The organism is Ruegeria sp. CDSC025 (genome assembly GCF_059610805.1).
In genome coordinates this window covers 456,182-511,500 of the sequence record NZ_JBXWOJ010000001.1, presented here as the reverse complement: position 1 = coordinate 511,500, position 55,319 = coordinate 456,182, and the positions used below count along the sequence as shown (strand labels likewise).

Here is a 55,319-nt window from a genome sequence, read left to right as displayed (position 1 = left end):
GTTGTGACGCTGATCGGGGCCTCATTTGCCTATATCCGCACTCATAAAGAATTTCGCGCCCGAAATGTTGTCGAACAAGGCATTCTGGCGCTGCTGCTGCTGGCCGCTTCGATCGCAGTTCTGACCACAGTCGGCATTGTCCTGTCCATGTTTTTTGAAACGATGAATTTCTTCGAACTTCATTCGTGGAAAGACTTTTTCTTTGGAAGCACCTGGGCCCCGAACTTCCGGGGCGGAAGTGAACTGTCGATCCTCCCACTGCTGTGGGGGACTTTGTATATTTCTCTGATCGCGTTGCTGGTTGCGGTTCCGATTGGGCTGTACGCTGCGATCTATCTTTCCGAATATGCCTCGAGCGTGGCAAGGTCTGTGGCCAAGCCTTTGCTGGAAATCCTCGCCGGTATCCCAACCATCGTTTACGGTCTTTTCGCGCTGCTGACGGTCGGTCCGGCACTGGTATCTGTGTTCGGGCAGGGGGGAGCTTTGGGCGTTGGTTGGATGGCCAGTTCGAACGCTGTACTCACGGCGGGTCTGGTCATGGGCATCATGCTCATCCCGTTCGTATCGTCACTTTCTGACGACATCATCAACGCGGTGCCCCAGTCGATGCGAGACGGATCGCTAGGCCTAGGCGCAACGCATTCCGAAACTGTCAGGCAGGTCGTCCTGCCGGCAGCTTTGCCCGGGATCGTAGGGGCAATCTTGTTGGCCGCCAGCCGCGCAATCGGTGAGACGATGATTGTCGTGATGGCCGCCGGTGCGATTGCCAAATTCTCGGGAAACCCTTTCGAAGCCATGACCACAATCACCACTAGGATCGTCAGCCAGCTGACCGGGGATACTGATTTCGCAAGCCCGGAGACTCTTGTGGCCTTTGCCCTGGGTCTGACCCTGTTCATCATCACGCTGGGGCTGAACATCTTCGCCCTCTATATCGTGCGCAAATACCGGGAGCAGTATGAATGACTGACATGTCCCAAAAACAAGACGCAGCACCTGCCTCTAAACACAAGGGGGCTTCGCTGTTCAATCAGGACACGCGAACCAAGCGTCGCAATGCGGCCGAATCCCGGTTCAAATTGTACGGCATCGCGGCCATTGGTATCGGTCTTGTGATGTTGATTGTGTTGGTGACTAATATCGTCACCGCTGGTACCGGCGCCTTTCAGCAAAGCTTTCTTGAGCTGACGGTTGAGCTGAAGGAAGACAAGCTCGACAAAAAGGGCAACCGTGACATCGCGGATATCAGCAAGGTTTCGACCTTCGGATACGCGCCTTTGATCGCCTCCGCACTGGAGGTTGAGGTGCAGAAACTGGGCATCCAGTCCGATCTGTCGCCCAAAGAGATGGGGCAAATCCTTTCCAAATCCGCACAGGCGGACCTGCGTAATTACGTCATCTCGAACCCGGATGAGATCGGAAAGTCGGTCAGCTTCCGTTTTTTGGTGAACAGCCGCGTTGATGGCTATCTGAAGGGCCGTGTGACACGCCAGTCCATCGCAAATGACAAAAGCATCTCTGTCGCACAGCTGGACTTCGTGGATCAGTTGCGTGCTGCTGGTGTGCTGTACAAGGCGTTCAACCCTGACTTTGTCTTCGGGGCGGACGCCTCCGATCAGCGGCCCGAGGCTGCCGGGATCGGAGTATCCATGCTGGGTTCTCTGTTCATGATGCTGGTCGTGTTGGCACTGGCCTTACCGATCGGGGTCGCCGCCTCGATCTATCTGGAAGAATTCGCGCCTCAGAACCGGTTTACCGATATCATCGAGGTGAACATCTCGAATCTGGCGGCCGTTCCTTCGATTGTATTTGGTATTCTTGGCTTGGCCGTGTTCATCAATTATATGCATTTACCGACCTCTGCGCCGCTGGTGGGTGGTCTGGTGCTTACGCTGATGACGCTGCCAACAATTATCATTTCGACCCGAGCTTCACTCAAGGCGGTGCCGCCGTCGATCCGAGACGCCGCGTTGGGGGTAGGGGCCTCGAAAATGCAGGCGGTGTTCCACCATGTGCTGCCGCTTGCGGCACCCGGCATCCTGACGGGCACCATCATTGGTCTGGCACAGGCGCTTGGCGAAACCGCTCCGCTGCTGCTGATCGGGATGGTGGGCTTTATCGCCTCGAACCCGCCCGACGGGATTGTCGAGGGCTTTCTGTCACCAAACTCGGCCATGCCCGCACAGATTTACGAGTGGTCCAAGCGCGCGGACCCGGCCTTTTACGAGCGCGCATGGGGGGGCATCATCATCCTGCTGCTTTTCCTTGTCACTATGAATGCAATCGCAGTTATCCTGCGCCGCCGCTTTGAACGCCGCTGGTAAATGGGGGCCATTATGAACGATATGACACGAGTGGAGAGAACCGTGGACGCCAAAGACATCAAGATCGCCGCGAACAAGGTTCAGGTTTATTACGGTGAAAATCACGCCATCAAAGACGTCGACGTCAGGATCGAAGACAAGACCGTCACCGCCTTTATCGGCCCCTCGGGTTGCGGAAAATCCACCTTCTTGCGCTGCCTGAACCGGATGAACGACACGATCGACATCTGCCGTGTCGAGGGCGATATCCTGCTGGATGGCGAAGATATCTATGACAAACGCGTCGACCCGGTTCAGCTGCGTGCCAAGGTCGGCATGGTGTTCCAGAAACCGAACCCGTTTCCCAAGTCGATCTATGACAATGTGGCCTACGGCCCGCGTATCCACGGGTTGGCCAGAAACAAAGCTGAACTGGACGAGATTGTTGAGAAATCACTGCGCCGCGGCGCCATCTGGGATGAGGTCAAAGACCGTCTTGACGCGCCTGGAACCGGCCTGTCCGGCGGTCAACAACAGCGCTTGTGCATCGCCCGTGCGGTGGCTACGGAACCTGAGGTCCTGCTGATGGACGAGCCGTGCTCGGCCCTTGATCCGATTGCGACTGCGCAGGTCGAGGAACTGATCGACGAATTGCGGTCGCGATACTCGGTGGTGATCGTTACCCACTCGATGCAGCAGGCCGCTCGCGTCAGCCAGAAGACCGCGTTTTTCCATTTGGGCAACCTTGTCGAGTTTGGTGAAACCGGACAGATTTTCACCAACCCCGAAGATCCCCGCACCGAAAGCTACATCACCGGCCGTATCGGCTGAACATAGGTATTCAGAGATGACAGAACAACATATCGCATCCGCCTTCGACCGGGATCTGGAAGCCATTCAGGCGCATATCATGAAAATGGGCGGCCTCGTCGAAGCCGCAATCATGAGCGCGGCACGGTCGCTTGAGTCGCGCGATGTCGAACTCGCGCAAGAGGTGCGTCAGGGCGACAAGGCCATTGATGCGTTGGAAGAGCTGATCAATGAAGAAACTGCGCGTTTGATCGCGCTGCGTGCGCCAACAGCAAGCGATCTTCGTCTGGTCCTATCGGTATTGAAGGTTTCCGCCAACCTGGAACGCATCGGCGACTATTCAAAGAACATAGCCAAACGCACGACCGTCCTGGTCAATACCAGTGAGATCAATGGCAGTGCCGCCGCCTTGCGACGTATGGCACGTGAGGTCGAGCGGATGCTCAGGGACGCTTTGGACGCCTATGTCCAGCGCGACGCTGAGCTGGCGGCGGATGTCATCGAACGTGATGAGGAAGTCGACCAGATGTATAATGGTCTGTTCCGAGAATTCCTGACTTTCATGGCAGAAGACCCACGCAACATCTCATCCTGTATGCACCTGCATTTCATCGCCAAGAATATAGAACGTATGGGCGATCATGTGACGGCGATTGCCGAGCAGGTCGTTTATCTGGTGACCGGAGAGCGCCCGACAGAAGCGCGTCCCAAAGCCGATTTTACATCGCAATCCGTCTAGGAGATTTGAGAATGTCCGCTGATCAACCGACCGTTCTGGTTGTCGAGGATGAGCCGGCTCAGCGCGAAGTCCTGGCCTATAATCTCGAGGCAGAAGGTTTTCGCGTATCCAAAGCAGCCAATGGTGAAGAGGCCATGTTGCTGGTCGATGAAGACAGTCCGGACATTATCGTACTGGACTGGATGATGCCCAATCTCAGCGGGATCGAGGTTTGCCGCCGGCTGAAAACCCGCTCCGACACGCGATCGATCCCAATTATCATGCTGTCGGCCCGGTCGGAAGAAATCGACAAAGTGCGAGGTCTGGAAACCGGGGCTGATGACTATGTGGTCAAACCCTATTCGATTGTCGAGCTTATGGCCCGGGTACGCACCCAGTTGCGGCGTGTCCGGCCTGCGACTGTAGGAATTAGGCTGGAATTCGCAGACATCGTTTTGGATTCTGAAACTCATAAGGTCAGCCGCGACAGCAAACCACTAAAGCTTGGCCCAACCGAATTTCGCTTGCTGAGCACATTCATGGAAAAGCCGGGCCGCGTCTGGAGCCGAGAACAGCTATTGGATCGCGTCTGGGGGCGGGATATTTATGTCGATACACGAACGGTCGACGTTCATATCGGCCGCTTACGCAAAGCACTAACGCAGTATGGTGGAGATGATCCGGTTCGCACTGTTCGTGGTGCGGGATACGCGCTGGGTTGAACGCGTGGGGCAGGTGGCTGCAAGCTATGAGTTTTACTCAAGGGTGGATGCGAAACTCTTACTGTTTTTTGGTGAGCCGACGGGTTAGTTTGCCGCGAAGCTGACAAAGCGGAGACGCACCATGAATGCCCCTGACACCAAGCCGACATTACGCGCCAAAGATGTGCCTGACATGGGCCAGTTCGCCTGGGATGATCCGTTCCGCCTGTCAGACCAGCTAGACGAAGACGAACGTATGATTGCGGCCAGTGCGCAAGCCTATGCGCAGGAAAAGCTTCAGCCGCGGGTGACAGAAGCATTTCAGAACGAAGAAACTGACCCCGAGATTTTTCGTGAAATGGGTGAAATGGGTCTGCTGGGCACTACGATCCCGGAAGAATACGGCGGGCTAGGGGGCGGATATGTCTCTTACGGCCTTGTCGCCCGAGAAGTGGAACGCGTGGATTCGGGCTATCGCTCGATGATGTCTGTACAAAGCTCGTTGGTGATGTATCCGATCTATGCCTATGGCAGCGAGGAGCAGCGCCGGAAATACCTTCCGAAACTGGCCAGCGGCGAATGGATCGGATGTTTTGGTCTGACCGAACCTGATGCGGGCTCTGATCCGGCAGGTATGAAAACGCGTGCGGAAAAGATCGACGGTGGATATCGTCTATCTGGCAGCAAGATGTGGATATCGAACGCCCCGATTGCGGATGTGTTTGTTGTTTGGGCCAAATCTGATGCACATGACGGAAAGATCCGTGGTTTTGTCCTTGAAAAAGGCCTCAAAGGTCTGAGCGCGCCGAAAATCCAGAACAAGCTGAGCCTACGCGCCTCGATCACCGGTGAAATTGTGCTGGAGGGTGTCGAAGTCACCGAGGATGCTTTGCTGCCTCATGTTCAGGGCCTGAAAGGCCCGTTTGGATGTCTTAACCGCGCACGCTACGGAATCAGCTGGGGTGTTATGGGCGCTGCCGAAAGCTGTTGGCATGCGGCGCGCCAATATGGGTTGGACCGGAAACAATTTGACAAGCCATTGGCGCAGACGCAGCTTTTCCAGCGCAAATTGGCGGATATGCAGACAGAAATTGCTCTGGGTCTTCAGGCAAGCCTGCGTGTCGGGCGACTGATGGACAAGGCCGAAGCCGCGCCCGAGATGATATCGATCATTAAGCGCAACAATTGCGGCAAAGCCCTGGATATTTCACGTCATGCGCGTGACATGCACGGCGGCAACGGCATTTCGCTAGAGTTTCAGGTCATCCGACATATGGTGAACCTAGAAACGGTCAACACCTACGAGGGGACGCATGATGTTCACGCGTTGATCCTGGGGCGTGCACAGACGGGATTGCAGGCGTTTTACTAAGTTTCCAGAATTCGTGTAATTGGTATTATGTTAAATTAATGCCAATGCGCTTGGGAAACTTTTCAAATCCTCACAATACCTTACGATCTGTTCCTGACACCTACCACATCATGAGGATCGAATGGAATTGAACGGAAAGATCGTTGTTGTGACCGGTGCCGCTGATGGCATCGGAAAAGGTTTGGCACAGCGATTTGCTCGTGAAGGTGCCACGGTTGCCTGCGCTGATATCAACAAAACCGGCGCAGACGCTGTCGCAAAAGAGATTGGCGGCCATTCATTCCATTGTGATGTTTCGCTTGAGGCTAATACAGCCGAGTTGATCGAAGCTGTAGAAAGCTTGATTGGCCCTATCGATCTGTATTGTGCAAATGCCGGGATATTGACGATTGGTGGCTTGGAGGTTCCGGATGAAGACTGGGATCGTATCTGGAAAATCAACGTGATGTCCCATGTTTGGACCGCGCGGCATTTGGTGCCCAGAATGCTGGACCGTGGCGAAGGCTACATCATGACCACGGCGTCTGCTGCGGGATTGCTGAACCAGCCAGGTGCTGCGCCATACGGCGTCACAAAGCACGCAGCAGTTGGATTTGCTGAATGGTTGTCGCTTACATACGGGCATAAAGGTTTGCGGGTCTCGGTACTTTGCCCACAGGCCGTACGGTCCGATATGACGCGCGGGCACGAAACTTCCGTGGCTTCGATTGACGGAATGTTGGAACCTGAAGATGTTGCCGAGGCTTGCGTAAAGGCAATATTTTCTGAGCAATTTCTGGTACTGCCGCATCCACAGGTTCTGGACTACATTCGCCATAAATCCGGAGATTATGACAGGTGGATTTCTGGAATGCAGAAGTTAAATCAAATATTTATTGAAGAGACTTAACTTCTGTTCTGAGGGCGCCTCATCAGGCCTTCCTGGGCAACTGATGCGACCAGAACGCCATCTTCGGAATAGATTGATCCACGGTTGAAGTTACGCCCTCGTCCGCTCCATGGCGAATCCATGGAATACAGATGCCAATTCTCGAACTTGAGCGGCGCGTGAAACCAAATCGCATGGTCCAGGCTGGCGCCGTTCACCTCACCAGTAAACCAGCTTAGGCCGTGCGGGCGCATTCCCGAGCTCATGAGATACATATCTGAAGCATAGGCCAGCAACAGATGCTGCGTGACCGCATCGGCATTGGCCGCGGCCCCCATCCGGAACCAGATCTGGTTGCGGTCATCCGATTTCTCTGGGTTGAAAGGATCCAGATGGCCGACCTCGCGGACTTCGATCGGGCGCTCGCGTGTTAGTTCTCCGCGAAAGCTGGGCGGTACTTTGTCCAGATATTTCTTCTTGAGCTCTGATCGCGATGGGTAGGATTCGGGCGTTTCCATCTCAGGCATGTCGTGCTGATGATCCCAACCTTCGTCCTGAATGTGGAATGAGGCGGACATGTTTAAAATCTGCTTACCATGCTGAATTGCAACCACACGGCGCGTCGTGAACGAACCTCCGTCACGGGCCCTATCAACTTGATATATTACGGGAATGCTTGGGTCGCCCGGGCGGATGAAATAGGCGTGCAGGGAATGACACAGGCGGTTGTCGACGGTGCGATATGCGGCGGCTAGTGCTTGTGCGATGACCTGACCGCCGAAAATTCGCATAGGTGTTTCGCCGCCCGACCCTGTTCCCCGAAACAGGTCCACTTCCAGTCTTTCAACGTCCAGAAGATCCAGAAGAACTTTCTCTGCTTCGGTCATGTGCGGTACTCCGATTAATCTTGGCGAATGGGTATCAGCGCGCCGAATGTCATTCAATGATTGACCCGAGGGTGAGCGCCTTCAATTCTGCGCGGGAGGGATAAGAGCTGGATGGTGACAGTTGGGTAAAAAAGATCGCTGTAAATTCGTTCTGACGATCAACCCAAAAGAAGGTCGATGCCATACCACCCCAGCTGAAATCCCCCATGCTGCCCGGAACACAGGTTCTGCCGGGGTTAATGACGACAGCGCCACCAAGGCCAAAGCCCATGCCCTCCATGGGTTGTTCCGCAAAACTCTGCGGTCCCATCGAGGCAATATCGCCGGGTAAGTGGTTGTGAAGCATGAATTCTACAGTTTTTGGTGCAAGAATCTGTTGATCACCGAACCTTCCGCGAATTCGGAGCATCTCTGAAAATCTAGCAAAGTCATCAATGGTTGAAACCAACCCTCCGCCCCCAGAGCACATTGTTGCCGATTCAAAGGGCGATGCTTCGGCATTGTCGACCAGACGCAATGTCTGCTCACCCGTACGGGCTTCGTTTAGCGCCATCGCATTGCCCGCCAAAGGCGTATAGAGCGAGGCAAACCGATCCCCTGCTCCCGCCGGAACCCTGAACCCGGTCTGGGACATGCCAAGAGGATTGAAAATCTCTTCCGCAAGGAATTGCTCCAGAGATTGGCCAGAAATAACTTCTATCACGCGACCAATAACGTCTATCCCTACCGAATACTCCCATCGCGTTCCCGGCTGAAAGGCGAAAGGCAAAGTGGACAGCAAAGATACTCTTTCGGCCAAAGACCCTTCTTTAGGGCCGAAAACAAGATCAAGTTCGTCCATTGCCGCAGCCAGGATGCCGGGGTTGAAAGGATAGCTCAGGCCACTTGTATGGGTCAGCAGCTGATGAAGCGTTGGTGCTGGTGCAGGTTCGGTCTGATCCAACCTTGTGGCGCCGGGTACCAGCGCCTGTGCTGCGGTGAAATCAGATATATATTCAGACACTTGAGCGCCGAGGTGAACCTCACCTCGTTCGACAAGGATCATCAGGGCCGCAGTGGTTATCGGCTTGGTCATCGAATAGATGCGAACGAGGGTATCCCGCTCGAATGGCAGATTGTTCTCAACGCTTCTAAGCCCGCAGGAATGAAACAGAACCTCCCTGCCCTGATGCATCATCAAGAATGAGCTTCCGGCATATTTGCGATCATCCACATAGGATTGCATCCAATCGCAAATACGATCTAGCCGGGCTTGTTCGAACTTCATCTGTGTGTGCTCAACTTTGAGAAATTAACGTATCTTTCCCGGATATTGCGGGGTTAAGCGGAAAAAGGACAGCTAAATCACCTCAATCCAACGATGTCCCTGTACGCCAAAAGGGTTTTGCCTGCTAATGTGGTCGCAGATAGATTCGTGTCCGGTTCGACTCTCGCCTGATGGAGGAGAAATATGCCGCAACATATAGAATTTGTTTATGATTTTTGCAGTCCGAACGCCTTCCTCGCGCAGAAGATGATATCTGATATCGCCGCAAAGCACGAAGTCGGTGTTACATATGTTCCGGTTCTGCTGGCCACTGTTTTCAAAGCCACCAATAACCAAAGCCCGTTTAAGGCTTTTTCAGAGAACCGGCAGAAGACGGCCTATTTGACCCGCGATCTCCATCGCTTTGCGCGTCACCGTGGGTTGAGCTTTCATATGAGCCCACATTTCCCGATGAACACCAAATTCGCCATGCGCGGGGCTTTGTTAGCATCCGGTAAATCATGGGAAAACAGATATATAGCGTCCATATTTGATGCTATTTGGGTGCACGGCCAAAAAGTGGATGATCTGGGTGTCCTTTGCGACATTCTTCAGGATAACGGCTTGCCTATACGAAAACTGCGCGAGGCCATGACCAATCTGAACGTAAAGCAAAACCTGAAAAACCAAACCAAGGCTATGGTCAAGCGAGGTGTTTTCGGTGTCCCCAGCATGTTTGTAGGTACTGAGATGTTCTTTGGCAAAAACAGCCTGGCCAACCTTGAGCTCGAATTGTCGAAATTTCATACGCCCTAGGTGGTTTCACCCTCAGCCCAATGCAGTCAGCCCTCGTTGTGCAAACTTAGGAACGTAACTACCAAAAATATGAGCTCTTTTCGGATCAGAGGCGTTTCCGTCAAGCGCCCGCTTATAAACACCCTGCAAGATCGCGGCCATTCGGAAGAAATTGAACGCCAGATAGAACCCAAAGTTATCAATTCCGGGCAGGTCGCGGCGCTCGCAGTATTGATCAATGAAAGCCTGATCGGATGGCAGGCCGAGCGAGGACCGGTCTATGCCAGCCAGACCCCGCCCCTCTTTTCCAGGTGGCATCTGCCATTGCATGATAACGGCTGCGAGATCGGCAAAGGGATGCCCGATTGTCGACAATTCCCAATCCAGTACGCCCAGACAGCGTGTGCCCTGCTTTTCGAACATCAGATTGTCGATGCGGTAATCGCCGTGAACCAGTGTTCTCTGACCATCATCCTTGGGGGTTGCGTTGGTCAAAGCCTCGATCAAGGCATCCATATCCGGAATCTGAGTGGTTTCGGACGCCCGAAATTGTTTCGTCCACCGCCCGATCTGACGCTCAAAATAGCTTCCCGGCGGGCCATAGTCGGACAGGCCAACCGAATCGATATCGACCTTATGCAGCGCCGCCAGAACGCGGTTCATCTCGTCGATAATTGCCGTGCGGGTTTCGGTTCTTTCGCCAAGCATTGTGGGTTCAAGGAACGTCCTGCCGTCGAGATGCTCCATCACATAAAACGCCGACCCGATGACGTCATCATCCTCGCAAAGCAGCAACATTTTTGGCACCGGCACATCGCTTTCGGCCAGAGCACTTTGAACCCTGAACTCACGGTCAACGGCATGGGCGGATTTCAGCAACACTCCCGGCGGCTTGCGGCGCAGGACATAGGAATTCTCAGGCGTTTTTAACTCAAAAGTTGGGTTTGATTGGCCAACCTCGAATTTTTTCGCCTCCAACGGACCCCGATACCCTTTGAGATGCGTGCCGAGATAGGCATCGACGCGTTTCAGATCCAGAATTGCGCTGTCCATTTTGTGGCTCCCTTTGGCCGATGCTTCAGAGTGCTTCAGCAAAGATGTTGCCGGCGGTGACAACATTGATCCCGCCCGAAACCGGGATCACCGCGCCTGTGACATAGCTGCCGCCAAGGCCGCACAGGAACAGCATACAGCCTGCGATATCCTCGTCACGTCCAACGCGACCCAAGGGTACGGATTCGCCGACTTTTTTGCGCGTCCCTTCGTCAGATGTGGCAAAGGCCGTCATCCGAGAGACAAAGGGTCCAGGCGCCAGCGCATTGACGGTGATGTGATGCGGAGCTAGTTCTTTGGCCATGATTTTGGTCAGATGCAGCACAGCCGCCTTTGAGGCAGAGTAGCTATACGCACCGTCGCCCATAGGAACTTCGCCCATAACCGATCCAACATTGACGATGCGGGATGGATCTTCGGCAGTCCCGGAAGACATCAGAATCGGCAACAGTTTTTGGGTCAGTTCGAAGATTCCTGTCACATTGATCGACATGACTTTTTCCCAGGCTTCGTAGGGAAACTGACCCATCGGTGCGCCCCAGGAAACACCGGCATTGTTCATGAGGATATCCAGCCGGTCCGTGCGCTTGAGCACTTCGGCCACCAGATTGTCGACACCCTCTTTTGATCCGACATCACCGGCAAACCCTTCGGCGGTTCCTGTGGCGTCCAGTGCGTTCAATTCGGCCGCGACCGCCTCGCACGCGTCGCCTTTACGAGACGCCAACAGTACACGTGCACCCGCCCGGACCAGCGCCTCGGCCGCCATTCGGCCAATTCCGGTGGCCCCACCCGTGACCAGAGCGGTTTTGCCCTGCAATGAGAAAAGAGTTTCGGGGGTCATGACCTGCTCCTCGGTTTTTGATTTTGGCAAACTGTCTCATTTGTCGGTCAAGGGTAACGCCTAACCCGGTTGTGCCGGGTGGTTTCTTGACAACTCAGAACAGTAGGCCAAAAGTTCTTCCTTACCGAATAACAGGGACATTAGCGTAAACATGCAAGCCTTACTCAGCGTCGCTCCGGGCGGGCCGGAGACATTGGAACTGACCACCCTGCCCGATCCGTCGCCGGGCAAGGGCGAATTGCTTGTTCGCGTGCGGGCCGCAGGCGTAAATTTCCCGGATACACTGATGATACGCGACCTGTATCAGATAAAGCCACCAAGACCGTTTGCCCCCGGAGGTGAAATCGCTGGCGAGGTTATCGGGCTAGGCGAAGGTGTTTCGGGCTTTAACGTTGGCGACCGTGTGCTGGCCCTGACCGGACACGGAGGTTTTGCCACACATCTGGCGGTCAAAGCGGCGACAGCTGTTAAATTCCCGAGCTCAATGCCATTTGAGGACGCGGCGAGCTTTATCTTCACCTATGGCACCGCATATCACGCCCTGAAGGACCGCGCTGCGCTGCAACAAGGGGAAACGGTCCTGATTCTGGGTGCAGCAGGCGGAGTTGGTACGGCTGCGATTGAGCTAGCCAATGCCATGGGGGCTCGGGTTATTGCGGCAGTCTCATCGCAAGACAAAGCAGATTTCTGTCGTCAGATCGGGGCGGACGAAACGATCATTTACGCGCGCGACATGGACAAACAGGCGCAAAAGGCCTTTGGATCGGGCATCAAGGCCTTAGCCGGTAGTCAGGGCGTTGATGTCGTCTACGATGCCGTTGGCGGTGCCTATTCAGAGCCAGCGCTGCGCAGCTTGGGGTGGAAGGGGCGGTTCCTGGTCGTCGGTTTCCCAGCCGGAATCTCTCAGATACCATTGAACCTCCCTCTGCTTAAGGGTTGTCAGATTGTCGGTGTTTTCTGGGGCGCCTCGGTGTTTCGCGACCCGAAGGGACATGGCAAAAACATGAAAGATTTGTTCGGGTTATACGCCAAAGGGCAGATCAAACCACAGATCAGTGCGCAATTCCCTCTGGATCAAGCCCAAAAGGCGCTAGACCTTCTGGCCAGCCGAAAGGCCCTTGGGAAAATTGTCGTGACCATGGCATAGCCAGCCAATATCTGAAACTTCAGCCTCGTGTCCAATAGGCCGCGGTTCTGACGCATGATCCAGGTTCGGTGGACATCTCTACCTGTTCACGTTTAAGAACCTTGTTATGGGGACAGTATAACAATGCATAAAGCTCTTATTCTGAATGGTCCGAACCTCAATCTGCTGGGCACGCGACAGCCCGAGGTTTACGGAAGCACAACGCTGCAAATGGTCGAGGATATGTGCCTCGACCACGGTAAGTCTATCGGGATGGAAGTGATCCATTTCCAATCCAACCACGAAGGCGCGTTGATTGATGCCATTCATGCCGCCAAAGGTGTGCAGGATGGCATTGTTTTGAACGCAGGTGCTTATACGCACAGCTCGATTGCCCTGATGGACGCAATCGCATCGGTTGAGCTGCCGGTCATCGAGGTTCATTTGTCCAATATCCACGCGCGTGAGGAGTTTCGACACCGATCCTATATCTCACGTGTGGCAGTAGGCATGATTTGCGGATTGGGTCCGCAGGGATATGTGCTGGCGCTGGATGCGTTGCGGTCCCATTTACAGGGTGAATGATCGCTATGAAGCTTTCTGAGTATCTGAATTTCCTCAGCTATACCAAAACCCTGGAAGAGCTCTGGGATGCCCATTGCCGGCAAATGGCAGAATATGGGTTCGATCGTTTGCTGTACGGATATACGCGATATCGCACCGAAACGTCGCTGGGGGATCCCGAGGATTTTGTAATCCTGACCAATCACAGCAAAGATTACCTGGATGGGTTTCTGGGAGGCGGGTTGTATTTCCATGCTCCGATGCTGAAATGGGCTTTGCATAATGAAGGGGCCGCAAGCTGGAGGATCGCCCAGGATCTGATGACTGATGGCACCCTGACCGCAAAAGAGCGAGACGTCATCGAGTTCAACAAAACCAAAGGTGTCGTCGCCGGCTATACGGTCAGTTTCGACTCGGTTTCGGTTCGGTCGAAAGGGGCAATTTCGCTTTCAGCGCATGGATCGCGTACACAAGACGATGTGGACGCTGTCTGGGAGGAATTTGGCCAGGATATTCTTCTGATGAACAACGTTGCTCATCTGAAAATCCTCACCCTGCCCTATAACGCACCAAATCGCGCCCTGACAAAACGTCAGCGTGAGGCGCTTGAGTGGGTCGGCGACGGCAAAACAACTCAGGACATTGCGATTCTGATGGGGCTGACTTCGGCCACTGTCGAAAAGCATCTGCGTCTGGCGCGCGAGGCCCTCGTAGTCGAGACAACGGCGCAGGCAGTTTTGAAAGCATCTCTTCAAAATCAGATGTTCATCGTTGGGGTTTGACTCAGGGAGTGACGCGAATATGCGTCAATTTACCTAGGGTAAGGAAAACATGACTTTCCGAATCTAACGCTAAAGTTGCAAAGTGGTATTGTTCCGTGAGTGGTGGCTTTAGCCTGGGAACATTTGGTCGGATCTTTGCAATAACAAAGCTCTCCGATCGCTCTGACAATAGGGCGCCTATTTGTCCGCGTCTCTTTGTCGGAATTTTGGGGGGCCTCGTCCATCCCCATCTTTGCGGGGCCCCTCATTCAAACTAGGTTTAACTTGTGGACGCTTTCGGCGTCCTTTTTCGTTTCTTGGCATCATTTCTACACTAAGGGCAAAGAAAAACCGGATACGCATGGCGTACCCGGTTTCTCTGATCGATACAGGCCCTGTTCAGGGCCTGTGATGCTTAGCCCTGAACTGCTTTTGCAACTTCAGCAGCAAAGTCTTCTTTTTCGACAACGATGCCTTCGCCAACTTCCAGACGCACGAATCCGGTGACAGTCGCGCCTGCTTCTTTGGCAGCGGCCTCAACGGTCAGGTCAGGGTTTACAACGAACTGCTGGTTCAACAGGGTCGATTCAGCGACGAACTTCTTCATGCGACCAACGATCATCTTTTCGATGACCTGCTCCGGCTTGCCGGATTCGCGCGCGATGTCCATCTGGACCTGCTTTTCTTTTTCGACGATCGCCGGGTCCATGTCTGCCTCGGACAGAGCTGCCGGGTTCACAGCCGCGATATGCATCGCAATCTGCTTGCCGATGGCTTCGTCACCGCCGGTCAGAGCGACCAGAACGCCGATCTTGCCCATGCCGTTGGTGGCTGCGTTATGGACGTAAGATACAACAGTGTCGCCCGACAGTTTTGACATACGGCGCACCGACATGTTCTCACCGATGGTGGCGATCTTGTCGGTCAGCGTTTCCGCAACGGTTTTGCCACCCAGATCAGCTGCCAGCAGAGCTTCGACATTGTCGACGCCTTCTGCGGCATATGCGATCTTACCAACCATTTCCTGGAATTCGGCGTTTTTCCCGACGAAGTCGGTTTCCGAGTTCACTTCAACTGCAACACCATTGTTGCCGTTTACGTGAACGGCAACCAGACCTTCCGCCGCGGTACGACCCGATTTCTTGGCCGCTTTGGCCAAGCCTTTGGTGCGCAGCCAATCAACGGCTTCGTCCATGTTGCCGCCGGTTTCGGTCAGCGCTTTTTTCGCGTCCATCATGCCTGCGCCAGTGGTGTCGCGCAGTTCTTTTACCATTGCTGCTGTGATTGCCATCTTTTGGCTCTCCTCAATTCAAACGGAATTGGGGCAGGTCATACCCTGCCCCAGATGTCATTTACGTGACGGGCAGCTTACGCTTCGGCAGGTGTTTCTGCTGCTGCGGGTGCTTCTTCCGCAACGACTTCTTCAACCGGTGCTTCTTCGAATGCGCCAAGATCAACGCCTGCTGCACCCATCTGAGCGGTCATGCCGTCCAGAGCGGCACGTGCTGCCAGATCGCAGTACAGCGAGATCGCGCGGGCTGCGTCATCGTTGCCAGGAATGATGTAATCCACACCATCGGGCGAGCAGTTGGTGTCGACAACTGCCACGACTGGGATACCCAGCTTGTTGGCTTCGGCTATGGCCAGTGCTTCTTTTTTGACGTCGATGACGAACAGCAGATCCGGGACGCCGCCCATTTCGCGGATACCGCCCAACGAAGCCTGCAGTTTGCCCTGGTCACGTTCCATGCCCAGACGCTCTTTCTTGGTCAGGCCTTCGGCGCCCGATTCCATGGCTTCGTCAATCTGGTTCAGACGGTTGATCGACTGGGAAACGGTTTTCCAGTTGGTCAGGGTGCCGCCCAGCCAGCGGTGGTTCATGTAGTACTGGGCTGACTTTTCAGCTGCTTCGGCGATTGGGCCTGCGGCCTGACGCTTGGTGCCTACGAACAGAATGCGGCCGCCCTTGGCAACAGTGTCACGAACAGCCTGCAGAGCCTGGTCCAGCATAGGAACGGTCTGGGTCAGGTCCATGATGTGGATGCCATTGCGCGAGCCGTAGATGAACGGGCCCATGCGGGGATTCCAACGCTGTGTCTGGTGACCAAAGTGAACGCCAGCTTCCAACAGCTGACGCATGGAGAACTCGGGAAGAGCCATGCTTTATTTCCTTTTTCCGGTTTACGCCTCGGCGGGGGTGAAAGAAGCGGATGCTCCAACCGGCGGGCCAGATAAGGATGTCTCCCCTATAAAGCCCAAACCCCGCCTGCGGGTTTGAATAGCGCGCGTATACGGCAGGTTTTCAGGCAGTGCAAGGGCCAATCGCCCTATTTTTCAAGCCGCGCAAGGCTGTGCGCCTGACGCACGGTATCTTCGCAATAGGCGGCCAGGGCTTTTCGGTTTTCAAAGTCGCTGACCTTGGCTGGCGAATGATAGATTAGCTCTACGCCACCTTGGCGACGCGCTCCCAAAGTCTTTAACAGATGCGGCGCAAAATCCATGTCACCCCACCAGCCATAAAACCGGTCAGGCTCACCCTTAGGTGCATGGTAAACGACCGACACCGGTTGAACATACATGAAATCGCGTAGATCTTCGGTGAAGAATGCCGCAAAAAGTGTTGTTTTAAATGGTAAAATCCGCAAACCGTCGGTCGACGTGCCCTCTGGAAAAAACAGCAGCTTGTGACCGGCTGTCAGGCGCTCCTGAAACAGAAGTGTCTGTTCGCGTGCCTTCTTGCGGTCGCGCTCGATGAAAACAGTACCTGTCGCTCGCGCCAGCCAGCCTATACCGGGCCATTTGGCTACCTCGGCCTTCGAGACAAAATAGATTCTTTTACGGGCATTCAGCGCAAAAATATCAAGCCACGAGGAATGGTTCGCAACAACCGCACCACGCTGGGTCATAAGCTCGCCGGTTGTACGGTAGCTAATCCCGAGAATCCGGAACGCATTACGGCATACGAACTGCGTGATGAAGGGCGTGACCGGACGGTGAACCCCATAGAGCGGGCGCTCGATCATGCGAAGGATCAGCAGGACAATCAGCCCGCTGAATACAAATACAGCAAGTGGTAAACCCCGAAGGAAGACCAATAGCCATCCGCAGACCCCCAGATTGATTGGGTCAGGTGCGTCTTCACTGTGCCATGAGGCGTCACTCATCACGTTACGCTCCGCCATAGATGCGCCGTTGTCGCTCATTCATCCGCGCCGTGTCGAGGATAAGGCAAACATCGGTGGTATTGAACATATGGTCGATAAAGGCACCCTCGCCCACAAACCCGCCGAGACGCAGGTATGCTTTTATCAGTGCTGGAACCTGCACCATCGCTGCGCGCCGATCCAATTTATCGCTATCCAGCATATCCATGGGCTGGAACACTTCGGGCTGAGCCCGAACCCGAAGGTCCGGAGGCGCAAGGTGATTGTGATGTAACATGGACAAAGGCTGAGCCAGAGCTTGAGGATCGGTGCCGTGGAAACTGGCGACGCCGAACAAGACCTCGATCTCGCGCTCGGCAACATAGGCGGCCAACCCGTTCCACAGGTGATACATTGCTGTGCCGCCGCGATAATCGGGATGTAGACATGAACGTCCCAACTCCAACAGCTTGCGTCCGCCTTGTTTCAAGATGGAAAGATCGTATTCATCTTCGGAATAGAACTGTCCGATTTCAGAAGCACGATCACCTGGTAACAGCCTGTAAACGCCAACAACTTTGCCAGATTGATCGTCAACCGCCAACATATGATCGAAATAGGGATCGAACCTGTCACGCTCCAGCCCGGCATCGTGGTCGACCATTTCCCCACCGCCGCCCAGTTCACGTATGAACACGTCATAGCGTAACCGCTGTGCAGCCCGCAATTCGGTGTCATTTTCGGCGAGTTTGACGGTGAAAGAAGGGCCTGCGTCCGGCATCAGAGGTTCCGTATTGTTTCCGCGCTGATACCGCAGGTTTCAGGGGAATGGCAACATAGAGCGCTTCGATCAAACGTTAACCTTTCTTAAACCAGTTTCACGGATCAAAGACCGGCATCAGGGCGATGCGTGTCCCGTCGATTACCACTTTTCCCTGCTCGCGGAAGTTTACGGTGATCTTACCTGCGATGTTGGATTGTACCTGTCCAATGCCCCAATCGGGGAAATCGGGGTGGCGGACATACATGCCCGGTGCGAGAATGGCATTCAGATCTGTCATCAAGGGGCTCCGGTCCGGCGGCAGATACAGCAGGAGGTACGCATGAGCGACTTGGACGTCAACCTGGCCGAACTGATCGGCTCGCGGATCTGCCACGATCTGATCAGCCCGATCGGGGCGATCACCAACGGCTTGGAGCTGCTTGAAATGGTTGGCGCGGTGCAAGGCCCCGAGATGGAACTGATCGCGGGAAGTGTCGGCAGCGCCGGCGCACGCATCCGCTTTTTCAGGGTCGCTTTTGGGTCGGCCAGCCATCATCCCCTTGGGCGGGCCGAGGTTTTAGAGCTGTTGAATGATGTCGAACGCGCAGGTCGTGTTCGTGTCAACTGGAACCTGACCGAAGCGGTGCCGCGTAATCAGGTGAAACTGGCCTTTCTGGCGTTGATGTGCTGCGAAAGCGCGATGCCATTTGGCGGGGATGTAACGATCGTAAACGATGGGAAGAACTGGTCTGTGACAGGGACCGCGGACAAAATGAAGCTGGAAGCCGAGCTATGGAAGAACCTGCCCAGCGGACAGTTTACCAACAAGGTCACCCCGGCGCAGGTTCAATTTGCGCTGCTGCCTGAATCCGCATCGTCGATGGGACGGCGGGTCGCGACCGATACGGCCTCAACCCGCGTCGAAATCCGGTTCTAAGACCGAACAGTCCCTGAACCGCGCACCAGATACTGAAAACTGGTCAGTTGAGCCGCCCCTACGGGGCCGCGCGCGTGCATCTTTCCGGTGGCGATGCCAATCTCGGCCCCCATGCCAAACTCACCGCCATCGGCGAATTGGGTTGAGGCGTTATGCATCAGGATCGCGCTATCAAGCCGTTCAAAGAACCGGGCAGCTGCAGCGGGATCCTCGGTCATGATGCAATCGGTATGGTTCGACCCAAACCTGCGGATATGAGCAATGGCGGCGTCGATATCAGTCACCGGCTTGGCCGCGATGATACTATCCAGAAACTCTTTGCCCCAATCATCAGAAGTGGCCGCGATAGTGCCATCAACGGCCAAAGTACCTTCGGCGTGCACTTCGACACCTGCGGCCATCAGCGCCGATATGACATCCCGTCCCAGCGTTTCAGCGATATCCTGATGGATCAGCAGACATTCGGCAGCACCGCAGATTCCGGTACGACGGGTTTTGGCGTTCAAAACCACCTCCAGCGTCTTTTGGGGGTCAGCGGCCTTGTCGATATAGATATGCACAATGCCTTCCAGATGGGCAAATACCGGGACCCGGGCCTCGCGCTGGACTAGCCCGACCAGCCCTTTGCCCCCACGGGGAACGATTACGTCGACATAATCGGTCATGGTCAGCAGTTCCTGAACCGCCGCCCGGTCGCGGGTTGGGATAAGCTGAACGGCATCCTCGGGCAGGTTCGCCGATTTCAGACCCTGAACCAAACAGGCATGGATGGCTGACGAGGAATGAAAGCCTTCTGATCCACCGCGCAGGATGACCGCGTTCCCGGATTTCAGGCACAACGCCCCCGCATCCGCCGTGACATTCGGGCGGCTCTCATAGATCACGCCGATCACGCCCAGAGGCGTGCGCACGCGCTGAATGTTCAGGCCCGAGGGCATGTCCCATTCGGTCAGAACCTCACCAACAGGATCGGCCTGCTCTGCAACGGCGCGCAGCCCGTCGACCATGCCCTGAATGCGGGCCTCATCCAGCATCAGGCGATCCATCATCGCCGGGCTCAACCCTTTGTCGCGCCCAAATTCCATATCTTTCTTATTGGCCGCAATGATCTTTTCACGATTGGCCCAAACAGCCTCGGCGGCCCCAATCAGGGCTGCGTGTTTACGCTCGGCGCTTGCAAATGCCAGCTCGGCAGCGGCGGCCTTGGCGCGTTTCCCAAGATCGGTCATCAGGTCGGGGATGCTGTCGAAATCCTTCATCTCAGGTGCCTTTCAGTCAATTTATTAAACAGCCAGATCATCGCGGTGGATCAATACCGCGCGGCCAGGATAGCCTAGAGTGGCTTCGATCTCGGTCGATTTGCGCCCCTTGATAGCGTCTGCTTCTTGCGCGGTATAGCGGCTGAGCCCCTGCGCAAGCCGTCGCGCCTGTGGGTCCATGATCGAAACAGGATCACCGCGCCCGAAATCTCCGGACACTTCGACTATTCCTGCTGGCAACAGGCTTTTGCCATTGCTCAGCGCCCGCGCGGCCCCCGCGTCTACAACGATCTCACCCCGGGGTTTCATCGCTGAAATCCAGCGTTTGCGTGCGGCATGCGGATCAACAGTCGCGATGAACCATGTGCAGTTCGCGCCGTTTTCAAGCGTTTTCAACGGGTTCAGAGGGGAACCTTCGGTGATCGCCATGTCGCAACCAGCAGCCGTGGCCATTTTTCCCGCCAACAGTTTGGTCTTCATCCCGCCCTTTGATAGGCCGGAACCGGCATCACCCGCCATCGCCTCAATCTCGGGCGTGATGTCTTCGATGACGTCATACCGCCTGGCCGAGGCATCCTCATTTGGATTGGCCGAATAGAACCCATCAACATCTGACAGCAGGATCAGCTGATCCGCACCAACTGTGACGGCGATCTGAGCGGCCAGACGATCATTGTCGCCATATCGTATCTCATCCGTTGCCACTGTATCGTTTTCGTTGACAATCGGAACGACTCCAAGCCCCAGCAGCGTTTCCAAGGTGGCGCGTGAATTCAGATAGCGGCGACGATCCGCGCTATCCTCCAGCGTGACGAGCACTTGTGCAGTGGTAATGTTGTGAGGCGTCAGCGCTTCTTCATAGGCGCGGGCCAGCCGGATTTGCCCGACAGCGGCGGCGGCTTGAGACTGTTCCAACGGAAGCGTGGCCAGGGGCAGACCCAAAACGCCACGCCCCAATGCGATTGACCCCGATGAGACCAGAATGACGTCGGTCCCCTGCCCCTTTAGCCATGCGACGTCCTGAGCAAGCGAATGTAACCAATCAGATCGCAGCAACCCTGTGTTCCGATCCACCAGCAAGGCGGATCCGATCTTGACCACGAGGCGTTTGGCTGCGGTCAGGGTTGCCAAGGCAGTTCCTCCTCGGCGGGTTTCTGGCGCACGCGGTCATCGTCTATCCGACCGCGCAAAGCCCGCAGGACGTCGGTTACACCCAGATGTGCCACACCAGACATTGCCATTACGGAGCCTCCGACGGCCTCTTCAAGCTCGGTCTTGGCTAGTTCGCGTTCCTCGTCATCCAGGGCGTCGACCTTGTTCAAGACGGTGATGCGAGGCTTATCGGCCAACTCACCACCATAGGCTTCAAGCTCGTGAATGATCGTGCGATAGTCTTCGGCCACACTTTCCGAGGTGCCATCAACTAAATGCAGCAATACCGCGCAGCGTTCGACATGGCCCAGAAAGCGGTCTCCGATCCCGCGTCCTTCATGTGCGCCCTCGATCAGACCGGGGATGTCGGCCACCACGAATTCCACATTGTCGACACCCACCACGCCCAAATTGGGGTGCAAGGTGGTAAAGGGGTAATCGGCAATTTTGGGGCGTGCGTTCGATGTCGCAGCAAGAAAGGTCGATTTGCCGGCATTAGGCATCCCCAACAGGCCGACATCGGCAATCAGTTTCAGGCGCAGCCAGATCGTGCGGTCGATACCTGCCTGACCCGGATTTGCCCGACGAGGAGCTTGGTTAGTGGCCGATTTGAAGTGCAGGTTGCCAAAACCGCCATTGCCGCCCTTGGCCAGTAGGACCCTTTGGCCCACCTCTGTCAGATCGCAGATGACCGTTTCTTCGTCTTCGTCCAGGATCTCAGTGCCGACCGGGACGCGCAGAATGATGTCATCACCATCTTTTCCGGTGCGCTGCTGCCCTCGGCCAGGCTGACCGTTCTTGGCAAAGAAATGCTGCTGGTAGCGAAAGTCGATCAGGGTATTCAACCCATCCACAACTTCGACCCAGACAGAGCCACCTTTACCGCCGTCGCCGCCATCGGGACCGCCGTATTCAATGTACTTTTCGCGCCGAAAACTGACGCAGCCGCCACCGCCGGTCCCGGACCGGATGTAGACCTTTGCAAGATCGAGAAATTTCATGACTGTCCCCTACTGCAAAGGCCCTACCGGCCACAAGTCAGAGTTTATTACTGTATGTCCAAGTGGGCACGTTCGCATCACGCGCCACTGAATAGATTTCGGCATCACCCAGGTATTCGAAACCACAATGCGTCAGCACCCTGGCTGAGGCTGGATTGTCCTGAAATACGCTGGCGAACATCGACGTGTTTTCAAGCGGATTGGCGACAACCAGTGCTTCGACCGCCAGAGATGCGATCCCGGTGTTCCAATAGACAGGAGCCACCCAATAGCCGACCTCGGATTGGTTGCGATCCAGGCGTTCCAGCGAGATCAGGCCTATCAGCTCCGGACCGCCATCCTTGGTCGCGTCCATCGCCCAGACATCCTCGCTGCGGTCTTCGGCCATGGACCGGGTCACAAAGGCCTCAACCGCGCCGGGCGGCAAAGGGTGCGCAATCCTTGTCGTCATACGCGCAACCCGCTCATCTCCGGCATAATGTTCGATGAGACCCAGATCCGACCGGCGCAGAGGGCGCAGATCGAACCGCTCGGTTTCTATGACCGGCTGGTTTATGATCGTCTCAAGTTTCATAGGTGCGTTCCTCCTCCGAACAACACAAAAAGTACAGACGCAACAGTGAGACCTGCTAACGTCCACATCAGATATTTTTCCATCGGCCGACCTTCAACCGCGTGGGCAATTCTATCCCCGGCAAATGTCCAGATTGGGTGAAGAATCACCTGACAAATCAACAAACAAGCCGCGATTGCGAGCGTTGCCTCAAAAGTTGGTGTTCCGACGGCGACAAACCCCGTGAACCCCGCAACGATCATGGCCCAGGCCTTGGGATTGAGCGGATGAACAATCAATCCGGCCAGAAACCCTGGCGCTGCGCCATCAGCCTCTTGCCGGGACAGCCGCGTGTTGGCGATCTTCCAGGCCAGCCACATGATATAGGCCGCCGAGGCGTATTTCAGAACAGCAAACACCGCCGGCGCCTGATCCGCCAATTGCAGCAATCCAAAGCCCACCGGCCAGATGATTAGCTGCTTGCCCAGAATGACGCCGCCCACAAAAGGCAGCGCTGCCCGAAACCCGTAACGCGCACCGGTTCCCAGCAGGACCATATTGGCCGGTCCCGGCGTGCCGACCTGACTGGCGGCAAAGATCAGGAAACTGGTGGTTGCGACTGTCATCGGACTGTTTGATCGAACCTGCGTTAAAACGAGAAAAGGGACCGGCATTTTCTGCCGGTCCCCCAAGAATTTTCAAACCTTATGGGTTTCGGCTTACTCTGCGGCCTCCGCCACTGGCAGGACCGAAATAAAGGTGCGGTTTTTGAGGCCTTTGTGGAACTTCACAGCGCCATCAACAGTTGCAAAGATGGTGTGATCTTTGCCAATGCCTACGCCTTCGCCCGGCCAGAACTTGGTGCCGCGCTGACGCACGATGATGTTGCCTGAAATGGCGGCCTGGCCACCATACAGTTTCACGCCAAGGCGGCGACCAGCTGAGTCGCGACCGTTACGGGAGGAACCGCCAGCTTTTTTATGTGCCATTCTCTCTCTCCTTAGCCTTTAGCAAGCTCTTTGGCCTGCTCAACCCATTCGGGTTTCACTTTGACCGTTTCGATAGCAGCAATCTGCTCGTCCGACAAGGCGGCCAGAGCGGCAAAGCTCTCGATACCGGCCTCGTTCAGCTTTTTGGCAGCGGCTGGGCCGACACCGTTCAGCGCGGTCAGATCGTCTGCAGCAGCAACAGCGGCAGGCGCCTCTGCTTTTGCTTCAGCTTTTTTGGCGGGCTTTTTTGCCACTGGGGCAGCTTCGCCAGCCGGTGCAGAACCGGTTGCAGCTTTGATGCCCGACTTGTCAGCGCCCGACGACAGGATGTCGGTGATCTTGACCAGGGTCAGCTTCTGACGGTGGCCAACGGTACGCTTCGAGCTGTGCTTACGACGGCGCTTGACGAAGTTGATGACCTTGTCACCCTTGATCTGTTCGATCACGTCGGCCTGAACGGCTGCACCATCGACAAACGGTGCACCAACAACCGGAGCGTCACCGCCCAGCATCAGAACATCGTTGAATTGAACTTTTTCACCTGCGTCGGCAGCCAATTTTTCAACGCGGAGGATATCACCCGCCTGAACCTTGTACTGCTTGCCGCCAGTCTTGAGGACCGCAAACATGCGTCTTTCCTTTGTCTAACCCGCGTTCTGTGGTCCCCTTGCGGGTGTTTTCGGCCTCAGCCACCTCGAACAGCGCGCCCTTTTCGGGCTGTGTGAATGACCCATGGATCAGCCCCTTGGGTCAATAATAACGATACCCGGCGCGGAGATTCCGGCCGGGATGGGCGCTTATCCAAAGATTGCAGAGGAAAGTCAACATGAAATGGCGACTAAAGATCAGAGCCCTGTAAGACAGCCGCAACCGCCTTTCCCAGATCGTAATAGATCTGATCATACATACTGTCGAAGCTTTCGAACAGTGAGCTGTTCAGCGCTTGCCCTGTATCCGTTCGAGAAAACGCGATGTTCTTGCGCATCTGGGCGTTGCTCAGAGGGTTATAGGCCATCAACAGAAAGGAATACAGCCAGGTTTCTGTCTCTTGCTCGATCCCGTCCTTTTGCAGCAGAAGGTTGTCCAGAAGGTCGCTGTCATCGAGAACCTGGCCGTCATTTATCCCCCTGAAAAAGTTGTAATCCGCGCTCAAAGCGCTCCGCACGTTCTGTTTGATCAGGTCGTTGGCCAGTATGTACTCTTCGACCAGTTTGAACTGCATGCTGTCTTTGGTGTTTTCGAAATAGGCCTGTTTTGCCAAGTCTTCGATTGCCGGATCAACAAATGCAAGCCGTGCGGAATTCTCAAGGGAAACGATGGTCTGGCCAAGATCGCTTTCAAAAAAGGCGATGGCGCGTTCCAAATGCACTTCATCCAGGCTTTGCCGGAATCCCTGGACCAACTGATCATACATCCAATCGGGATCATAAATCGCCTCGACCCGAGTTTCGAACAGAGCGCCACCGTTGCCATCCAACAAAGTGGCGTCCATCTCTTGGCTCATCTTTCCGCCTTCGGACAGGAGGATTTCGATCAGGTTCTCCAGACGCATTGCCTGCGCCAGCCGATCCGCTTTTTCCACGGCGCCGGATGATGTGGCCCAGAAGATCAGGGCAAAAACGATCAGAATGCGCATCAGATGTCCTGTGCGGGGTGAAGCTCGGCCATTTTGGTTGCCAAGACTTCGAATTTCATAGCCATTATCTCATACTGAATGGCGTTCAAAAGTTCGTAGACTTCCTGCATTAGAGGCTGTTCCAACGCTTCGACATAGGTGATGACATCCGCATCCGAGAAATCCTGATAGGTATAAGCAGCACCGGCAAGTGCGGAGAGCTGTAAGGCCTGTCGCATCCCGGTTTCGTTCTGTTTCATCATTGCGCGCAATTCATCTGCATCCAACTGTAGTTCGATCACACCTGAAGCGCTGGCGGCGAGGAGGAACCGGATTTGTATTTCCTGAAGGGCGCGCAAAGAAGTACCGCTTGAGTCGATGGCAGTGTTCATCCTTTTTAGACTCTCAACACGTTGAGAGCCTTCGCGGACAAGTTGAGCGACTATCTCTTGCCCCTGCTGTTGTTTCGCTTCGTCATCCTCGATCAGATGGGAAGCGTTTTCAGCAGAGACCAGTCGTTGACCCAGATCTGATGCATAGAATTCTACCGCGTGATTCAGCGCCTGATCGCTGAGCGTCTGCTCTAAAATCGAAACTGCAGTTTCATGCATGTCTTTGGTATCGAAAACTTCTTCGGTCAGCCGCGCCCAGTCCGACCCGAATCCATCGGGGTCAAAACCCAGCATCTGAGGTGCCGAGGCCGAGGCCAGAGCAATACTTTCAAGGGCAACGTCGAAACCGGTCGTGGTCAAGAATGCCTCGATCCTATCGCGCCCGGCAGCGGATGCCGGGATTGGCAACATGAATACTGTGAAAAGAAACAGCGAAAGGGCGGTGGTCATGTGGTGCGTAAAATGTCTCATGTACAGAAGCCTAGGGGTTTTGCGGCATCTGGCAACGGAAAATCCTGGGATTGATAAATTATGAAACTTTCTGCTTGCACCCCCGGGTGTTCATCACTAAATCCCCCCCTCACAGACCCCCGCGGAGAGGTGCCGGAGTGGTCGAACGGGGCGGTCTCGAAAACCGTTGTGGGTGCAAGCCCACCCAGGGTTCGAATCCCTGTCTCTCCGCCATCAGCCATTCAGCGCATGATTGGCAACCAGCTTTCCGGAATTTAGCTCAAGCACCTGAAATGCAGGTCTTTGTCGCCTTATTCGCTTTGCGCGCCTTCCTACGAGAATTCTTAGCCTCTGTGCTTCCCTGTCGAACAGGCATTTGTGCGACCCTGTGGGTTGGTTGACAAGAATGGCATCTCGGCCACTGGTTGTTCAACGTTGGCGTGTTATTGCCATGGGATCGGCCCAGATCGGCGTACACTGGCTCAATCCCTTGTTCTGAGAGGATGTTCCACGAATTCCCCTTTCCAGTCCGCTAGTTTCCCCCCATCTCGGCGACACATATTTCAAAGGAGAATCCCATGTCGCGTATAATCTTGCTAGGGGTCGTCGTCGCCGGCGTTGGCGCCGCAATCTATTACTATCTGAATCAACCTGCCGCTCCGGTCGAACAGCCGCAAGCCGCCGCTGAAGAAACCGGAAACGCCGTGTCCGAAGCCGTAGAATCGGTTACTGAACAGGCTGGCGAAGCTGCGTCTTCCGTTACGGAACAGGCGGCTGAAATCGTCGAACAGTCCAGCGAAGCCGCGTCTGACCTAGCCACTCAAGCTGGTGAAACAGCGACTGAGCTGGTCGATCAGGCTGGAGAAGAGGTCGCTGCCCTCACCAACCAGGGGCAAGAGCTGCTGAATTCCTGGGTTGAGAGCGGCGCTATGAGTGTTGATAACTTTGACTATGACGCCATGGTGGCCTCAGTTCAGGAAAGCACACTGGCAGAAGAACTGAAGGTAAAAGCGGTTGGTATTCTCGATGATATCAAAGCCTCACCTGCAACAATCGCGCTGAAAATTCAGGAACTTCAGGCCCTGTTGACTGGTCAGTAAGAATTAGAAAGACCGCCGAAACAGGCGGTCTTTCCCTACGTCAAAGAATAGTTCGATTGACGCGCCTTTGGCCATTTGCTTGGCTGATCTGAACACATATGCCACGGTTGATGTCGATCATGGCCATCATTTTCGAAATTGTTGGTTTGATGCAGTCAAGCAGGACCCGACAGTTTCCTATCGTTCAGAAAAGGTACGCTCATGACCCCCCTTCCCACTTCCATGTTTGCGATCGTTCAAACTCATCATGGGTATTCGGGCAAAGCCACTGGTCCCAGCATCCAAAATGCGTCTGATTGGCTGGCCGAAACGGAAATGCCTGTGCCCGAGCCGGGCGCAGGACAGGTTCTGATCCGCCTGAGGGCGTCATCGGTTAATCCGTCCGATCTGCATTTTATCAAGGGTGAATACGGGCAGCCTAGGGTAAAGGGGTCTCCGGCCGGGTTTGAGGGATGTGGAGACGTCATCGCCACCGGGGCCGGAGCCGAGGGTTTGCAGGGACAGCGCGTGGCATTCATGGCCACTCATTCCGGTGCCTGGGCCGAGTACGCTCTGACCGATGCACAAATGTGTATTCCACTGCGCCCGGATATCTCGGATGACGATGGGTCAGCACAGATTGTGAACCCGATGACGGCCATGGCGATGGTCGATCTGGCGCGTCAGGCCGGAGATGCTTTTATCGTATCTGCCGCAACCAGTCAGTTGGGCAAGCTTATGTGCAGCCTCGGTCGCGATCTTGGGCTCAAGCCGATTGCAATCGTGAGACGCGCTGAGACCGTTGCTGCATTGAAAGAGCTGGGCGCGCATGAGGTGCTGGTGACATCAGACCCCGACATGCTGCAGAAATTCGCAGCGCTTAGCAAAGAGCTTAAACCTCGGGTCTTTTTGGATGCCGTCGCCGACCAGATTTCCGAACAGATTTTCTGTGCGATGCCGAAAGGTGCGCGCTGGGTGTGTTATGGCAAGCTCAGCCCTGAACTGCCCAAACTAACGCAGACAGGACAGCTCATCTTTATGGGTAAGAAAATCGAAGGGTTTTGGCTGACACAATGGATGACAGCGACGCCTCGCGAAGATGTGGTACGTGTCGTTGCCGAGGTTCAGGCACGCTTTGCGGACGGGCGTTGGAAAACAGATGTTTCTGAAAAGCTTACATTAAAAAATGTTATGTCCGGGCTGGTTGATGCGCTGCAAAAGAGTGACGGAAAGGTAATTATCACGCCATAGTAGTACAAACCCCGGGCTAAGGAGGAGGCCCGGGATCTAAATGAACCCGGAGCAACCGGTATAGGGAGGTGAGTTTGGATAATGCGCAGCTGCTGATTAGCGGGCTGGCGAATGGCTGTGTCTATGGGCTGATCGCGCTCGGATTTGTTCTGATTTACAAGGCGACCGAGGCAGTGAATTTCGCACAGGGTGACCTCATGATGCTGGGCGCCTTTGTTACCATCGGGCTTACAAATGCCGAATATATAGGGCTGCCTTTTTGGCTGGCCTTGCCGATCTCGTTGGGGATCATGGGCGTGCTGGGGTACTTGCTGGACCGGTTGATCATTCGGCGACTTTTCGGGGAAAGCCAGACGGCTGTGGTCATTCTGACCATCGCCCTGGGCTTTGTAATCCGATTTGTCGCTGGTCTGATTTGGGGGCACGAACCGCAGACGCTGCAGAATCCACTGGCCGGAAAAGAAGTGCGTTTTGGTGGCCTTGTACTGGGGATGGAGGACGTGGCGGTTATTGTCGTTACCGTTCTGCTGACCTGGGGGCTGTACCAGTTCTTCAGTCGTACCAAGCTTGGGCTTGCAATGCAGGGTGCCTCACAAAATCAGCTGGCGGCCTATTATATGGGTATCCCGGTAAAACGTGTGCAGGGTTTCATCTGGGCGTTGGCCGGCGTGGTTGCGGGTATCGCAGGCATTTTGTTTGCCGCCAAAGGATCCGTGGACCCGGCAACCGGACTTCTGGGCATTAAGGCCTTCGCCGCTGCGGTCATTGGCGGATTCGGAAGTTTACCTGGAGCATTGGCCGGAGGTTTGATCGTTGGCGTAATCGAACCGTTTGCCAGTCGCTATATCGCTGCTGGGTACAGTCAGATTGCACCTTATGCGCTGTTGTTGGCTGTCCTTATCTTTCGCCCCAATGGGCTGTTCAGCCAAGTTAGGGTCAAAAAGGTTTAAGCGATGCGGATCATTTTCAAGACCAGTTACATGCAAGATATCCGGCCTTGGAAAGACCGGTATCAACTGAGCCTATACCTGATCCTTCTAGGCGTCGTGATCGCTGCTCCGTTGTGGTTGGACGCATTCTATCTGGGTGAGCTGACAAATGTTCTAATCTGGGCGATTGCAGGTCTTGGGTTGATGATACTGACCGGCCATACCGGACAGGTCAGCCTTGGGCATGCGGCTTTTCTGGCTTTTGGGTGCTATGCGAATATCATCTTGATTGAGGCAGGCTTGCCATTCCTGCTGGCCTTCCCGATCGCCGGTATCCTGACCGGGATAGCAGGGGTGACCGTTGCTATCCCGGCCCTGCGCCTTCACGGTATCTACCTGGCAATCTTTACCATGGCCCTGTCGATCCTGATGGATGACGTGATTGTCCTGGCCGAGCCGATCACCGGCGGGGTCGCCGGTAAATATATCGGCGGGGTCGAGATATTTGGATTCATGGTCGATCGCTGGGCTACGCCGGTCCAATTCTTCTGGCTGGTGCTTGCAGTCGCGGTTCTGGTCACTCTGGGCTATATCAACCTGCTGCGCGCACCGCTTGGGCGCAGTTTCATCGCCGTGCGAGATTCTGAGGTCTCGGCCCAGGCGATGGGTGTTGATATTGCGCAGACCAAGATGATCTCATTTGCCCTGTCCTGCGCTGTGACCGGCTGGGCGGGTGCTCTGATGGGGATGTTCTCGGGCGCGTTCAATAACGAGACATTCAGCGTCCTAATCTCAATTCAGTTGCTGATGATGATCGTGATCGGTGGTCTGGGCTCAATCCACGGGGCATTCCTGGGTGCTGTCGTCATTGGGTTTCTGCCGCAATTTTTGTCGATCGCAAAAGAGTATGTCGGCGCAGTTTTCGGGGGCAGCACCGTCGCAATTCCGGGATTGGAATTTGGTATCTTCGGCATGATCCTGATCGCCTTTATCCTGTTTGAACCCATGGGGATGTATGGACGTTGGCTGAAGATCCGGACATGGTTCGAACTGTTTCCCTTCTATCGCAAGGACATGTTCAAACGTCAGAAATCCTATCTCAAGACGGAGCGTCTGAGATGAGCCTGCTTGAATTTAAGAATGTCACCTTGAAATTTGGTGGCGTGACGGCTGTGAACGACCTGTCCTTTTCGGTCGAAGACGGCGAGGTTTTTGCCATAGTCGGCCCCAACGGCGCGGGTAAATCGACCGTTTTCAATCTGATCTCGCGCTTTTATGAACCAAAAGAGGGTTCAATCCGGTATGACGGGCATAACTTGCTGCAGGTGAAACCGTCCGGCGTTGCAGCTTTTGGTGTTGCGCGGACGTTTCAGAATATCGAACTGTTCGAACACGCCACTGTTCTGCAGAACCTGCTGGTCGGGCGACATCGGCACCGCAAGACAAAACTTTTATCCGAGGTGCTGTTCCTGCCGTCGGCCCGGCGGCAAGAGATCGAAAACCGTGAAAAGGTTGAAGAAATCATCGATTTTCTTGATCTGCAGGCCTATCGCGACAAGATGATATCAGGCCTACCTTACGGTGTGCGCAAAGTGGTTGAAGTTGCCCGCGCCCTGGCCACCGATCCCAAGTTGTTACTGCTGGATGAACCGGCCTCGGGGCTGTCGGTCGAGGAAACGACCGATATGCGCTGGTGGATAGACGATATCCGGCGGCAGATGGGGATTACGGTGCTGATGGTCGAACATGACATGGCTTTGGTTTCGGGCGTCTCGGATCGGGTCCTTGCAATGGCGGATGGGGCAATGCTCGCACTGGGAACCCCTGCGCAGGTACAGTCACACCCGGCAGTGGTTGAGGCCTATCTGGGGAAAGTTTCATGAACGATCCGATCCTGACCATTCGCAATGTCGAAAGTTTTTACGGGCCAATCATGGCAATCCGGGGCGTGTCGCTGGATGTTCATCCGGGTAAAATCGTGTCGATCCTTGGGGCCAATGGGGCCGGCAAGACTACATTGATGAAAACCGTGTCCGGCGTAATGGACCCGGAAAAGGGCAAGATCAGCTTTGACGGGGTCGAAATTCAAGGGGCCGAGCCGCATAAAGTCGTGCAGAAAGGCGTCGTCCACGTACCCGAAGGGCGCGAAGTATTCCCCCTTTTGACCGTGGAGGAGAACCTGAGTCTCGGGGCCTATACCTCGTCGGACCGGGGGCAAATTGATCATGATCGCGATCTGGTTTTTTCATACTTCCCGATCCTGAAAGAACGCCGCAATCAAGAGGCGGGGACCTTATCCGGAGGCCAACAACAGATGTTGGCAATCGGGAGGGGGTTGATGGCAAATCCAAGGATCATGTTACTGGACGAGCCCTCGCTGGGCCTGTCTCCTTTGCTTGTGCAAGAGATTTTCGGAATCCTGAAGCGCCTGAATGATGAACAGAACATGACGATGATGCTGGTTGAACAGAACGCCAATGCTGCGCTGGAACTGGCGCATCACGGCTATGTCATGGAGGTCGGGCGCATCGTCATGGATGGCCCCGCGGATGAGCTGATGCAGTCAGAAGACATCCAGAATTTCTATCTGGGCGTGCAGGAAGAAGGTTCGCGTGAAAACCGTCGCTGGAAACGCAAGAAGACGTGGAGGTGAGCAGCATGAATATAAGCACCCTGCCCTCTCAGATTATGATCAACGGTGTTCAGTACAACGCAAATCCCGGTCAGCGACCGGTCTATGTAGATGAATGCACAACCATCGGGCAACTATTTCAAAAGCGTTGTGCCGATTTGAGCGCGCGTACGGCGCATCGTGAAAAGGATTTCGGTATCTGGAAATCCTATTCCTGGGCGGATTACTGGCAGCACGCGAAATGGATAGGCCTCGCCCTGCAAAAGCTCGGTTTGAAACGCGGTGAGGTCGTATCGATCCTGTCCGAGGACCGAAAAGAATGGGCTTGGTTCGATATGGGCATTCAGGGCGTCGGGGGGATCGCCTCGGGCATCTATACGACGGATTCGGCCGCGCAACTGAAATATCTGATCAATGACAGTGACAGCCGTTTTCTGGTGGTCGAAAATGAAGAGCAGTTGGACAAGTTCCTTGAGGTCGAAGGTGATCTTTCCAATCTTTTGAAGGTTATCATCCTTGAGGATGAAGGTCTGCATGACCTGGACCATGACCGCTGCATGTTGATCGGCGATCTTTATGAGCTAGGTCAGCAAACCGAGCGTGAAGAGCCGAACCGCTTTGACGCCGAAATCGCGCTTGCATCCCCGCAGGATACCGCCCTTCTTGTCTATACGTCCGGCACGACCGGCATGCCAAAAGGCGCAATGCTGAGCCACGAGAACATCCTGGCCGCAATCGAAGCCGGCGCCCATTCCTTGCCCGCATTGGAAACAGATGAACAGCTGTGCTTTTTGCCGCTCTGCCACATCCTCGAGCGTGATGTTTCCATATATTTCCCGCTGGCAACGAAATCTGTCGTCAACTTTGCCGAAAGCCCCGAGACTGTTTTCGCAAATCTGCAAGAGGTTTCTCCTTCGACGTTTACGGCGGTCCCGCGTGTATGGGAAAAGATCTATTCTCAGGTTCAGATCATGGCCCAGGATGCAACCTCGACCGGGCGCGCGGCCTTTGGAATGGCGGTAAAGGCGGGTCTGGCACGTGCCGAATATATCCTGGCGGGCAAGCCGGTCCCGGCCAGTGTTGCCGCGCAGTACTGGCTTTGGGACCGTTTGGTTCTGCGTAACCTGCGCCGGATGCTGGGGTTGGACAATATGCGGCGCGGTGGAAGCGGCGCCGCTCCGATTTCGGCGGACTTGCTGAAATGGTACTGGGCCATTGGTGTACCTCTGGTCGAAGGTTTTGGTATGACCGAAACATCGGGCCTGGCGACATTGAATACACTTGGAAACAACAGGATCGGAACCATTGGAAAGGCTGTGCCGGTCAATGACGTCCGTATTTCCGAAGGCGGAGAGATTCAGCTTAAAGGGTTGAACATCTTTCAGGGTTACTGGCGAAACAACGCCAAAACAGCCGAGACTTTCACTGCCGATGGTTGGTTGCGTACTGGTGATATGGGCGAGATCGACCAAGACGGTTTCGTGACCATTACGGGTCGCCTCAAAGATCTTATCATCACGGCGGGCGGCAAAAATATAGCCCCGGCCGAGATTGAAAGCCGTCTCAAGTTCAGCCCCTTTATCTCGGACGCAGTTGTAATTGGCGATAAGCGCAAGTTCCTGACTGCACTAATCATGATTGATCAGGAAAACGTGGAGAAATTTGCGCAGGATCGAAAGGTCCCCTTCTCGAATTTCGCCTCTCTTTGTGCCTCCACCGAGGTTCGGGACCAGATCAAAGACGAAGTGGGTGCCGCAAACAAGGATTTCGCAAGGGTTGAGCAGATCAAGGATTTCCGCCTGATAGATGTTCTGCTGACGGCAGATGATGACGAACTGACGGCCACAATGAAGCTCAAGCGCAGCTTTGTGGAAAAGAAACACGAACATCTTATTGAAGACATGTACAATTAGACAAAACGTTATCCAAAGGGAGGATTGTAATGAGGAATCTGATTAAACGGCTGTCCGCTGCCACAGTTTTGACGGCTGTCGCGACGCTCTCCAGCGCCCAGACACAGGGTGTTACGGATGATGAGATCGTAATCGGCTCGGTAAATGATCTGAGCGGTATCTTCGCCGCTGTTGGTGTCCCAGCCACCAAAGGCGCCAATGTGGTGTTCGACCGCGTGAACGCTGCAGGTGGTGTTCACGGTCGGACCATCCGTTTTGTGGTTGAGGATAATGGCTATCAGATGCCGCGCGCGATGCAGGGCTACAACAAGTTGCTGAACCGCGACAAGGTGTTTGCGATGTTGCAATCTCTGGGTACGCCGATGAACCTGGCCGGATTCAAACTGCTGGATCCCAAGGGCATTCCGAATGTCGCGCCTTTGACGTCGTCGCAGAAAATGCTGCAAGAACCAGTGCGCAACAAATTCACGTCCTTTTCCACCTATTTCGATCAGGCGCGTGTTGGCGTGAACTATCTGGCCGGCGAATTCGGATCGCAAACAGTCTGCACCATGTATCTGCCCACCGATTTCGGCGAGGAGATTCTGGAAGGCAGCAAGGCGGGTGCCGAAGAGGCTGGGATCGGATTTGGCACAGAAACCACCCACAAGCCCGATGAGACCGATTTCGTGGGCTCTCTGAGCAAGCTCAGAGATGAAGGCTGCGACATCGTCACCATGGCCCTTGGGGTTCGGCAGGCGATCACCGTGGTTGGCACCGCCAAAAAGATGGGTCTAACGGATATGAAATTCTTGGGAACATCAGCCAGCTTCCTGACCGTCGTTGCCCAGGTGCCGGGTGGCGTGACGGATGGTTTTTATGCCGCCGCCTCATGGCTGGACTTGTGGGCCCGCGCGGATCAACCGGCCCCTGCAGCCTTCATCGAAGAGTATAAGGCTGCAACAGGCGAAGACCCCGTTGGATTTGCGATGTTGGGCTATTCTGCGGCTGAAATGATGGTTAAGGCGCTGGACGCCGCCGGCCCCGATCTGACTCATGACAGTTTTATCGCTGCGATGGAGACACTCGACTACAACGACGAACTGGTTGGAAATCACATCTCGTTTTCGCCGGACGACCACCAAGGTGCCGACACGGTGTTTGTGAGCGTTGTTGAAAACGGTGCTTGGAAGCTGGTCCACGAAGAGTAACGTCTGAAAAACAGAGTTTGATCAGCATTCAGGCGTTAGAAACCATGAGCCGTCCGTTCCAATACGGACGGCTTTTTCATTTTGTTTTGGGCTATCCACCTGCGGATAATTGGTTCCAATGCAAAACCACTATAGTTAGGCGAAATGGAAAAAACTCGAATCGAAAATCTGTTATCGTTGAAAGATCGTAAGATCATCGCGCAGGGTAATCGGCAATTTGTCTATCAACACCCTGATCTGCCGGACACTCTGCTGAAGATCCCGCAACCTCAGACGATAGATGACGAAGCTCATCTTGTGACGGATACCTGGTTTGATCGGATGTTTCGACGCTCGACGGCGTTCAAAGGATTTCTGCGCGAGTTTCACGAGTCGTTTGATCTTATGGTGCGTCACCAGAAATCCGCTGCCCCTATCCCCGTATGTGAGGTGCGAGGTGTGGTTCAGACGGACCTGGGTCTGGCGCTTATGTACGAGCGGATTTCCGAGCCTGACGGACAGCTATCGCCCAGCCTTATTGGCTTGGTCCAAAGCCGTCGCCTTAAGCCGCATCACTTGGATTCGTTGAACGCGCATTTTGATATTTTGGTCAAAGAGAACGTTTTGGTCAGTAACCAGAACCCCGGCAACATCGTCTATCAGACGCTGGCCGACGGCTCAGGACGATGGGTCTGGATAGACAGTTTCGGAAATAAGCAGGCGATCCCAGTTCGCAGGTGGTTCCCAAGCCTGAACAAACGAAAGATCGACCAGACTCGGCAGAAATTCCTTACTTTGGCTCAACAGGCTTTAGGACGTGAAACGGACTGACAAATCCGTGTTGGAGCGACTTTCTTTTCGTCTCACGCTTGACGTGTGCAGGCTGTTAATCTCAACATTCAGAAATGTGTTTTGTGCGTCCTTGTCATTACCACGAAAACGGGACCAATTCAGTAAATGGTATTCTAGGTAGTTAGATAAAAAATGCGGTCAAAAATTCTGAACTTTCTGATCATCGTGATGATCTCTGCAACGCTTCTTGCTGGTGTGGAGCTGGGCATCCGTTGGCTGTCACCACAAGGCGTTCTGACAACATATCCAGAGGGCGGTCCACTTGGATTGAAGGACCCGGTCGTCGGGCATACGAACAGGCCAAACACTGTCGTCGCCATCAATGCACCAGAGTTCACGGTCGAGTATAAAGTCGACGAAAACGGGTTTCGTGAAACGCGTTTTCCAGCCAATACCGCAGACGATGGAAGCACCATCAAGATCCTGCTGCTGGGGGATTCATTTACCTTCGGCGCTTCAAACGAGCTGGGCGATATCTGGCCTGAACTTTTGGCCCAGAAATTCCTGGATGAAGGCATGTCTGTGCAGCTGATCAACGCAGGCGTGCCGGGATATAACACATCTCAACAGGCGCTGTATCTTGAGCGGTTAAGCGAAAAATATAACCCCGATATTGTGCTGGTGACCTTTCTTCCCAACGATATGTTTGCAAATGAGCCTATTCGGACCGTTGATGGCGTTGATGTCGCTTACAGCGATGTCAGCTCGGTTGTGGGGTCCGGGAATATCAAGAAATCCTCGCTGCACTCGGTCACGATGTTAAAGCGAATGCTGATGGCCAACGATCAGAGCTATACCCAACTGTACCTGATGACGCCGCGAAAGGCGTTTTTCACCACCCCGATGAGCGAGCTGTTTCAGGCCAAAGTCGAGACGACAAAGGAGGTGTTTACCCGCATGGCCACCTTCACGCAGTCGCAGGGATCCGAGCTTGTGGTCGTGTCTGTCCCACAGTTGTTTCAGGTTCTCCAGGCCGCAAAAACATCTTCTGATCCCGAGGTTGATCCCGGCCTACCCGACCGCCTGATGGAGGGTGTGGTGGCCGAGCAAGGATTTCAGTGGCACGAAGCGTTGCCCTACCTCACCGAAGAATACAGCTCCACAGGTAAAGATCTGTATTTCAGATACGATGGTCATCTGAATGCCGACGGCAACAGGGTTCTGTCTGATTTCATGTTCCAGATTCTGGCCCCGCTGATCGAAACCAAAGCAGCTGGCTGAGTTCGAAAACAGATTCGGCAAACCAAATCCCAATCAACAAAAGAAAAACGGCCGCAACATTGTGCGGCCGTTTGAAACAGTCTTGAAGGTTCGTGCCAGCGATTAACGCTTGGAGAACTGGAACGAACGACGCGCTTTGCGCTTACCGTATTTCTTACGTTCCACAACGCGGCTGTCGCGGGTCAGGAAACCAGCGGCTTTCAGTGCGCCACGCAGCGACGGATCGTACAGTTGCAGCGCTTTCGAGACGCCGTGCTTGACCGCACCGGCCTGACCGGTCAGGCCACCGCCTTTGACGGTTGCAACAACGTCGAACTCACCTTCTACGCCGGCAACCTGAAACGGCTGGCGCAGGATCAGCTGCAGAACGGGGCGTGCAAAGTACACGTCCTGGTCTTTGCCGTTCACGGTGACCTTACCGGAACCCGGCTTGATCCAAACGCGGGCAACAGCGTCTTTACGCTTGCCGGTGGCATAGGCACGACCCAGTTCGTCGCGTACGGGTTCACGCACGATGACTTCTTCGGCCACAACTTCAACGCCTGCTACGGCGCTCAGCTCTTCGAGAGTATTGATCTGATCAGCCATGGTCATTAGCTCCGGGTGTTTTTCTTGTTCATGGATGCAACATCCAGAACTTCGGGCGCTTGCGCCTCATGGGGATGCTCGGCACCGGCATAAACACGCAGGTTGGTCATAACCTGACGCGATAGGCGGTTGCCCGGCAGCATGCGCTTGACCGCCTGGGTCACGACGCGCTCGGGGTATTTGCCCTCGAGGATCTGCTGCTTGGTGCGCGACTTGATGCCGCCCGGGTGGCCAGTGTGCCAGTAGAAGTTCTCTTCGCGCTTCTTGCCGGTCATCTGGATTTTGTCAGCGTTGATCACGATGACATTGTCGCCCATGTCCATGTTCGGGGTGAACGACGCTTTGTGCTTGCCACGCAGACGCATGGCGACGATCGAGGCAAGACGGCCCAGAACAACGCCCTCGGCGTCGATCAGGATCCATTTCTTGTCGATGTCTGCAGGTGTTGCAGAAAAGGTTTTCATGGCAGGATAGTCCTGTTTGATGTGAAAGACCGCCCCCATACGGAGCGGTCCGAATTCGATGGATGGGGTTTAAACCCACGCGAAAGGCGGGTCAATACACGCAAATCAGTTTTAACTTAGCAAAAACAATGTATTACAAAATAGGTATTATTTTACCCCATGTTTTTGCCAATCTTTTTCCGTCAATACCCAACGCATCCACTGCCCAGCCCCGGTACCAAGAACAAGTTGCCGGGTATCAACGTACCGCGCCCCAAGTTTCGCGGTCCCTTTTTGTGATCGCAAGTTGGTTGGGTCGATATGAAACCAGACCTCATCCAGTTCGCCGAACACCTGATTTACCATCAGCGATTTGATCGCCCGATTGCTGGCTCCGCCCCAGTGATCACGGGTGATAAAGCTGTATCCGATGCCGATGCCCCCGGGAACTTCGGGAGGCTCATAATAGCGAGAGCACCCGATGACCCGGCCTGTCGCCTCTTCGCGTACTGTCACTGACCCACCTGCGCTCAACAGAAAATCGAAATAAGGGGCGAAAACTTCTTTCTGATGGCGGGATTTGGCGGGATGCCCGGCCCAAATCAACGGATCGCTGGCTGCAAGGTGCAGGTCTTCGAAGTCACTTTTGAGCATCGGTGTGACGACAAATCCCCTGTCCCGCATTTCCCGAATATCCATTAAGCGTCCCCTTACACCGAAATCTGTTCGGGTGGATTATCCAGCAAACGCCTGAGACGCTGCATTGCGTCCTCGAATTGATCCAACGATACATGCCCGTTCATGGCAATGCGCACCGCATTGGGCGCGCGCCCGTCACGCAAAGCAAACTCATCGGCAGACCGCAGTTGAATTCCCTCTCGCTCGGCTGCGCGGCTGAACGCAGCCGCTCGCCAACCAGAAGGCAAGTTCAGCCAGACAAAAGGTACATCTGAGGCCCAGTTCAGGTCGAACCCACCCAGGGCGTTTACGGCCACGCGCACATATTCCCCCATCCGGGTCCGGACATCTTTTGCGATTTGGCGCGTCCGCGGATCAGACAACATCAGCCGCGCCAGTTCGGCAAGCGGCTGAGCAAGGCCAAAATAGCCATATTCCGCTGAACGGCGCAGATCAACGCTGCGCTCGCGCGGCGCTATGGCAAACCCGACACGCAGTGCGGGCGTCAAGATCTTCGAGATCGACGACACATGCCATCCCCTTTCCGGCGCCAGGGCGCGATAGCTGGGCGCTCTTGCATCACCCATGCGGTAGCAGTCGTCTTCGATTATCTGGACGCCAAACCGCCGCGCGATTTCCACAACTTCTTTGCGGCGTTCCAGTGGCGTATGTGAGCCGGTCGGATTTTGAACCTCGGGTGAGACACATATGGCCTGCGCCGCCGACTGGCGAAGGACATGCTCCATAGCGTTGGGATCCACGCCCCATTTGTCCATCTTTACGCCAACGACCTCTGCACGCATCAACTCACCGGCGCGTCGGAACCCCGCGTATGACAGATCCTCAACCAGAACGATCGGCTTTGGTCCGCGTAATATTGTCTGAAATACAAGGCAAAGGCCGTTTTGTCCGCCGTGGGTCAGAACGATATCGTCCTGCGAAATTGGTCCCAATGGCAAATCGGAAAGCCAATCTACAACAGCCTGTCGCATAGGTTTATACGCATCGCGGGTTGGATAGTTCATAAACAGGCGTGGATCGGATTGTGCCACTTTCTGCATACATTCGCGGATCAGGGCCACCTGCCCCATATCGGCGAGCCTTGGGCTGAACAGGCTGACATTGGCTTCATATTTGTCATCTCTGAGATGAAGTTGCCGAGCCCAGACATCATCGAGCAGAGGCGCCTTGGGCGGGGCCACAAATGTACCACGTCCTACTTCGGCGCTGAGCAGACCTTCGTCTGTGAGTATTGTATAGGCGCGCGCAACGGTGCCCGGTGTGATTTGTAACCTATAGGCAAGTTCCCGTACCGGCGGCAGCTTTGTACCGACTTCCAAAAGATTGTTATCTATAGCTTTTCGAATTGTATCGGCGACCAGTGTATATTTTGGCCCTTTGGATTTAGGCAGTGACTCTGGCCAAATTGTATCCATTACAATTCTTCCTTTGATTGCAGCACAATTCTGAATGTATCAAGTGTTCATACCGAACATATTACGTTTGTGTCAATACAATTTGAAGGGAACCCCAAGATGACACGCGCAATGCACAACCCCGCCCTGATAGCGCTTAACGACAGCCCCCGGCTGCCGCTGATTGCCGCACTGGCCGTGCGGTTTGCGGCGACGGTCACAAAATGGGAGCGGCAACGCCGCAGCCGAATTAACTTGTCCAATCTCGATGACAGGCTGCTGAAGGATGTGGGCCTGACTAATTATCAGGCCAGACGAGAGATCGAACGCCCTTTTTGGCAGGGCTAGGTAATCCCCAGTCCCTATATGGGACCTCTTCCTTGGCCGGGTTTATCCCGGCCATTTTTTCACCCAAAAGCTGCCGCAGCTGACCCCTCTGGTGGTAAAGAATAGGTCATCGTTGCGCGTGCGACGGGTTTGTCTGACCCTTCCGAAAATATTAGAACGTCACCTACGGCAAGGGTTTTTCCTAGCTTCAGCAAGGTGCAGCGCGCAATCAAATCTGCATTTCCATCTGGTTTACGCATGAAGTCCATTGAACAACCGGTTGTCACGGCCAGAGACTGCTGGCCCCTGCGCGCCAGGATCAGTGCGTAAACGCTTACATCAGCTAATCCAAACATAGACGGCCCCGAGACGGTCCCACCGGGGCGCAAATGACGATCGCCAACGGCAAGTCTCATGACGATGGACTCTTCGGTCAGATCCTGGACCGAATAATCCTGACTGACCTGGGGGAAGATTTGGCTCATATAATCCTCCAGTTCCTCCCGATTCATTGCCAATGACATACTTCCCCTCCTGGATTTGCCGACCTAGAGTTGGCCTCACATCAGATCGGAGGGCAAGATGGGAATTCTGGAACGAAATGACGCAGACGCCGTGGCTAGGCTTACAATGAATGCGCCAGACCGACTCAACGCCCTAAGTGACGAAATGCTGGCTGCACTGCAGACTGAACTTGATACTCTGCGCGAAGACAGTTCCATCCGGGCGGTGATCCTTTCTGGTAAAGGCAAAGCTTTTTGTGCGGGTCATGATCTGAAACAGATGACAGCTGGGCGCCAATCTGAAGACGGCGGCAAAGCCTATTTCCAGGACCTATTCAATCGCTGTGCGAAAATGATGCTTTCGATTCAGTCGCTTCCGCAGCCGGTAATTGCCCAGGTGCACGGCATTGCTACGGCGGCCGGATGCCAGTTGGTTGCAACCTGCGATCTTGCTGTAGCTGCCGAAGGGACGCGGTTTGGCGTAAACGGTGTGAATATCGGGCTGTTCTGTTCGACTCCAATGGTTGCTCTTAGCCGAAACATTCCACGCAAACACGCCTTCGAGATGTTGACGACCGGAGATTTCATTCCGGCGTCACGAGCTGCTGAGCTGGGTCTTGTCAATCGCGTGGTGCCAGAAATGCTGTTGGAGCATGAGGCTGTTTCACTGGCCGAGCAGCTTGCCTCCAAACTGGGATCTGCCGTGAAAGTCGGAAAACAGGCCTTCTACCGCCAGTTGGATATGCCATTGGATCAGGCCTATTCCTATACCGGCGAGGTAATGGCTCAGAATATGATGCATCGGGATACCGAAGAAGGAATATCTGCATTTATCGGAAAAAGAGATCCAAATTGGAGCCAATAAGGAATTTGTCATGCATATTTTTCCGCAATGTCGCCATTTTTGGACTTTTCAAATGGGCGTTACTGTGGCAATGCTGAGACGAGGCTAAGTCCTTGAACACTTTTTGGGTCGCCGTGGGCGGAAGGTCCCTCCGAGCTGGTTTCTCTCACTGGCGCAGACATTCCCGCATCGGCGACCCCAAAAATCCCTTGAAAACATGATTTCCCGTGCGCCATCGCTGCTGTGTTGCGTTGCGATCTTCTGTGCCCTATGTGGCAGCTTATGACACAGAAATTGCATATCGTGGGCGGCGGCATGGCCGGGTCCGAGGCTGCCTGGCAGGCGGCGGAAATGGGCGTCGAGGTCGTGATTCACGAAATGCGCCCAAAAGTCGGAACTTTTGCGCATCAGACCGGCAACTTGGCCGAGATGGTCTGCTCGAACTCATTCCGGTCGGATGATGACGAACAGAACGCCGTTGGACTGCTGCATTGGGAAATGCGCGAGGCCGAAGGTTTGATCTTGAAAACGGCAGATGCACACCGACTGCCGGCCGGGGGCGCATTGGCTGTAGATCGCGATCCGTTTGCGGAATCTGTGACGGCCAAGTTAAAGGCTCACCCCCTTGTCGAAATCACTGGCGAAGAAGTGACCGCCCTGCCCTCTGACGGCCAATGGATATTTGCCACCGGCCCTCTGACGTCTGCTGGATTGGGAGAAGCAATCCGCGCGGAAACCGGCGCCGAGTCGTTGGCGTTCTTTGATGCCATTGCACCAATCGTATATGCAGACAGCATCGACATGAGCAAAGCTTGGATGCAATCTCGGTATGACAAGGGTGAGACCGAAGAAGAACGCACCGCTTACCTGAATTGTCCGATGGACCGAGAACAGTACGACGCCTTCATCGACGCCCTGCTGGCCGCCGACAAGACCGAGTTCCATGAAGGAGAGACCGCAGGCTATTTCGATGGCTGTCTTCCGATAGAGGTTATGTCCGAGCGCGGTCGTGAAACGTTGCGCCACGGACCGATGAAGCCGGTCGGCCTGACGAACCCGCATCAGCCCGAGGTAAAGCCTCACGCGGTGGTTCAACTGCGCCGGGATAACGCCCTGGGAACATTGTTCAATATCGTCGGTTTTCAGACCAAGATGAAATACGGAGCCCAAACCGATGTATTCCGCATGATTCCTGGGTTGGAGAATGCCAGTTTTGCGCGGCTGGGCGGTATTCATCGCAATACGTTCATCAATTCTCCGACATTGCTGGATTCCCAGATGCGGCTGAAATCAAAGCCCAATATCAGGTTCGCTGGTCAGATTACCGGTGTCGAAGGTTATGTGGAAAGCGCCGCGATGGGTCTTTTGGCCGGACGTCTGGCTGCTGCCGAGATGTTGGGCCGTACCGTTCCCGAAGTTCCGCAGGACAGTGCCATGGGCGCTTTGATCCACCACATCACTGGCGGTGCCGAGGCAAAGACATTCCAGCCAATGAACGTGAATTTCGGTCTGTTCCGTCCTGTCGATGGGTTAAAAGGCGGTCGGCGTGGCCGAAAAGACCGCTACAAGGCCTATACTGACCGGGCCAAGGAAGAATGGACCAAGTGGTTGGCGCATTGGTGACTGGACGGGTCCGGCCCCGACGTCCTAACATATCGGTATGAGCGATAAATTCCTAAAGGATGTCTATGGGCTGGATTCGCCTCAGGCGACCAAAGCACATTATCAGAAATGGGCCTCGTCCTATGATGATGAGGTTGGATCGAACGGCTATGCGACTCCGGGGCGTATCGCCCACGCCCTCTGGTCGCAACTGCCCGAGCCGAATACCCCAATTCTAGACTATGGCTGCGGTACCGGTCTGTCCGGCGTCGCGCTGAACGCGGTAGGATTTGAGGTCATCGACGGAATAGACCCCACCCCGCAGATGTTAGAGGGCGCCAAGGCCAAGGGGATGTATCGCAACCTGATTAGCTTTGACATCACAGATCCCAACCCTCTGCAAGCTGGCGCATATAAAGTAATCACAGCGATCGGAGTCATCGGCGTCGGCGCCGCACCGCCAGAGACACTGGATATGCTGATAAACGCATTGCCATCACACGGTCTTTTAGCTTTTTCTTATAATGATCATACGCTTGAAGATCACAGCTATACCATTCGCCTAAGTGAGTGGCTGGATATGGGCGCAGCACGATTGCTGTTCCGGGAATATGGCCCGCACCTTCCGGGAATGGACATGAAGTCTGACGTTTATATTGTTGAAAAAGTGTGACTTTAGTAACCAGATTTGCACCATCACCTACAGGACCGCTGCATCTCGGCCACGCTTATTCGGCGATGTTGGCCCATGATTTTGCAAAGTCGAATAATGGGCTGTTTTTGCTGAGAATCGAGGACATCGACCGATCTCGCTCGCGCCCGGCATGGGAAACCCAGATTTACGATGATTTGCATTGGCTTGGCCTGTCTTGGCCTGAACCGGTGCTGTGCCAATCCACGCGAACCGCAATCTATGATGCCGCGCTAGACGATCTGTGGTCGCGGGGGCTGCTGTACCCGTGCAGCTGCAACCGAAAAGACATCGCCAACGCGGCCAGCGCTCCCCAGGAAGGAGCCCCACTTCTTGGTCCGGACGGGATTATCTATCCGGGGACGTGTCGCACACGTTGGAAACAACAGGGTTCATCGGGTAAACCACGCCCGCTTAGTATTCCGTTGCGATTGGATATGGCCGAAGCTTTGCAACAAACATCCAGCCTGTTTCAGATCGATAAAAACACTGCATGGTTTCAAGAGATTGGAGAAGGTCCAGGCGCTGAATCCGGCGGTGTCCGGTTCACACAGGCAGAGATGTTGGAAACGGTTGGGGATGTCGTTCTGTCGCGCCGGGATATGGGCACGTCGTATCACTTGTCGGTCGTTCTGGATGACGCTGCACAAAAAGTTACGCATGTGGTTCGCGGTCAGGATCTGTTCGAAGCCACACGTATCCACGTTCTGCTGCAGACGCTGTTGAATTTGCCGACACCCATCTACCTGCATCATCGCCTGATACGCGATCAGGCCGGCAAACGGCTGGCTAAACGCGACGATGCGCGTGCCATTGCCAAGTTTCGCGACGAAGGGGCGACGCCCGAAGATATTCGGGCGATGGTCGGGCTTTGACCGATCAGGCCATGGGGGCCATGAGTTCGACCTCGTCCCCGTCTCTGACCGCTGTGTAAAAGCACGACCGACGGTTGGTGTGGCAGGCCGGACCGGTCTGGCGCACAAAGACAAGCAGGCAATCCCGGTCGCAATCCACGCGGAGATCAACCAATTCCTGCACATGGCCCGAGCTTTCGCCCTTGATCCAGAATGACTGGCGCGAGCGGGACCAATAGGTAACGCGTCTGGTTTCAAGCGTCTTTTCAATGGCGCTCTGGTTCATCCAGGCCATCATTAATACCTCGCCCGTATTTTCGTCCTGAGCGATGGCCGGAATCAGCCCGGCCTCGTTGAATTTCAAACTCGATGCATCGAACGCGACTGAGGAAGACATGACAAAAACCTTTTGCATCCCGGTGGATGGCCACTATGTATTGGGAACATTCAACGAGGGAAAGCCATGTCCGGCGAGAATGACCTGATAAAGCTATACTCTGGCCGAATTCTGGCCCTTGCTGCTGACATTCCGCATCTAAGCCGGCTTGATGACGCTGACGCTACGGTGAAAAAACGCTCGCCCCTATGCGGGTCGACCATCACGGTTGATGTCAAAGTTCAGGATGGCAGAATTTCAGAGTTCGGTCAGGACGTGAAAGCCTGCGCTTTGGGACAGGCCTCTGCTTCGGTCGTTGGCGGAGCAATCGTCGGCACAACGCGTGCTCAGGTCGAAAAGGCGCGCGAGCAACTGTCCTCGATGCTGAAAAAGGATGGATCGGCACCCGAGGCCCCATTTGATGGGCTTGAGGTTTTGATGCCCGCACGGGAATATAAGAACCGTCATGCCTCGATCCTGCTGGTTCTTGATGCAACCGCAGAGGCATTTGAACAGGCGGAACGTGCAAATTGCGCCTAAACATGGTTTTGACGGGCGAAACGTTATAGCCTTTCGGAATAAACGAAGGGAATTCCAGTTTTGAACGGTTTACTTGAGCATTTTGTCACGCTTTGGGTTGTTATTGATCCGATTGGAACAATCCCGGTCTTCATCGCTGTTACCGCAGGGCTTGGGGCCGCCGCACGCCGTAAGATGGCGCTTGTGGCCTCGCTTATAAGCGCCGGGATTCTATTGTTTTTCCTGGTCTTCGGGCAACTGCTGATCGAGGCGCTGGATATCGGCCTGAACTCTTTTCAAGTCGCTGGCGGCATTATCCTTTTCCTGTTCGCGCTGACCATGATTTTTGGCGAGCCCAAACAGGAAGTCGAGCAGCGCGCTGCCGAGGACGACATCAAAGACGAACTCCACAAACACAACCCAGCGATCTTTCCTCTTGCCGTCCCCTCGCTTGCCTCACCAGGTGCGATGCTGGCCATCGTCATCTTGACCGATAACAACAGGTACAGTGTTGCTGATCAGGGGATCACGGCTTTGGTCATGCTGTCGGTTGTTGCGATTGCCTTTGTCCTGATGTTGCTGGCCGAGCCGATCATTCGGCTGATCGGCCATTCAGGCGCCGCCATCATCAGCCGTGTCATGGGGATGATCCTGGCATCGGTCGCAGTGAACTCGGTTCTGTCGGCGTTGTTGGAAATTATGAAAACCGGTCAGCTCTAAAAAAAACCGCCGCACCTTTCGGGCGGAAAGGGCGGCGGCAGGTAATGCGTTTCTCATGTGGGGTCCGGATATCCGCGCGGGGCCGAGGCATGGCCCTTCAAGGGTATTGGGACAGGCAGGTCACCCTTGATTGAAATGGGGATGACAAGCGCGGCGTGATCGGCATGAGATCGCAGGCAGAAAGACTTAATACGTTCCGGGAAGATGAAGTGCGACCATAAGTATGACCACCAGTGCAACCGCACCTGCTGCGTCCTGCAGCAGCGTCGACTGGGAACGATTTAGGGTGGTCTTGATCTGGGTCAGCATATGGGTTCCTCCGGTCAGGGTTTTAATCCTTTGTTGACCTTTTGTTCTCATATTTTGCTGTCTTGGTAAAGAACTTTTTGAGAACATTTGTGAACTAATGTTCCTGTTTTCGTCTAACCAACTGATATCAAACGGATTGCCTGATCCTGTTTCATCAGCCACAAAAGAACACGAGCCGCCTTGCCCCTTTGCGTTTCAAGTTTGGCGTCCACGCCCAGCAGAGCCCTTGCGTCAGACTGCGCAACTGCCATCAAACCGGCCTGCCTTTCCAAATCGGCGATACGGAACTTCGGCAGACCTGACTGCGCGGTACCGATCAGATCGCCCGCTCCGCGCATTTGCAGGTCTGTCTCAGAGATTTTGAACCCGTCTTCGGTTTCGCGCAGAACTTCCAGCCTTTTGCGCCCCCCTTCGCCGAGGGGCGGCTGATACATCAGCAGACATGTCGATTCTGCCTCGCCTCGCCCAACACGACCGCGAAGCTGATGCAGCTGCGCCAGGCCAAAAATCTCGGCCCTTTCGATAACCATGATCGAGGCATTTGGAACATTCACGCCAACCTCGATTACCGTGGTCGCCACCAGAACTTTGGTTTGCCCCTGCTGAAATGCCTTCATCGCTGCGTCTTTGTCGGCGGGCGGCATTTGGCCGTGAACCAGCCCCACTATCCCGTCCCCCAAAATGGCACGCAGCCTTTTGAACCGTTCCTCGGCAGCGGTCAGATCCGAGACTTCGGATTCATCGACAAGCGGGCAAACCCAGTAGCATTGGCGGCCCTCAGCAATAGCTTTTTGCAGATGCGAGACAACTTCTTGAATCCGTTCAGTGCTCACAACCGCTGTTTTGACAGGTTTTCGCCCCGGCGGCTTTTCATCAAGCACGGACACGTCCATGTCACCGTATTGAGTCAGGGCCAGACTGCGTGGGATCGGCGTTGCAGTCATGACCAGAACATCTGCTCCCTTGCCTTTTTCCGAAAGCTCCATGCGTTGACGGACCCCAAATCGGTGCTGTTCGTCGACGATTGCCAGCCGTAATTCCTGAAACGCGACATCGCTTTGAAATACGGCGTGAGTGCCCACCAGAATGTGAATATCCCCCCGTTGAAGCGCCAACAGCTTGGCACGCCGATCCGCCCCCTTGTCGCGACCGGTCAGGATTTCCAGAACCACGCCCGCCTCTTCGGCGAGGGGGCGCAACCCTTCCAGATGCTGCTGAGCGAGTATCTCGGTTGGGGCCATCATGACGCCCTGCCCGCCCGCCTCGACCGCGACCAGCAGTGCCATGAACGCAACCAGAGTCTTGCCGGACCCAACATCCCCCTGAAGCAATCTGTTCATGCGCGTATCGGAGGCCATATCCCCTGCGATCTCTTGAATTGCGCGCTGTTGGGCGTTGGTGGGCTTGTATGGCAGGTTCGACAACACACGGGATTGCAGCTTGCCCGTACCAGCGCTGGCGATCCCCTTGACCCTGCGCTCTCTTTGGCGGGCTAATGCCAACGTCAGTTGATGCGCGAACAGCTCATCATAGGCCAAACGCTCACGCGCAGGCGAAAACGACGCGACATCATCCGCACCCTGGGGGTTATGCGCTGCATGTACCGCGCCCAGCCAGTCTGGCCAGTTCTCTTTAGCGACCTGCGCGAGGTCAATCCATTCCGTCAATTCCGGCGCGAGGGCAACCGCGCTGCGCGCCGCTTTAAAGGCGGTTTTCTGGGTCAGGCCTTGGGTCAAATGATAGACAGGTTCAAACTCAGGGATATCCTTCGAATCCGCTGGCGGCAGCATGTGATCCGGGTGGACCATCTGAGCAATCCCGTCGAACAGCTCTAACTTGCCAGAGATCACCCTGCGCGCGCCCTGAGGGAGCACTTTTTGCAAGTAATCGCCGCGGGCATGAAAGAACACCAACTGAAATTCAGCCTGGCTGTCTTCAACATGGACACGATACGCACCGCCCTTGTTTCTAGGTGGGCGATGGATGCCAACGGTGACTTCTACGGTCAGCGTCGAGGGCAAATCGACGCCTTGAATGGTATCGCGCCTGCGCCGATCAATCACCGCATAAGGCAGCCCGAACAAGACGTCGCGCGGGGTCTCGACACCTGACTGCGCCAAGACCTGAGCCGTTTTCGGCCCCACGCCGTCAAGCGTTTCCAGCCGCGAAAACAGCGGGAACAGAGATTCGGGCCGACCACTCATTTGCCGTCGATCAGCTGCAACCAGCCATCTTCGTCGAGCGTCTCGATCCCAAGCTCAGCCGCCTTTTTCGCCTTTGATCCAGCGCCCGGTCCTGCAACCAAAAGATCGGTCTTTTTGCTCACTGACCCCGACACTTTAGCGCCCAGTGCCTCGGCACGTGCTTTGGCTTCGGCGCGGGTCATCTTTTCAAGCGTTCCCGTAAAAACCACTGTTTTCCCCGCAACAGGGCTGCCCAAGGTATCGGGCCGTTTCGCGTCTTGGACATCAAGCTGAGCCACAAGATCGTCGATACTCTGCCGTTCGGCAGGTTGGGCGAAGGCTGAAACCAATGCGCGGGCCATAACCTCACCAACACCGTCAACGTTCAGCAGCTCATCCCATTCTGACCCGGTCTGACTATGCGCTATGGTAACCGCTTTTTCCAGCTCATCCCATGATCCGTAATGCGTTGCGATTAGGTTCGACGCTGCCTCGCCGACATGTCGAATGCCCAGTGCAAACAGTAACCGACCCAGTGGAATAACTCGTTTTTCATCAATCGCTTGCCACAGATTGGTGGCGCTCTGCGCCCCCCATCCCTTGCGATTAGCCAGCCTGTTCAGGTTCGCACTATCTCGTTGTTTCAGAGTAAAAATATCAGCCGGGGTCCGAACTGGCAGATCGGGATCGTCATAGAACATTTCAATCTGCTTTGCTCCAAACCCTTCGATATCAAAGGCCTTGCGTGAGACGAAATGCTTCAATTTCTCAACGGCTTGCGCAGGGCAGATAACGCCGCCGGTACAGCGACGGACCGCGTCACCTTCCTCGCGGATCGCATCGCTGTGACATTCAGGGCATTTTTCCGGGAAGATGAACTTTTCGGCATCATCCGGGCGTTTCGAAATGTCGACATCGGCAACCTTCGGGATCACATCGCCGGCGCGATAAACCTGAACCCAGTCGCCGATCCGAATGTCTTTGCCTTCGCGTATCTCGCCGCCTTTTGCGTCTTTACCAGAAATGTAATCTTCGTTGTGCAACGTTGCATTCGACACGACCACACCGCCGACTGTAACCGGATGCAGCCTGGCCACCGGGCTCAGCGCGCCGGTGCGGCCAACCTGAATGTCGATCGCTTCAAGACGGGTCCAGGCAAGCTCGGCCGGAAATTTATGCGCAATTGCCCAGCGGGGTGTGCTGGACCGGAACCCAAGCCGTGATTGCAGCGCAAGATCGTTTACCTTGTAGACCACACCATCAATGTCATATCCAAGCGTCGCACGCTGCAGCTCGATGCTGCGATAGTGATCCAGAATCTGCTTTGTACCCGTGCATAAACGGGTTAGCGGGTTGGTTGAAAATCCGAATTCCTTCAGGCGCTGTATGGCTTCGTATTGGGTGCTTGCCAGAGGCTCAGACAGCTCCCCCCAGGCATAAGCAAAAAACTTGAGGGGACGAGAACGGGTAATTGCGGAATCCAACTGACGAAGGGATCCTGCGGCGGCATTTCGCGGGTTGGCGAAGGTTTTTTCGCCTTTCTTGGACTGGCTCTCATTTAGACGATCAAAGTCGTCGTGAGACATATAGACCTCGCCGCGAACCTCAAGGATGTCTGGTGCGCCGGTGATTGCCTGTGGAATATCCGATATGGTTAGCGCATTTGCGGTAACATTTTCCCCGACTTCTCCGTCTCCCCGTGTGGCCGCATGGACAAGCCTACCCCTCTCATACCGAAGCGAAAGGGAGAGACCGTCGATCTTGGGCTCAGCCGTATAGCTCAATCCCGTCTCGTCATCCAACCCTAGATATTTTCGGACAGACCGATCGAAATCAGAGACGTCCTCGTCATGAAAAGCGTTGCCCAAAGACAGCATGCGCACGGCATGTGAAATCTTGGAGAACCCATCGGCGGGGCGGGCACCAACGATATCCGATGGGCTGTCAGATCGCTTGAGTTGCGGAAATCGCGACTCGATTTCTGAGTTTCTGAGTTTCAGCGCATCATAGTCGGCATCAGAAATCTCGGGGGCGTCTTTCTGGTGATACAATGCGTTCGCATGATGTAAAAGCCCAGCCAGCCGCGCCAATTCATTGCGTGCCTGATCTTCCGTCAGGTCTGATACTGAAATGGAATTGCTCATGCCCTCGCCCCGTCAAATGTTCTTGGAGTTCAGTGATAGGGCGAGGGCATGGCTAGGTCCAGACGTGCTGTTCAGTGAGCGAGGGTGTCGCCCCGGACCCTTGGCGACGAAAAACTTGCGCGCCTAGGCGCCAACCGCAATGCGAGGTTCATCGACGCTGTTTTTCTGAGGATCGCGCAACACATACCCCCTGCCCCAGACGGTCTCGATATAATTTTCGCCCTCGGTGGCATTGCTAAGTTTTTTGCGCAATTTGCAGATAAAGACGTCAATGATTTTCAATTCGGGCTCATCCATTCCCCCATAGAGATGGTTAAGGAACATCTCTTTAGTCAGGGTTGTTCCCTTTCGAAGGCTCAGAAGTTCGAGCATTTGATATTCTTTGCCGGTCAGGTGAACAGCCTTGCCTTCCACTTCGACGGTTTTCGCATCCAGATTCACTGCAACGCGCCCGGTGTGGATTATGGATTGAGAATGCCCTTTTGAGCGGCGAATAATGGCGTGAATACGTGCAACCAATTCTTCTCTATGGAATGGTTTAGTCAGATAATCGTCAGCACCAAATCCGAAGCCTTTAATTTTACTTTCTGTATCGTCGGCCCCCGACAGGATCAGGATCGGCGTTTCCACCCGCGCAACCCGCAACTGGCGCAGCACTTCATGCCCGTTCATATCCGGAAGGTTGAGATCAAGGAGGATCAGGTCGTAATCGTAAAGTTTTGCGAGGTCGATCCCTTCTTCGCCTAAATCTGTCGCATATACGTTCAGATTGGCATGTGTCAGCATCAGTTCGATGCTTTTGGACGTGGTTGGATCATCCTCGACAAGAAGTATACGCATTTACTGCTCCAATTCAGCTCAATTTACCAATTAAAATCGAACCTGCTCAAAAATGGTTAATCTGACGTTACCGTTGAATCATTTATTCACGCTCTCCTTTAGGTTGTCGATATTTTTTTATCGTAGTGACCTTTAATGCGTCCGTTCCGTGTTCTGCGACCGCAGAAACCCAGGAATTAAATTCTTCATCGCTGAGGCCATATTGGTTTTTGGCTTCCGAAAGCGTAATCAATCCGTATAGAACGCCACGGACTACAATCGCTTTACGGGATGCCACCCAGCGGGTTGTCTCTTTTGGCGGCAGATCAGCCCGGGATAAAACCGTTCCATCCGGCAGGGTTACCGACCTGGGCCCCTCTACTTTGTGCAAATACATCTTTCGGTCCTCTTCGTGCTGCGACAAAGCTGACACCATGCTACTTAATGTGTTGTGAAACCGCCCCTTGAGAGTATCTAGAATTTTCCTATATTCTGCCGGTCTTTCTTAACCCGTACTGGAACCGTCATGGCCCTCGACACCGAGACACCGCTGAACTCTCTTGGCTTTGCCAAGCCCCCGTCTGAAACGCGGGTGGTTGTTGCCATGTCCGGAGGCGTGGACAGCTCGGTCGTGGCCGCGCATTTGGCGGATCAGGGGTATGACGTCATCGGCGTCACCCTGCAGCTGTATGACCACGGTGCTGCGCTGGCCAAAAAGGGGGCCTGCTGTGCCGGTATCGACATTCACGATGCGCGCCGCGTGGCCGAGGAACGCGGGTTTCCGCATTACGTTCTGGATTATGAGAACATCTTCAAGGACGCCGTGATCGACGAATTCGCCGACAGCTATCTGGCCGGTGCGACGCCGGTTCCCTGCATTCGCTGTAACGAACGGGTGAAATTCAAGGACCTGCTGGAAACCGCCAAGGATCTTGAGGCTGATTGCATGGCCACCGGCCACTATATTCAGCGCAAGACAGGCCCCAACGGGCCGGAATTGCACAGCGCCGAGGATGCCAACCGCGATCAATCCTATTTCCTGTTCTCGACGACCCCGGAACAGCTGGATTTCCTGCGCTTTCCACTGGGCCACCTGCCCTCCAAGGACGCAACGCGCGAAATGGCTGCGCAATATGGGTTGGCTGTTGCCGACAAGCCCGACAGTCAGGACATCTGTTTCGTGCCCAACGGCAACTATGCCAGCGTAATCGAAAAGCTGCGCCCCGGCGCGGCGGAACCGGGTGAGATCGTTCATGCGGATGGTCGTGTGCTGGCCCAGCATAACGGGGTAATCCACTATACCATTGGTCAGCGCCGCGGGCTTGGTATCGGAGGCCTCAGCGATCCGCTTTACGTGGTGAAGCTGGATGTCGACAAAAAACAGGTTGTGGTTGGCCCCAAAGAGATGTTGGCCACCCGCACCATTCCGGTGCGTGAAATCAACTGGCTGGGCGATGAGCCGTTTACGTCACGCGATGAATGGCACGTCCTGGTCAAGGTTCGCTCGACCCGACCCCCGCGTGAGGCCATCATCCGCCCACTTTCGGAAACCACGGCCGAGGTCGAGTTGCTGACCCCGGAAGAAGGTGTGTCGCCCGGTCAGGCCTGTGTCTTCTATGCATCCGAAGGCAGCCGCATCTTCGGCGGCGGTTGGATTTGGCGCGGATACTAAACTGCGTCGGTCCACGAGTTGCTGAGAATATAAAGACCAGCGCAGATCATCACGTAAGGAACAAGCATCTCAAGCTTGCGCGCGATGCGACCACTGATGAGCGGAGATTTGGCGCCCAGCAGCGCCAGCGTGGCCAATCCTACCACGGCAAGCCCTGCGCCGAAGGCTCCGGCGATCCGAAAGCCTAGCGTTGAATCCGCCAATAACGGCGCCAGAACGGCCAAAGTGTCCATCGACAGGCTGGTAAACAGTAAGGTTGTCACCAAAATTGACGCTCCGGCTTCGAGATGCGCCGGTGTATCGGCGCCCTGCCCGCGCCATTGGCGGATGGCGGCCAGACAGCCCAGTGTCAGCGGGATCATCCCCAGATACCCGGCCCAGCCCGGTATCACGCCCTCGATCCCCATGGCGAACAGCAAGGACGCCGAAATCACCAAGCCCTGTGCGAACAGAAAGCCAAAGACGGCCCGCTTGTCCCCTGACACCAAGATCAGCGCCACCAAGGCGGCAAGATTATCCAGATTGGTCAGTATCAATGCCAGAAAGGCCGAAAAACCAAAGAGGATGAACTCGGCCATCAGGACGGCATTCTGGCCAACACGGCCTTTGCAGCTCTGAAACCAGGGGCGTCGCCGCCACGGCCCAGGCGTTCCATTGTCAGATCCATCGCGCTGCGCTGCGCGTCAGGTTTCAGGGCGACCTCTCGTAGCGCTACGGCAATCTTGTCCGGCAGGCAGTCATCCAGCAGGCATTCCGGGATGGAACGCGTTTCCGAGACAAGATTGACCAATGTAACCGTGTCCAGATTGACCATACGTACTGCCAGTTTCTGGGTCAGCCAGCTGAGGCGGTAGGCAATCACCATGGGTGTTGCTTGGGCTGCAAGTTCAAGCGACACGGTACCCGATGCCGCCAGAGCAAGGTCCGCTGCGGCAAAAGCTGCGCGTTTCTGCTGAACCGCCTCTTCGGTCGGAACATTGCGCGGGTTGATCACGACGGGATTGCCTGGCCATGTCTGCAGATGTTCGGTTACGGCCTCGACCATATGTGCAACCGCCGGAACAATAACCCGCGTACCCGGCCGGTCGGCTAGGAATTGCCCCAGGGCCTGACCAAATACAGGGGCCAGACGGTCAACCTCACCCTTGCGCGACCCCGGCAAGGCAAGAACCAGCGGAGCATCCCCAAGATCATAGGCGGCGCGAAACTCCTGGATATCGCGATCTGAGGCGATGGGTTCGCTTGCAACCGGATGGCCAACAAAATCGCATTCCATCCCGGCGC

At 55.0% G+C, this 55,319-nt stretch carries 61 protein-coding genes and 1 tRNA gene (2 of these 62 running past the window's edge); 31 read left to right on the top strand and 31 right to left on the bottom strand.

Annotation, left to right across the window (positions count from 1 at the left end):
- From pstC to AC2FH8_RS02540, 7 genes are all read left to right on the top strand, one after another.
- On the top strand, positions 1-966 hold the 3' portion of the coding sequence (gene pstC / locus AC2FH8_RS02570; protein WP_496688112.1) for a phosphate ABC transporter permease subunit PstC. The gene continues 507 nt to the left of window position 1, outside the view; only the last 966 of its 1,473 coding nucleotides appear in the window; the start codon falls outside the window, past its left edge; it ends in the stop codon at positions 964-966.
- Entirely contained in the window at positions 963-2,324 is a 1,362-nt protein-coding gene (pstA, locus tag AC2FH8_RS02565; protein WP_496688110.1) for a phosphate ABC transporter permease PstA, read from the top strand. The genes pstC and pstA overlap by 4 nt, the downstream gene beginning before the upstream one ends.
- 12 nt (positions 2,325-2,336) lie before the next feature.
- Positions 2,337-3,134, top strand: coding sequence for a phosphate ABC transporter ATP-binding protein PstB (pstB, locus tag AC2FH8_RS02560; RefSeq protein WP_142633794.1), 798 nt, complete (start codon positions 2,337-2,339; stop codon positions 3,132-3,134).
- Positions 3,135-3,150: 16 nt separating this feature from the next.
- Positions 3,151-3,852 (top strand): phosphate signaling complex protein PhoU, encoded by a 702-nt coding sequence (gene phoU / locus AC2FH8_RS02555; protein WP_271947126.1) that lies wholly within the window; start codon positions 3,151-3,153, stop codon positions 3,850-3,852.
- 11 nt (positions 3,853-3,863) lie between these two features.
- The gene (phoB, locus tag AC2FH8_RS02550; RefSeq protein WP_142633798.1) at positions 3,864-4,553 is read left to right on the top strand and encodes a phosphate regulon transcriptional regulator PhoB; all 690 of its coding nucleotides are present in this window, start codon (positions 3,864-3,866) and stop codon (positions 4,551-4,553) included.
- 121 nt (positions 4,554-4,674) lie between these two features.
- Positions 4,675-5,904: an acyl-CoA dehydrogenase gene (locus tag AC2FH8_RS02545; protein ID WP_271947124.1), complete on the top strand. Its 1,230-nt coding sequence runs from the start codon at positions 4,675-4,677 to the stop codon at positions 5,902-5,904.
- A gap of 121 nt (positions 5,905-6,025) precedes the next feature.
- The gene (locus tag AC2FH8_RS02540; RefSeq protein ID WP_142633802.1) at positions 6,026-6,793 is read left to right on the top strand and encodes an SDR family oxidoreductase; all 768 of its coding nucleotides are present in this window, start codon (positions 6,026-6,028) and stop codon (positions 6,791-6,793) included.
- On the opposite strand, the gene AC2FH8_RS02535 is transcribed toward AC2FH8_RS02540, so the two are convergent.
- Positions 6,790-7,659 carry an acyl-CoA thioesterase gene (locus AC2FH8_RS02535; protein WP_496688107.1) on the bottom strand — a complete coding sequence of 290 codons (870 nt, stop codon included), beginning with the start codon at positions 7,657-7,659 and terminating at the stop codon, positions 6,790-6,792. The two genes, AC2FH8_RS02540 and AC2FH8_RS02535, sit on opposite strands and share 4 nt — an antisense overlap.
- 49 nt (positions 7,660-7,708) lie before the next feature.
- Entirely contained in the window at positions 7,709-8,926 is a 1,218-nt protein-coding gene (locus AC2FH8_RS02530) for a serine hydrolase domain-containing protein (RefSeq protein WP_496688105.1), read from the bottom strand.
- A gap of 183 nt (positions 8,927-9,109) precedes the next feature.
- On the opposite strand from AC2FH8_RS02530, the gene AC2FH8_RS02525 reads away from it, so the two are divergent.
- Entirely contained in the window at positions 9,110-9,721 is a 612-nt protein-coding gene (locus AC2FH8_RS02525) for a 2-hydroxychromene-2-carboxylate isomerase (RefSeq protein WP_496688103.1), read from the top strand.
- Positions 9,722-9,733: 12 nt separating this feature from the next.
- Here the strand turns inward: AC2FH8_RS02525 and AC2FH8_RS02520 are convergent, their stop codons facing one another.
- Together AC2FH8_RS02520 and AC2FH8_RS02515 are read right to left on the bottom strand one after the other, a co-directional pair.
- Positions 9,734-10,753: a phosphotransferase family protein gene (locus tag AC2FH8_RS02520; RefSeq protein WP_496688100.1), complete on the bottom strand. Its 1,020-nt coding sequence runs from the start codon at positions 10,751-10,753 to the stop codon at positions 9,734-9,736.
- 25 nt (positions 10,754-10,778) lie between these two features.
- Positions 10,779-11,597: an SDR family NAD(P)-dependent oxidoreductase gene (locus tag AC2FH8_RS02515; RefSeq protein WP_496688097.1), complete on the bottom strand. Its 819-nt coding sequence runs from the start codon at positions 11,595-11,597 to the stop codon at positions 10,779-10,781.
- 151 nt (positions 11,598-11,748) lie between these two features.
- Between AC2FH8_RS02515 and AC2FH8_RS02510 the strand changes: the two genes are divergently transcribed.
- From AC2FH8_RS02510 to AC2FH8_RS02500, 3 genes are all read left to right on the top strand, one after another.
- Positions 11,749-12,744 (top strand): NADPH:quinone oxidoreductase family protein, encoded by a 996-nt coding sequence (locus AC2FH8_RS02510; protein ID WP_496688094.1) that lies wholly within the window; start codon positions 11,749-11,751, stop codon positions 12,742-12,744.
- 123 nt (positions 12,745-12,867) lie between these two features.
- Positions 12,868-13,308, top strand: coding sequence for a type II 3-dehydroquinate dehydratase (aroQ, locus tag AC2FH8_RS02505; protein WP_142633816.1), 441 nt, complete (start codon positions 12,868-12,870; stop codon positions 13,306-13,308).
- A 5-nt stretch (positions 13,309-13,313) separates the two neighbouring features.
- The gene (locus tag AC2FH8_RS02500; RefSeq protein WP_142633818.1) at positions 13,314-14,069 is read left to right on the top strand and encodes a LuxR family transcriptional regulator; all 756 of its coding nucleotides are present in this window, start codon (positions 13,314-13,316) and stop codon (positions 14,067-14,069) included.
- 394 nt (positions 14,070-14,463) lie between these two features.
- Here AC2FH8_RS02500 and tsf read toward each other — a convergent pair whose 3' ends face one another.
- The 5 genes from tsf to AC2FH8_RS02475 form a co-directional block, all read right to left on the bottom strand.
- The gene (gene tsf / locus AC2FH8_RS02495; protein ID WP_142633819.1) at positions 14,464-15,339 is read right to left on the bottom strand and encodes a translation elongation factor Ts; all 876 of its coding nucleotides are present in this window, start codon (positions 15,337-15,339) and stop codon (positions 14,464-14,466) included.
- A gap of 77 nt (positions 15,340-15,416) precedes the next feature.
- Positions 15,417-16,208 (bottom strand): 30S ribosomal protein S2, encoded by a 792-nt coding sequence (gene rpsB, locus AC2FH8_RS02490; RefSeq protein WP_142633821.1) that lies wholly within the window; start codon positions 16,206-16,208, stop codon positions 15,417-15,419.
- Between the two features lie 167 nt (positions 16,209-16,375).
- On the bottom strand, positions 16,376-17,212 hold the full coding sequence (olsA, locus tag AC2FH8_RS02485; RefSeq protein WP_271948058.1) for a lyso-ornithine lipid O-acyltransferase: 837 nt from the start codon (positions 17,210-17,212) through the stop codon (positions 16,376-16,378).
- A 4-nt stretch (positions 17,213-17,216) separates the two neighbouring features.
- Entirely contained in the window at positions 17,217-17,972 is a 756-nt protein-coding gene (gene olsB, locus AC2FH8_RS02480; protein ID WP_496688091.1) for an L-ornithine N(alpha)-acyltransferase, read from the bottom strand.
- A 97-nt stretch (positions 17,973-18,069) separates the two neighbouring features.
- The gene (locus AC2FH8_RS02475) at positions 18,070-18,252 is read right to left on the bottom strand and encodes a DUF3553 domain-containing protein (protein ID WP_271947102.1); all 183 of its coding nucleotides are present in this window, start codon (positions 18,250-18,252) and stop codon (positions 18,070-18,072) included.
- 42 nt (positions 18,253-18,294) lie between these two features.
- Here AC2FH8_RS02475 and AC2FH8_RS02470 point away from each other — a divergent pair, with 42 nt between their 5' ends.
- Positions 18,295-18,891: a histidine phosphotransferase family protein gene (locus tag AC2FH8_RS02470; protein WP_142633826.1), complete on the top strand. Its 597-nt coding sequence runs from the start codon at positions 18,295-18,297 to the stop codon at positions 18,889-18,891.
- On the opposite strand, the gene AC2FH8_RS02465 is transcribed toward AC2FH8_RS02470, so the two are convergent.
- The 9 genes from AC2FH8_RS02465 to AC2FH8_RS02425 form a co-directional block, all read right to left on the bottom strand.
- Positions 18,888-20,150, bottom strand: coding sequence for a glutamate-5-semialdehyde dehydrogenase (locus AC2FH8_RS02465; protein ID WP_496688086.1), 1,263 nt, complete (start codon positions 20,148-20,150; stop codon positions 18,888-18,890). The two genes, AC2FH8_RS02470 and AC2FH8_RS02465, sit on opposite strands and share 4 nt — an antisense overlap.
- A gap of 24 nt (positions 20,151-20,174) precedes the next feature.
- Positions 20,175-21,281, bottom strand: coding sequence for a glutamate 5-kinase (gene proB, locus AC2FH8_RS02460; RefSeq protein ID WP_496688083.1), 1,107 nt, complete (start codon positions 21,279-21,281; stop codon positions 20,175-20,177).
- Positions 21,269-22,303, bottom strand: a complete 1,035-nt coding sequence (gene obgE, locus AC2FH8_RS02455) for a GTPase ObgE (RefSeq protein WP_496688080.1) — start codon at positions 22,301-22,303, stop codon at positions 21,269-21,271. The genes proB and obgE overlap by 13 nt, the downstream gene beginning before the upstream one ends.
- 37 nt (positions 22,304-22,340) lie before the next feature.
- Positions 22,341-22,877, bottom strand: coding sequence for a GNAT family N-acetyltransferase (locus tag AC2FH8_RS02450; RefSeq protein WP_496688078.1), 537 nt, complete (start codon positions 22,875-22,877; stop codon positions 22,341-22,343).
- Positions 22,874-23,482, bottom strand: coding sequence for a LysE family translocator (locus AC2FH8_RS02445; protein ID WP_496688076.1), 609 nt, complete (start codon positions 23,480-23,482; stop codon positions 22,874-22,876). The genes AC2FH8_RS02450 and AC2FH8_RS02445 overlap by 4 nt, the downstream gene beginning before the upstream one ends.
- Before the next feature lie 93 nt (positions 23,483-23,575).
- Positions 23,576-23,845, bottom strand: a complete 270-nt coding sequence (gene rpmA / locus AC2FH8_RS02440) for a 50S ribosomal protein L27 (protein WP_120635433.1) — start codon at positions 23,843-23,845, stop codon at positions 23,576-23,578.
- Between the two features lie 11 nt (positions 23,846-23,856).
- The gene (locus tag AC2FH8_RS02435; RefSeq protein WP_496688073.1) at positions 23,857-24,474 is read right to left on the bottom strand and encodes a 50S ribosomal protein L21; all 618 of its coding nucleotides are present in this window, start codon (positions 24,472-24,474) and stop codon (positions 23,857-23,859) included.
- Positions 24,475-24,683: 209 nt separating this feature from the next.
- On the bottom strand, positions 24,684-25,481 hold the full coding sequence (locus tag AC2FH8_RS02430) for a DUF2059 domain-containing protein (protein WP_281994622.1): 798 nt from the start codon (positions 25,479-25,481) through the stop codon (positions 24,684-24,686).
- On the bottom strand, positions 25,481-26,302 hold the full coding sequence (locus tag AC2FH8_RS02425; RefSeq protein WP_271948056.1) for a DUF2059 domain-containing protein: 822 nt from the start codon (positions 26,300-26,302) through the stop codon (positions 25,481-25,483). The genes AC2FH8_RS02430 and AC2FH8_RS02425 overlap by 1 nt, the downstream gene beginning before the upstream one ends.
- A 144-nt stretch (positions 26,303-26,446) precedes the next feature.
- Between AC2FH8_RS02425 and AC2FH8_RS02420 the strand changes: the two genes are divergently transcribed.
- From AC2FH8_RS02420 to AC2FH8_RS02370, 11 genes are all read left to right on the top strand, one after another.
- A tRNA-Ser gene (locus tag AC2FH8_RS02420) sits at positions 26,447-26,536 on the top strand.
- A 344-nt stretch (positions 26,537-26,880) separates the two neighbouring features.
- Complete coding sequence (locus AC2FH8_RS02415) at positions 26,881-27,402, top strand: hypothetical protein (protein ID WP_496688070.1); 522 nt, start codon at positions 26,881-26,883, stop codon at positions 27,400-27,402.
- 201 nt (positions 27,403-27,603) lie between these two features.
- Entirely contained in the window at positions 27,604-28,632 is a 1,029-nt protein-coding gene (locus AC2FH8_RS02410) for a zinc-binding dehydrogenase (RefSeq protein ID WP_496688068.1), read from the top strand.
- A gap of 74 nt (positions 28,633-28,706) precedes the next feature.
- Positions 28,707-29,582 carry a branched-chain amino acid ABC transporter permease gene (locus tag AC2FH8_RS02405; RefSeq protein ID WP_496688065.1) on the top strand — a complete coding sequence of 292 codons (876 nt, stop codon included), beginning with the start codon at positions 28,707-28,709 and terminating at the stop codon, positions 29,580-29,582.
- 3 nt (positions 29,583-29,585) lie between these two features.
- The gene (locus AC2FH8_RS02400) at positions 29,586-30,683 is read left to right on the top strand and encodes a branched-chain amino acid ABC transporter permease (RefSeq protein WP_496688062.1); all 1,098 of its coding nucleotides are present in this window, start codon (positions 29,586-29,588) and stop codon (positions 30,681-30,683) included.
- Positions 30,680-31,444: an ABC transporter ATP-binding protein gene (locus AC2FH8_RS02395; RefSeq protein ID WP_496688060.1), complete on the top strand. Its 765-nt coding sequence runs from the start codon at positions 30,680-30,682 to the stop codon at positions 31,442-31,444. The genes AC2FH8_RS02400 and AC2FH8_RS02395 overlap by 4 nt, the downstream gene beginning before the upstream one ends.
- The gene (locus AC2FH8_RS02390; protein ID WP_496688057.1) at positions 31,441-32,214 is read left to right on the top strand and encodes an ABC transporter ATP-binding protein; all 774 of its coding nucleotides are present in this window, start codon (positions 31,441-31,443) and stop codon (positions 32,212-32,214) included. Before AC2FH8_RS02395 ends, AC2FH8_RS02390 begins: the two co-directional genes overlap by 4 nt.
- A gap of 5 nt (positions 32,215-32,219) precedes the next feature.
- On the top strand, positions 32,220-34,106 hold the full coding sequence (locus AC2FH8_RS02385; RefSeq protein WP_496688054.1) for an AMP-dependent synthetase/ligase: 1,887 nt from the start codon (positions 32,220-32,222) through the stop codon (positions 34,104-34,106).
- Between the two features lie 29 nt (positions 34,107-34,135).
- Positions 34,136-35,296, top strand: coding sequence for an ABC transporter substrate-binding protein (locus AC2FH8_RS02380; RefSeq protein ID WP_496688051.1), 1,161 nt, complete (start codon positions 34,136-34,138; stop codon positions 35,294-35,296).
- A gap of 144 nt (positions 35,297-35,440) precedes the next feature.
- Positions 35,441-36,106 (top strand): YrbL family protein, encoded by a 666-nt coding sequence (locus AC2FH8_RS02375; RefSeq protein ID WP_281994629.1) that lies wholly within the window; start codon positions 35,441-35,443, stop codon positions 36,104-36,106.
- A gap of 153 nt (positions 36,107-36,259) precedes the next feature.
- A complete protein-coding gene (locus tag AC2FH8_RS02370) occupies positions 36,260-37,348 on the top strand; it encodes an SGNH/GDSL hydrolase family protein (protein ID WP_496688048.1) in 1,089 nt (362 codons plus the stop codon).
- 102 nt (positions 37,349-37,450) lie between these two features.
- Here AC2FH8_RS02370 and rpsI read toward each other — a convergent pair whose 3' ends face one another.
- From rpsI to AC2FH8_RS02350, 4 genes are all read right to left on the bottom strand, one after another.
- Complete coding sequence (rpsI, locus tag AC2FH8_RS02365; protein ID WP_271947073.1) at positions 37,451-37,936, bottom strand: 30S ribosomal protein S9; 486 nt, start codon at positions 37,934-37,936, stop codon at positions 37,451-37,453.
- Between the two features lie 5 nt (positions 37,937-37,941).
- Positions 37,942-38,400 carry a 50S ribosomal protein L13 gene (gene rplM, locus AC2FH8_RS02360; protein ID WP_113790645.1) on the bottom strand — a complete coding sequence of 153 codons (459 nt, stop codon included), beginning with the start codon at positions 38,398-38,400 and terminating at the stop codon, positions 37,942-37,944.
- 147 nt (positions 38,401-38,547) lie between these two features.
- A complete protein-coding gene (locus AC2FH8_RS02355) occupies positions 38,548-39,078 on the bottom strand; it encodes a GNAT family N-acetyltransferase (RefSeq protein ID WP_496688045.1) in 531 nt (176 codons plus the stop codon).
- Between the two features lie 11 nt (positions 39,079-39,089).
- Positions 39,090-40,493 (bottom strand): aminotransferase-like domain-containing protein, encoded by a 1,404-nt coding sequence (locus tag AC2FH8_RS02350; protein WP_496688042.1) that lies wholly within the window; start codon positions 40,491-40,493, stop codon positions 39,090-39,092.
- Between the two features lie 99 nt (positions 40,494-40,592).
- Between AC2FH8_RS02350 and AC2FH8_RS02345 the strand changes: the two genes are divergently transcribed.
- The gene (locus AC2FH8_RS02345; protein ID WP_142633870.1) at positions 40,593-40,820 is read left to right on the top strand and encodes a DUF1127 domain-containing protein; all 228 of its coding nucleotides are present in this window, start codon (positions 40,593-40,595) and stop codon (positions 40,818-40,820) included.
- A 59-nt stretch (positions 40,821-40,879) separates the two neighbouring features.
- Here the strand turns inward: AC2FH8_RS02345 and AC2FH8_RS02340 are convergent, their stop codons facing one another.
- Entirely contained in the window at positions 40,880-41,323 is a 444-nt protein-coding gene (locus AC2FH8_RS02340) for a PaaI family thioesterase (protein WP_142633872.1), read from the bottom strand.
- A gap of 58 nt (positions 41,324-41,381) precedes the next feature.
- Here AC2FH8_RS02340 and AC2FH8_RS02335 point away from each other — a divergent pair, with 58 nt between their 5' ends.
- The 4 genes from AC2FH8_RS02335 (at position 41,382) to gluQRS (ending at position 45,314) form a co-directional block, all read left to right on the top strand.
- Complete coding sequence (locus AC2FH8_RS02335; RefSeq protein ID WP_142633874.1) at positions 41,382-42,167, top strand: enoyl-CoA hydratase; 786 nt, start codon at positions 41,382-41,384, stop codon at positions 42,165-42,167.
- A gap of 261 nt (positions 42,168-42,428) precedes the next feature.
- Entirely contained in the window at positions 42,429-43,769 is a 1,341-nt protein-coding gene (gene trmFO / locus AC2FH8_RS02330) for a methylenetetrahydrofolate--tRNA-(uracil(54)-C(5))-methyltransferase (FADH(2)-oxidizing) TrmFO (RefSeq protein ID WP_142633876.1), read from the top strand.
- Between the two features lie 37 nt (positions 43,770-43,806).
- Positions 43,807-44,421 carry a class I SAM-dependent DNA methyltransferase gene (locus AC2FH8_RS02325; protein ID WP_496688037.1) on the top strand — a complete coding sequence of 205 codons (615 nt, stop codon included), beginning with the start codon at positions 43,807-43,809 and terminating at the stop codon, positions 44,419-44,421.
- Positions 44,418-45,314 carry a tRNA glutamyl-Q(34) synthetase GluQRS gene (gene gluQRS, locus AC2FH8_RS02320; protein WP_496688033.1) on the top strand — a complete coding sequence of 299 codons (897 nt, stop codon included), beginning with the start codon at positions 44,418-44,420 and terminating at the stop codon, positions 45,312-45,314. The genes AC2FH8_RS02325 and gluQRS overlap by 4 nt, the downstream gene beginning before the upstream one ends.
- Positions 45,315-45,318: 4 nt before the next feature.
- Here gluQRS and hisI read toward each other — a convergent pair whose 3' ends face one another.
- Positions 45,319-45,708, bottom strand: a complete 390-nt coding sequence (gene hisI / locus AC2FH8_RS02315; RefSeq protein ID WP_142633882.1) for a phosphoribosyl-AMP cyclohydrolase — start codon at positions 45,706-45,708, stop codon at positions 45,319-45,321.
- A 48-nt stretch (positions 45,709-45,756) separates the two neighbouring features.
- On the opposite strand from hisI, the gene AC2FH8_RS02310 reads away from it, so the two are divergent.
- Positions 45,757-46,209, top strand: a complete 453-nt coding sequence (locus tag AC2FH8_RS02310) for an iron-sulfur cluster assembly scaffold protein (protein WP_496688030.1) — start codon at positions 45,757-45,759, stop codon at positions 46,207-46,209.
- 60 nt (positions 46,210-46,269) lie between these two features.
- On the top strand, positions 46,270-46,908 hold the full coding sequence (locus AC2FH8_RS02305; RefSeq protein WP_142633886.1) for a MarC family protein: 639 nt from the start codon (positions 46,270-46,272) through the stop codon (positions 46,906-46,908).
- A 186-nt stretch (positions 46,909-47,094) separates the two neighbouring features.
- Here AC2FH8_RS02305 and AC2FH8_RS02300 read toward each other — a convergent pair whose 3' ends face one another.
- The 5 genes from AC2FH8_RS02300 to sciP all read right to left on the bottom strand — a co-directional run bounded on the left by AC2FH8_RS02300 (position 47,095) and on the right by sciP (position 52,760).
- Positions 47,095-47,379: a hypothetical protein gene (locus AC2FH8_RS02300; protein ID WP_142633888.1), complete on the bottom strand. Its 285-nt coding sequence runs from the start codon at positions 47,377-47,379 to the stop codon at positions 47,095-47,097.
- Entirely contained in the window at positions 47,331-49,421 is a 2,091-nt protein-coding gene (gene recG, locus AC2FH8_RS02295; protein ID WP_496688026.1) for an ATP-dependent DNA helicase RecG, read from the bottom strand. Before recG ends, AC2FH8_RS02300 begins: the two co-directional genes overlap by 49 nt.
- Positions 49,418-51,544, bottom strand: a complete 2,127-nt coding sequence (gene ligA / locus AC2FH8_RS02290) for an NAD-dependent DNA ligase LigA (protein WP_281994635.1) — start codon at positions 51,542-51,544, stop codon at positions 49,418-49,420. Before ligA ends, recG begins: the two co-directional genes overlap by 4 nt.
- Before the next feature lie 123 nt (positions 51,545-51,667).
- Positions 51,668-52,384, bottom strand: a complete 717-nt coding sequence (ctrA, locus tag AC2FH8_RS02285) for a response regulator transcription factor CtrA (protein ID WP_496688022.1) — start codon at positions 52,382-52,384, stop codon at positions 51,668-51,670.
- 82 nt (positions 52,385-52,466) lie between these two features.
- Positions 52,467-52,760 (bottom strand): CtrA inhibitor SciP, encoded by a 294-nt coding sequence (sciP, locus tag AC2FH8_RS02280; protein ID WP_281972127.1) that lies wholly within the window; start codon positions 52,758-52,760, stop codon positions 52,467-52,469.
- A gap of 129 nt (positions 52,761-52,889) precedes the next feature.
- Here sciP and mnmA point away from each other — a divergent pair, with 129 nt between their 5' ends.
- Positions 52,890-54,035 (top strand): tRNA 2-thiouridine(34) synthase MnmA, encoded by a 1,146-nt coding sequence (mnmA, locus tag AC2FH8_RS02275; protein WP_281994637.1) that lies wholly within the window; start codon positions 52,890-52,892, stop codon positions 54,033-54,035.
- On the opposite strand, the gene AC2FH8_RS02270 is transcribed toward mnmA, so the two are convergent.
- Both AC2FH8_RS02270 and lpxB read right to left on the bottom strand, forming a co-directional pair.
- Positions 54,032-54,613, bottom strand: coding sequence for a cadmium resistance transporter (locus AC2FH8_RS02270; RefSeq protein ID WP_281994638.1), 582 nt, complete (start codon positions 54,611-54,613; stop codon positions 54,032-54,034). The two genes, mnmA and AC2FH8_RS02270, sit on opposite strands and share 4 nt — an antisense overlap.
- On the bottom strand, positions 54,613-55,319 hold the 3' portion of the coding sequence (gene lpxB / locus AC2FH8_RS02265) for a lipid-A-disaccharide synthase (protein ID WP_496688018.1). Its footprint extends 451 nt past the window's final position; 707 of the gene's 1,158 nt are visible here — the last part of the coding sequence; the start codon falls outside the window, past its right edge; the stop codon is at positions 54,613-54,615. The genes AC2FH8_RS02270 and lpxB overlap by 1 nt, the downstream gene beginning before the upstream one ends.

Bases quoted from the DNA above. Each gene is read 5' to 3' on its own strand.
- AC2FH8_RS02325 (WP_496688037.1), top strand. From the start codon at position 43,807: ATGAGCGATAAATTCCTAAAGGATGTCTATGGGCTGGATTCGCCTCAG.
- AC2FH8_RS02475 (WP_271947102.1), bottom strand. From the start codon at position 18,252: ATGACAGATCTGAATGCCATTCTCGCACCGGGCATGTATGTCCGCCAC.
- trmFO (WP_142633876.1), top strand. From the start codon at position 42,429: ATGACACAGAAATTGCATATCGTGGGCGGCGGCATGGCCGGGTCCGAG.
- AC2FH8_RS02545 (WP_271947124.1), top strand. From the start codon at position 4,675: ATGAATGCCCCTGACACCAAGCCGACATTACGCGCCAAAGATGTGCCT.
- rpmA (WP_120635433.1), bottom strand. From the start codon at position 23,845: ATGGCACATAAAAAAGCTGGCGGTTCCTCCCGTAACGGTCGCGACTCA.
- AC2FH8_RS02500 (WP_142633818.1), top strand. From the start codon at position 13,314: ATGAAGCTTTCTGAGTATCTGAATTTCCTCAGCTATACCAAAACCCTG.
- AC2FH8_RS02345 (WP_142633870.1), top strand. From the start codon at position 40,593: ATGACACGCGCAATGCACAACCCCGCCCTGATAGCGCTTAACGACAGC.
- AC2FH8_RS02515 (WP_496688097.1), bottom strand. From the start codon at position 11,597: ATGACCCCCGAAACTCTTTTCTCATTGCAGGGCAAAACCGCTCTGGTC.
- tsf (WP_142633819.1), bottom strand. From the start codon at position 15,339: ATGGCAATCACAGCAGCAATGGTAAAAGAACTGCGCGACACCACTGGC.
- AC2FH8_RS02355 (WP_496688045.1), bottom strand. From the start codon at position 39,078: ATGGATATTCGGGAAATGCGGGACAGGGGATTTGTCGTCACACCGATG.
- pstA (WP_496688110.1), top strand. From the start codon at position 963: ATGACTGACATGTCCCAAAAACAAGACGCAGCACCTGCCTCTAAACAC.
- rpsB (WP_142633821.1), bottom strand. From the start codon at position 16,208: ATGGCTCTTCCCGAGTTCTCCATGCGTCAGCTGTTGGAAGCTGGCGTT.
- AC2FH8_RS02375 (WP_281994629.1), top strand. From the start codon at position 35,441: ATGGAAAAAACTCGAATCGAAAATCTGTTATCGTTGAAAGATCGTAAG.
- AC2FH8_RS02470 (WP_142633826.1), top strand. From the start codon at position 18,295: ATGAGCGACTTGGACGTCAACCTGGCCGAACTGATCGGCTCGCGGATC.
- AC2FH8_RS02465 (WP_496688086.1), bottom strand. From the start codon at position 20,150: ATGAAGGATTTCGACAGCATCCCCGACCTGATGACCGATCTTGGGAAA.
- ctrA (WP_496688022.1), bottom strand. From the start codon at position 52,384: ATGCGTATACTTCTTGTCGAGGATGATCCAACCACGTCCAAAAGCATC.
- AC2FH8_RS02340 (WP_142633872.1), bottom strand. From the start codon at position 41,323: ATGTCATTGGCAATGAATCGGGAGGAACTGGAGGATTATATGAGCCAA.
- ligA (WP_281994635.1), bottom strand. From the start codon at position 51,544: ATGAGCAATTCCATTTCAGTATCAGACCTGACGGAAGATCAGGCACGC.
- AC2FH8_RS02400 (WP_496688062.1), top strand. From the start codon at position 29,586: ATGCGGATCATTTTCAAGACCAGTTACATGCAAGATATCCGGCCTTGG.
- AC2FH8_RS02430 (WP_281994622.1), bottom strand. From the start codon at position 25,481: ATGCGCATTCTGATCGTTTTTGCCCTGATCTTCTGGGCCACATCATCC.
- olsB (WP_496688091.1), bottom strand. From the start codon at position 17,972: ATGCCGGACGCAGGCCCTTCTTTCACCGTCAAACTCGCCGAAAATGAC.
- AC2FH8_RS02535 (WP_496688107.1), bottom strand. From the start codon at position 7,659: ATGACCGAAGCAGAGAAAGTTCTTCTGGATCTTCTGGACGTTGAAAGA.
- olsA (WP_271948058.1), bottom strand. From the start codon at position 17,212: ATGAGTGACGCCTCATGGCACAGTGAAGACGCACCTGACCCAATCAAT.
- AC2FH8_RS02390 (WP_496688057.1), top strand. From the start codon at position 31,441: ATGAACGATCCGATCCTGACCATTCGCAATGTCGAAAGTTTTTACGGG.
- aroQ (WP_142633816.1), top strand. From the start codon at position 12,868: ATGCATAAAGCTCTTATTCTGAATGGTCCGAACCTCAATCTGCTGGGC.
- AC2FH8_RS02270 (WP_281994638.1), bottom strand. From the start codon at position 54,613: ATGGCCGAGTTCATCCTCTTTGGTTTTTCGGCCTTTCTGGCATTGATA.
- sciP (WP_281972127.1), bottom strand. From the start codon at position 52,760: ATGTATTTGCACAAAGTAGAGGGGCCCAGGTCGGTAACCCTGCCGGAT.
- AC2FH8_RS02520 (WP_496688100.1), bottom strand. From the start codon at position 10,753: ATGGACAGCGCAATTCTGGATCTGAAACGCGTCGATGCCTATCTCGGC.
- rpsI (WP_271947073.1), bottom strand. From the start codon at position 37,936: ATGGCTGATCAGATCAATACTCTCGAAGAGCTGAGCGCCGTAGCAGGC.
- AC2FH8_RS02415 (WP_496688070.1), top strand. From the start codon at position 26,881: ATGTCGCGTATAATCTTGCTAGGGGTCGTCGTCGCCGGCGTTGGCGCC.
- AC2FH8_RS02510 (WP_496688094.1), top strand. From the start codon at position 11,749: ATGCAAGCCTTACTCAGCGTCGCTCCGGGCGGGCCGGAGACATTGGAA.
- rplM (WP_113790645.1), bottom strand. From the start codon at position 38,400: ATGAAAACCTTTTCTGCAACACCTGCAGACATCGACAAGAAATGGATC.
- hisI (WP_142633882.1), bottom strand. From the start codon at position 45,708: ATGCAAAAGGTTTTTGTCATGTCTTCCTCAGTCGCGTTCGATGCATCG.
- obgE (WP_496688080.1), bottom strand. From the start codon at position 22,303: ATGAAATTTCTCGATCTTGCAAAGGTCTACATCCGGTCCGGGACCGGC.
- pstB (WP_142633794.1), top strand. From the start codon at position 2,337: ATGAACGATATGACACGAGTGGAGAGAACCGTGGACGCCAAAGACATC.
- AC2FH8_RS02425 (WP_271948056.1), bottom strand. From the start codon at position 26,302: ATGACCACCGCCCTTTCGCTGTTTCTTTTCACAGTATTCATGTTGCCA.
- AC2FH8_RS02370 (WP_496688048.1), top strand. From the start codon at position 36,260: ATGCGGTCAAAAATTCTGAACTTTCTGATCATCGTGATGATCTCTGCA.
- phoU (WP_271947126.1), top strand. From the start codon at position 3,151: ATGACAGAACAACATATCGCATCCGCCTTCGACCGGGATCTGGAAGCC.
- AC2FH8_RS02435 (WP_496688073.1), bottom strand. From the start codon at position 24,474: ATGTTTGCGGTCCTCAAGACTGGCGGCAAGCAGTACAAGGTTCAGGCG.
- AC2FH8_RS02395 (WP_496688060.1), top strand. From the start codon at position 30,680: ATGAGCCTGCTTGAATTTAAGAATGTCACCTTGAAATTTGGTGGCGTG.
- AC2FH8_RS02410 (WP_496688068.1), top strand. From the start codon at position 27,604: ATGACCCCCCTTCCCACTTCCATGTTTGCGATCGTTCAAACTCATCAT.
- recG (WP_496688026.1), bottom strand. From the start codon at position 49,421: ATGAGTGGTCGGCCCGAATCTCTGTTCCCGCTGTTTTCGCGGCTGGAA.
- AC2FH8_RS02380 (WP_496688051.1), top strand. From the start codon at position 34,136: ATGAGGAATCTGATTAAACGGCTGTCCGCTGCCACAGTTTTGACGGCT.
- AC2FH8_RS02540 (WP_142633802.1), top strand. From the start codon at position 6,026: ATGGAATTGAACGGAAAGATCGTTGTTGTGACCGGTGCCGCTGATGGC.
- phoB (WP_142633798.1), top strand. From the start codon at position 3,864: ATGTCCGCTGATCAACCGACCGTTCTGGTTGTCGAGGATGAGCCGGCT.
- mnmA (WP_281994637.1), top strand. From the start codon at position 52,890: ATGGCCCTCGACACCGAGACACCGCTGAACTCTCTTGGCTTTGCCAAG.
- AC2FH8_RS02445 (WP_496688076.1), bottom strand. From the start codon at position 23,482: ATGACAGTCGCAACCACCAGTTTCCTGATCTTTGCCGCCAGTCAGGTC.
- AC2FH8_RS02350 (WP_496688042.1), bottom strand. From the start codon at position 40,493: ATGGATACAATTTGGCCAGAGTCACTGCCTAAATCCAAAGGGCCAAAA.
- AC2FH8_RS02530 (WP_496688105.1), bottom strand. From the start codon at position 8,926: ATGAAGTTCGAACAAGCCCGGCTAGATCGTATTTGCGATTGGATGCAA.
- AC2FH8_RS02450 (WP_496688078.1), bottom strand. From the start codon at position 22,877: ATGAAACTTGAGACGATCATAAACCAGCCGGTCATAGAAACCGAGCGG.
- AC2FH8_RS02385 (WP_496688054.1), top strand. From the start codon at position 32,220: ATGAATATAAGCACCCTGCCCTCTCAGATTATGATCAACGGTGTTCAG.
- AC2FH8_RS02525 (WP_496688103.1), top strand. From the start codon at position 9,110: ATGCCGCAACATATAGAATTTGTTTATGATTTTTGCAGTCCGAACGCC.
- AC2FH8_RS02335 (WP_142633874.1), top strand. From the start codon at position 41,382: ATGGGAATTCTGGAACGAAATGACGCAGACGCCGTGGCTAGGCTTACA.
- AC2FH8_RS02310 (WP_496688030.1), top strand. From the start codon at position 45,757: ATGTCCGGCGAGAATGACCTGATAAAGCTATACTCTGGCCGAATTCTG.